The sequence below is a fragment of the Pseudoflavonifractor capillosus genome (genome assembly GCF_016899775.1).
Classification (GTDB): domain Bacteria; phylum Bacillota; class Clostridia; order Oscillospirales; family Oscillospiraceae; genus Lawsonibacter.
Genome location: NZ_JACJJE010000020.1, coordinates 1 through 53,688, shown reverse-complemented (window position 1 = coordinate 53,688; position 53,688 = coordinate 1). Strand labels below are relative to the sequence as shown.

Here is a 53,688-nt window from a genome sequence, read left to right as displayed (position 1 = left end):
CAGGCGGCCCTGATGCTGATGAAGGCTCTGGGCTACTTCCAGTACGGCAGCGACTTCGGCAGCGACTGGCAGCTGGCCACCGTGGCTCAGGGCAACAAGATCGACCTGTTCCAGGATGTGGACTCCGGCGTGCGTGAGGCCATGACCCGGAACGATCTGGCTCAGCTTGTGCTGAACACCCTGGAGGCCGGCACCGTCGAGGCCGAGTCCGACGGCAGCTTCTCTGTCGGCGACGTCACCTTTACCAGCGGTGTAAAGTACAACTACATCACTAGCGGCCGCTCCTATGCCAAGGCCATCAACGACAAGCTGGACACCAACAACGACGCAACCCAGTCCAGCGGTTCCATTGTGGAGCTGGGCGAGAAGCTGTACAATGGCGATCTGACCAAAGAGAACAGCGGCACCGACAATTTTGGCCGTCCCGCCACCATTTGGTCTTACAAGAACGACGAGATCGGCACCTACCCCGAAAAGGCGGAGGGCACCTGGACCACCAAGGTCTCTGAGCGCGATCTCTACTCCGCCGCTGGCTCTACCGCCGTGGACAAGTACTCCTGGACCGTGTACGTAGACGGCAAGGCCGTCGACTTCGATCCCGACGATCTGTCCCGCAGCAGCGACGACCGGGTTCTGACCACCGGCAACGGTGTTCTGACTGAGTGCTTTGTGGACACCGACGCGGAAGAGGTCGTGGTCACTCTTATCAACACCTATGTGGCTGATGTCAACAAGGTTGTTAAGAACAACGACGACTACACCGTCACGGTCAACTACAAGACCAGCCCCAAGGGCGTCACTCTGAATCGCGAGTTCGACACCGAGACCGAATTTGCCAAGGACGACGTGGTCATCCTGACCGTCGCCAATGGCGAGATCCAGTCTATGGCTCTGCCGGAGAAGATGTCCGGTACCGTCAGCTCCGTCAAGAGCAACGACTACCTGAAGATCAGCAGCACCACCTACAACTATAACTACGCCTACACCAGCAAGGACCGGATTCTGGGCGGCCTGTACGACCTGGAGAACAACGACGCTGCCAACCCTGAGGCTGGCGACGACGTGACCATCTATCTGGATGCCAACGGCTGCGTGGTGGCCATCGAGGGGGCCGACACCTCCGCGGATGATTATCTGTACGTAACCGGCACGGATGTCGCTTATGGCGATGTATCCGCCAAGGTCGTCTTCTCCGATGGTACGAAAGCCACCATTGACATTGACGAGGTCAACGGCCACGACGCCAAGGTCAGCAAGGACGTCAAAGACTATACCCAGAATGGCAACGCTGTCATTGAGGACATGGTCTACAAGTTCGCCAAGAGCGGCAGCGACTATGACCTGACCACCGTGTTCGACAAGAACATTGACGGCCGCGACTACAAGGCGACCAATTCCAGCCAGGCCATCAAGATTGAGAAGAACTCCGCTTCCTTCAGCTTCTACAAAGTTGAAAATGACAAGGTAACGGATAGCAAGACCGGCGACCCCTTTACCGCCAACAGCAACACCGTCTATGTGGACGTGGAGAACAACCGCGTCTTTACCGGCTACCGCAACGTGCCCGGCATGACCAGCAAGGCCGGCGGCTTCGTGGTGCTGAACGACGGCGTGGTGGAGATCGTGTTCCTGACCGACGCCGGCTCCTATGACGTGGACGACGACAGCTTCTTCTTCGTGAAGAGCACCAATGACAAGGAGGTCGTGGACACCGAGGACGGCGACCGCTACGACTGGACGGTCTATGTCAACGGCGCCAAGGAGACCATCTCCCTGACCAAGGGCGCCTCCAGCACCATCAGCGCGCCCGGTCTGTACAAGATCGAGTCCACCAACAGCAAGGATTGGATCGACGATGTGACCGAGCTGGTCACCAACTTCAGCGCGGACCAGTCTTGGGCTACCTATGCCGAGAAGGAGCTGCTGAAGCTGAACAACGCCGACAAGGGCGACCTGACCGGCGAGAAGGACAAGAAGAAGAGCACCTTTGCCTTCAACGGCGACACCACCTTCATGGTTGTGGAGCTGGATAAGAACGGCAAGCCCGACGACATCCGCACCGGCAACTACAACGACATCGAGACCGACCGCGACGGCCGGACCGCTGTCTATGTAGCCAACGTGGAGGATAAGACCGACGACACCCCGCTGGCCACCCTGGTTCTGGTCATCGTGCCTTACGAGGGAACCACCTCCGGCGGTCAGGGCCCTGCCACCGATAACACCGTTATCGTGAACGGCACCAGCATTACCTATAAGGTCGGCAAGGGTGAGGATGTTCCCTCTGTGACCGAGATTCGGGACGATGTTCTGAACAAGCTGAAGGAGTCCTGGAATCCCAGCCGCGGCGACCGTATCTCCGGCAGTGTGGAGAGTGGTCTGGAGCTGACCGTAAATGGCACTACTTATACCATCACGGTTGACAAATCTGCAAATACGCCGCGTGAGGTAACTCTGGGCGAAAATGTTGCCAACAGCTATATCCTGGGCGGTACCACAAAGGCCAAGGCCGGCGATAAGATCACTATTACTTTGACCCAAAAGGTAGGTTCTGACCTCGCTCTGGATGCTGTATATAAAGTTACCGGTTCCAATGTACCGGCTGATACCCGTGCTGTTGTGACTAAGGCTGGTGTAACCTCTGCAACCAAGGATGTCTACAACAAAATTGTTTTCACCACTCCTGAAGAGTTCTCTGCCGCTGTGAAGAAGGGCAATATCTACACTTATGCCAACGGAACGTACACTCCGGTCAGCGAAAAGGATGACCTAAAAGACGTCGTATACTTTGAAAAAAGTCCTGAGACAGTCGATGCTGTACAAGGTATTATTACTATCACCTTCACTATGCCTAGCAACGATGTGAAGATTGAAGGCCTTCCTAAGGCATAATTTAACCCTTTAAGGCTCATTCTGGCTCTATTATTTAAAAGATATCCCTGGGTTTTTGGACCCAGGGATATCTTTTTATTGAAATGCAATGTAATAATATGATTCCTCAATTGTGTTTGTACGAACATAATTCTCATCCTCAAATGTACAATAAACCCGAAAACCGTTCTGCACGATTTCCAGAACCGTTTGAGACCCAGCTTTGACCGGCGCCCCGGCCAAGGCCAGGCCGCCCCAGTAGTTATTCAGCGTATCGGTTTGATACACCGAGCCAAAGGACGTCACCAGCAGCACCGCCTGCGGGGTAAAACCCAGGGAAATCATGCGGTGCTCTGTACCGTCCCCGGTGTAACGGCCAAAGGTAATTTTGGTCAAATCCGCAGTGATCTGCTGAATTGAGGTGTCTGCCGCTGAAATCCGGCCGTCCAGCTCCTCCAGTTCGGACCGCTCCGCCTTTTGTGCCAGCGCCGCGTCCAGCTTGGCGTTGTCGGCGTTGAAGTCGGTGCGTAAAACCTGGTCGGCGGGCTCCCACTGGTTCAGCTCATAATGTTCGGTGTAATTCGCCGCCATAAATCAAATTTCCTCCTTGTTTGAGTTTAGCCCGGTAACCCAGCGGGCGGGTGAGGATACCCGCCCCTACGGGATTCCCGCAAAAGAGGCGAAACGCAGTTTCACACAAAGTTCTTTTGCCTACTTTTCTTTCAAGAAAAGTAGGGGTCTGTTCAAATAAGGAGAAATTTGCCCCTTTGTGGGACGTTTGGATACATATATTGGGAATTAGGGCGGAGTGCGCCTGTGGGGGGCGGGCGGCCCGGGTGTGCCGCCCTTACAAGAGAAAGGGGGACCTGTCCCCTCATCCGCCCCCTTCGGGGGCACCTTCCCCCCAGGGGGAAGGCTTACGGGCGGGTGAGGACACCCGCCCCTACGGAAATTGTGGACAAAAAACGGCGGGCGCACAATGTGCGCCCCTACACCGCATTTACAAACGGCTCTATATACAAGAAAAGGGACAGGTCTCGGACCTGTCCCTTAAAACACAGAGGCGAAACGCAGTTTCGCAGAAAATTTCTTTGCTTACTTTCTTTTTCAAAGAAAGTAAGACAGGCCGGTGGAGAGGGGGGAGAGGCGGTCCCCCAGGCGCTCCTTGAGCACGGCGAAGGCGGCCGGGCCGGTGCAGTGGCCGGTATAGACCCGCTCCACCCCCTGCTCCAGAAGGGCGCCGGCCACCGTACGGGCGTACTCCGGGGTGCAGTTCATGCCGCTGGGGGCGGAGGCGCTGAACATGTGCAGGCCGCCCACCACGGCGTACACCGGCTTTTGAAGCTGGTCACGCACCCCCTGGACGATGTTCACGATGCCCCCGTGGGAGCAGGAGTTGAAGACCACCAGCCCCCGCTCCCCCTCCAGCACCAGGGACTGCTCGTGGGAGAAATCGTCGGGGACAAACTGGTCCTGGCCCACCTTCCGCAGCAGGTTGGTCTCCTGGCTGGCGAAGGGCCCGCCGTGGACGGTCTCCGGGACCAGCCAGATCCCCTCCATAGGCTGGGAGAGGGCGTCGGAGAGGACAAAGCGGTCCCGGAAGCCCTCCCAGATGTCCCGGTGGACCCCGATGAACCGGGGCGAGCCCTGGGAGGTGGAGAAATAGGGCCCGCCCGCCCCGGTGCGGGCGTACACCTTGGCCGTTTGATTTGCCGCGAAGAACCGGCGCAGGCCGTCGGAGTGGTCATAGTGCCCGTGGGAGAGCACCGCCAGCTCCACCTGGCTCAGGTCGATCCCCAGGGCGGCGGCGTTGTCCGCAAATTTCCCCGAGGAGCCCGCGTCCAACAGCAGCTTGTGCCCCCGGTGCTCGATGTAAAGGGACAGCCCGGCCTCCGCGCTGAGACAGGACCCCTCCGGGGCCGTATTTTCCATCAAAACTACAAATTTCATGGGGATGCTCCTCTCTTTTGTCATTCCCACCGGATAGGATTGCGGTTTGGGCGAACACATAGGTTCGCCCCTACACGGATGCCGGGGATACGCCGTAGGGGCGGCACACTGGGCCGCCCATTTGCGGGCCGGCCGGTGTCCGGCCCCTACGCAACGGCGGCGGGGATTGGGCGCACACACAGGTGCGCCCCTGCTTAGGACAGGCTGGTAAAGAGCTGCTCCTGGGCGGCTTTCAGACCCTCGGCCAGGGCCTGAACGTCCTCCAGGGTGGTGTCGTAGGAGAAGCTGATGCGTAAAACCCCGTCCAGCTCCTTCTTGGGCAGCTTCAGGGCGGCGTACACGTGGCTGGGCTTCCCCTTGTGGCAGGCGGAGCCGGAGGACAGGCAGATCCCCCGGTCGCTCAAAAACCGGACGATGACCTCGCTCTTATAGCCCGGCAGGGTGACCGCCAGAATGTGGGGGGCGGTCCCCTCCCCCACCCGCTTCAGGCCGGGGACCTGGGCGGTGAGCCGCCGGAGGGTCTCCTCCTTCAGGGCGGCCATGTGGGCCATGTCCCCCTCCAGGGAGGCCGCCCCCGCCTCCACCGCCGCGGCAAAGGCGGCGATCTGGGCGGTGGCCTCGGTGCCCGAGCGCAGGCCGTTCTCCTGGCCGCCCCCCCGGATCATGGGCGGGAACTTCAGGCCGCCGCGGATGTACAGGGCCCCGACCCCCTTGGGGGCGTGAATCTTGTGCCCGCTCACCGTCAGCAGGTCCACCCCCAGTTCTTTGGGGGTAAAGGGCACCTTCAAGAAGCCCTGGACCGCGTCGCAGTGGACGAGGGCCTTCGTCTTCTGATGGACCAGTTTAGCCGCCTGGGCCACGGGCAGGACGGTGCCCAGCTCGTTGTTCACCAGCATCATGGACACCAGCACCGTGTCCGGCCGCAGGGCCCCCTCCAGGTCGTCCAGGGAGATATTCCCCGCCCGGTCGGGCTGGAGATAGGTGACCTCATACCCCTGCCGCTCCAGGGCCTTGCAGGGCTCCAGCACGGCGGCGTGCTCATAGGCGGTGGTGATGATGTGCTTTCCGGTGCGGCGGCCCAGCTCCACCGCCCCCTGGATGGCCCAGTTGTCCCCCTCGCTGCCGCAGGAGGTAAAGAAAAGCTCCTCAGGCCGGCACCCCAGGCCGGCGGCCGCCTGGGCCCGGTGGCGCTTCACCGCCTCCGCCGCCTGGGTCCCCAGGGCATACCGGGAGGAAGGATTCCCCCACCCCTGGGTCATGACCTCTACCGCCGCCTGAACGGCCTCCGGCCGCACGGGGGTGGTGGCCGCGTTGTCAAAATAGTGGATCAAACTCCGTCACCTCGGAATATTGGATTCTGGTGGGGCATATCCCCTAAAATATATTATTTATTGTATGCGCCGCCGGGGGGAAAGTCAAGGCGGCCGGGCAGCCTTGCAAAGGCAGGAAGCGTTGGGTATAATAGCGGAGAGAGACCCGGCTCCGGACCGGGACAGGAGAGGATGGAAGCCCATGGCGCGGAGAAAACAGGTCCTATGCTGGTGCGTGCTGGCCCTATTGCTGGCCGGGTGGCTGTATATCGCCTGGAACGTGCCCTACACCCACGACGACTGGGACTGGGGCCTCCCGGAGGGGCTGGAGCGCTGGCTGTCCGGGACGCTGAACAACCGGTACGCCGGCACCTTTTTTGTGCTGGCCATGACCCGCTCCCAGCTGGTGAAGACGGCGGTGATGGGGGGCTGCATGTTCCTGATTTCCCTGCTCCTGGGCCGCCTGGCGGGCCGGGGACAGCCGGACCGTGCCTTCTCGGTGACGGTGGTCACCGCCGCCCTGCTGTTCACCACCCCCATGGACTCCTGGCAGCAGTCCCTGGGCTGGGTATCCGCCTTCGCCAACTTTGTGGTGGCGGCCGTGTTCCTGCTGCTGGTGCTGCTGCTGTGGCAGCGGGCCTTCTCCGCCCCCCTCTCCAGGGTCCAGGGGACAAAGCTGGGGGCGGCCCTCTTCTTCCTGTGCCTGGCCGCACAGCTCTTTGCCGAGCACCTCACCCTGATCCTCCTGTGCGCCGCCCTGGTGTGCGCGGGCTGGGCCCTGTGGAAGAAGACCGCCCGCCTCCCCATTCTGTGCTCCCTGGCCGGGTGTCTGCTGGGGGCGGTTCTCATGTTCCACAACCCCCTCTATGGGGAGCTGGCCGCCAGCGGCCAGGCGGTGGATGGAATCCGGAACCTGGTGGCGGAGCCGGGACAGGGCCTGTTCACGGCCGCTTTGAAGCGCTTCTTTGGGGAGGTGCTCCCCTGGCTGTTTGAGTGCTTCCCCGGGGCGGCGGCCCTGGCCTCGGCGGGCTGCCTGTGGCGGCTGATTCGCCGGAGGACCCCCTGGTTCCTCACCATCCCCGCCGGGCTGTGGATGGCCTATTACTGCGCTCAGAACTGGCTCTACCTGAATCAGCTCCACCTCTGGGGGGAGTGGACCTACCCCTGGCCCCTTCTGCGGGGGCCGGGAGCAGCCATTCAGCTGGCGCTGATGGCCGCCGTCCTCCTCACCGCCCGGGAGAAGAGCCGCCCCACCTGGCTGCTCCTGCTGGCGGCGGCGGTGGGTCTGCTGGCCCCCTTCGCCCTGCTCCGGGACAGCGGCGCCCGGTGCGCCTTTCTGTCGGCGGTGGTGCTCATGGTGCTGGGCGCCTCCCTCCTCTCCGACCTCCCCTGGTCCCCCCTGCTCCAGGGGGCCGCTCTGGTGGGGCTGGCGGCGGGACTGGTTTTTCACCTCCACGCATACGCCGCCATCGGCCGCAGCGAGGCCATCCGCCAGGGCCAGATGGCCCAGGCAGTCGCCCAGGGGGCGGACCAGGTGGTGCTGCCCACCGAGGGCTGGGCCTACTGCTACTGCTGGCAGCGCAACCCCTCCCCGATGCGGGCGGACTACTTCCGGCAGTTCTACGGCCTCCCGGCGGACATGGAGCTGGTTTTCCTCCCCCGGGGCTCCTCCGAGCTGTGGCCGGAGGTCCCGGAGGCCATGTGGGCCGGGGCAGTGTACCTCCCGCCCACAGAAAGTTAATGGGATTTTTCCCTCCCCACTGGTACAAGGCCTCCTATCTGTGTTATAATGGGTCCCAGAGAGATTTTTGGGCCAGCCCGCCCCATGGGCCGGCCGTTGAAAGGGGTGACCGCTCTTGGAACGGTCGATCTGCTATGTAGTGGGGGCCATGCCCCTGTCCTGGTCCCTGTGTCCCCACCCGGGGGCACAGGACTTTGTCATTGCCGCCGACAAGGGGTATGAGGCTCTGGAGGCCTACGGCGTGCCCCCCGACCTGGTGGTGGGGGACTTCGACTCTCTGGGCCGGCGGCCCAGCCACCCCAACGTGATCCAGCTCCCCTCGGCCAAGGACGACACCGACATGGTATACGCCCTGCGGGAGGGCCTGGACCGGGGCTTCCGCCGCTTCGTCCTGCTGGGGGGCGTGGGGGGCCGTCTGGAGCACACCCTGGCCAACCTCCAGGCCCTCTCCTGGCTCACCACCCAGGGGGCCCGGGGCGTTCTGGCCGGGGAGGGGACGGTGGCCACCGTCCTCCGGGATGAGACCATGACTTTCCCCGCCGGCCTCACCGGCTTCTGGTCCGCCTTCTGCCTGAGCGGAACGGCGGAGGGGGTCACCCTGCGGAATCTGAAATTCGAGCTCACCGACCACACCATCTCCGCCGACTTCCCCCTGGGGGTCAGCAACGAGTTTTTGGAGCAGCCCGCCCAGGTGTCCGTCCGCAGGGGCGCCCTGCTGGCCATGTGGCGGGAGCAGGGGGACTTCTACCGCCTGCTGCCCCAGCTGTGGAACCGGGAGCCAATCCAACACGAAGGAGAATGACCATGGATCATACCGTAAAAGCCCTGGTGCTGGCCGCCGGGAAGGGGACCCGGCTCCAGACGGAGGGGATCGACCTGCCCAAGGTGATGCGGCTGGCCGACGGAAAGCCCCTGCTCCACTATGTGCTCTCCGCCCTGGACTTTCTGCCGCCGGAGGACGTGATTCTGGTGGTGGGCTGGAAGAAGGAGGCGGTGCTGGAGGCCTATCCCCAGTACCCCCACGCCGTCCAGGCCGAGCAGCACGGCACCGGCCACGCCGTCCAGTGCGCCGCCCACCTGCTGGAGGGCTTCCAGGGCCACGTGATCATCTGCTGCGGCGACGCCCCCCTGATGAAGAAAGAGACCTTCCAGGCCCTGGCGGATACCCACCTGCGGGAGGGCAACGCCTGCACCCTGCTCTCCGCCGTCCTGCCCGAGGGGGGCAACTACGGCCGCATCCTCCGGGATGCGGACGGCTCCTTCCGGGCCATTGTGGAGGACAAGGACTGCACCCCGGAGCAGAAGCAGATCCGGGAGGTGAACACGGGCACCTATGTGTTCCACGTGCCCGAGCTGCTCTCCTCTCTGGGCAAGCTGAGGAATGACAACGCCCAGGGGGAGCTCTACCTCACCGACGTACCCGCCTTCATCAAGGAGGCCGGAGGCCGGGTGGGCCTGTGCGACACCTGCTCCCCCGACGAGATGCTGGGGGTGAACACCGTAGAACAGCTCCAGGAGGTGGAGGCCATCCTCCGGAAAGGCGGAGTGAGCCGTGGCTGAGAACGAAAACGATCTCCGATTGGCCGTCCTCATCGACGCGGACAACGCCTCCCGCACCGCCATGAAGGATGTGATGGCCGAGGTGGCCGTGTACGGCACCCCCACCATCAAGCGCATCTACGGGGACTGGACCAGCCCCAATATGGCCTCCTGGAAGTCCATCCTGCTGGAGTGCGCCCTCACCCCCATCCAGCAGTACGGCTACACCACCGGGAAGAACTCCACCGACTCGGCCATGATCATCGACGCCATGGATATCCTGTACTCGGGCAACTGCGACGGCTTTGTGCTGGTGTCCAGCGACTCCGACTTCACCCGCCTGGCCATCCGCCTGCGGGAGGCGGGGATGAAGGTGTACGGCATGGGGGAAAAGAAAACCCCCAAGCCCTTCATCGTGGCCTGCGACAAGTTCGTCTATATCGAGGTCATCCGGGCCGCCGCCAAACAGGCCGCCGCCCAGCAGTCCGAGGACGAGCCGTCCAAAACTGACGCCAAGGCCCAGAAGCACGCCTCCAAAAAGGAGAGCAAAAAGAGCGCCGCCAACAGCTCCGGCATCCCCGACGATATCGCCGAACTCATCGCCGAGTCGGTGGAGGACGTGTGCGGAGAGGACGGCTACGCCCACATGGGCAAGCTGGGCAACCTGCTGCTGAAAAAGCAGCCCGACTTCGACCCCCGGAACTACGGCTTCTCCAAGCTGTCCAAGCTGATCCGCGCCCTGGGCCGCTTCGACTGGAAGACCGAGGGCACCGACAACTCCGAATACTTCGTCCGGGACACCCAGCGGGACCGGGAGTGACCCCCTCCCCCTTGTTTTTTCCCCCGCATTGTGTTATACTGAACACCCCAATGGGGGTACAATACCGCAAAACGGCACAGAGGAAAGGGGGTGTCCGCCGTGGCTGAGAGCAAGGGCATCAAGATCGTGGCCAAGAACAGCAAGGCCCACCACGATTACTTCATTGAGGAGAAATATGAGGCCGGCATCGAGCTGGCGGGCACCGAGGTCAAGTCCATCCGCCAGGGGCACGTGAACCTGAAGGACTCCTTCTGCATCGTCAAGGACGGGCAGATGTCTGTCATCGGCATGCACATCAGCCCCTACGAGAAGGGCAACATCTTCAACAAGGACCCCCTGCGCCAGCGGCGGCTCCTGATGCACAAGCGGGAGATCTTAAAACTCTTCGCCCGCATCAAGCAGGACGGGTACTCCCTCATCCCCCTGTCCATCTACTTCCGCGGCCCCCGGGTCAAGCTGGAGATCGGCCTGGCCAAGGGCAAGAAGCTCTACGACAAGCGGGAGACGGCGGCCCGGAAGGACGCCAAACGGGAGATGGACCGGGCCATGAAATCCCGGAACAGCCGGTATTAACTGAAAATCTGAGTTGGGCGGTGCGGCCGCCCGTAGAAAAGGAGTGTTTCCCATGGCACACAATCCCATCGTCACCATCGAGATGGAGGACGGCGGCGTCATGAAGGCGGAGCTCTACCCCGACGTGGCTCCCAACACGGTCAACAATTTCATCAGCCTGATCCAGAAGGGCTACTACGACGGCCTGATCTTCCACCGGGTTATCCCCGGCTTCATGATCCAGGGCGGCTGCCCCGACGGCACCGGCATGGGCGGCCCCGGTTACTCCATCAAGGGGGAGTTCACCGGGAACGGTTTCCAGAACAACCTGGTCCACGACCGGGGTGTGCTGTCCATGGCCCGCACCATGGCCCCCGACTCCGCCGGCAGCCAGTTCTTCGTCATGGTGGAGAAGGCTCCCCACCTGGACGGCCAGTACGCCGCCTTCGGCAAGGTCATCGAGGGCATGGAGGTGGCCGACGCCATCGTCAATACCAAGCGGGACTGGAACGACAAGCCCCGTCAGCCCCAGCGCATGAAGAAGGTCACCGTGGACACCTTCGGCGTGGACTACCCCGAGCCGGAGAAGGTCTGATTTTCCCCGAGTAAGCGTCTCCCATACCGGCGCGCGTTTGCGCGCCGGTATGGTCCCAACTTTTAATTTTCCCAAACCAGAACGGTTTTCTTCCAAAGGGCGGCGAAGCCGCCACCCAAATCGAAGCCCAGCGTAAGCGGGTTCGATTTGGAGAGGAGGAGCAAGGGAGCGGGCGCAGTTTTCGCCGCCAGGCGGAAACGGAGCTGAGCGGACTTTGCAAACATTCTCCCGTATTCGGCGGCGAAGCCACCACCCAAATCGAAGCCCAGCGCAAGCGGGTTCGATTTGGAGAGGAGGAGCAAGGGAGCGGGCGCAGTTTTCGCCGCCAGGCGGAAACGGAGCTGAGCGGACTTTGCAAAAATTCTCCCGTATTCGGCGGCGAAGCCGCCAGCCAAATCGAAGCCCAGCGCAAGCGGGTTCGATTTGGAGAGGAGGAGCAAGGAAGCGGGCGCAGTTTTCGCCGCCAGGCGGAAACGGAGCTGAGCGGACTTTGCGACGACGAGGGGGCGTACCGGTTTCGACGGGGACACGGAAGTGGGAATAGCGGGCGGTGGCGCCTGGCCACCTTAAAACAGGCACTTCTTTATAAATTAAAGAACAACGAAAATTACGCTTACGCTGCTTAATTAACAGCAGCCGTCCAACCCGGAAGGACCACGAGCCGGGATTGGGCGTCGTTTAGTGGTGCACGTGCGCCGGCAAAGCTTTGCGCCGGCCATGAATCATGAAGCTCACCAGACCCCTGGGCGTGACGGCTTGCCCAGGGTGACGGGAACAGGGAGAGCAAGACTCCCGCAATAACCGTCTGCGCCCGGAGAAGTTCCCATGGAAGGGTTTTCGGACGGGAGTTCGACTCTCCCCGCCTCCACCAAAAAGAAAGACACGCTTATAGCGTGTCTTTCTTTTTGGGCTTCGCGGGCCGACGGCCCGCTCCGCCCTTCGGTGATTCAAATGCTCGGGATGGCAGAGCCATCCCTCCGCCGAGGTTTTGCCTCCGGCAAAACCTCGTACGCCGCAAAAGCGGCGCGGCCCAGAAGGGCCGTTGGGCAGTTCTTCTGCAACGGTCCCGTCCATCCAAAATATCGATTTTTACCGGCCCTTCCCAAATAGACGGCGGCTTCCCTGCCGCAATTCTCTCCCGCAAAGACTTTCTTCATGGAACCTTAAGAAATTCGTAAGAGTTTCCATGGGAAAATTTTTAGAACTGTATGGTACTCTTTCATACAGTTCTAACTGCGACAGCTGGGCGGGCGCCCGGCGAAAGGAGAGAAAGCGTATGGCGAGCTTGCTGCAAGTGACGGGCCTGACGAAAGTATATGGAAAGCGGGGGGCAACCACCCGGGCCCTGGACGGGGTGGACCTATCCCTGGAGGCGGGGGAGTATGTGGGCATCATGGGGGCCTCCGGCTCGGGCAAGACCACCCTCTTGAACTGCGTTTCCACCATTGACAAACCCACCTCGGGCTCCATCCTGGTGGAGGGGCGGGAGCTGACAAAGCTGAAAGGGAAGGAGCTCACCCGGTTCCGCCGGGAGCGGCTGGGCTTTATCTTCCAGGACTGCAACCTGCTGGACACCCTCACCGCCTTTGAAAACATCGCTCTGTCCCTGTCCATCGTGGGCACCCCGGCGGGGGAGATCCGTCCCCGGGTGGAGGAGACCGCCCAGCTGCTGGGCATCGGCGACTGTCTGAACAAGTACCCCTACCAGATGTCCGGCGGACAGCAGCAGCGGTGCGCCGCCGCCCGGGCCATCGTCACCCACCCCGCCCTGGTGCTGGCCGACGAGCCCACCGGGGCCCTGGACTCCAAGTCCGCCCGCATGCTGCTGGAGCGGCTGGAGGTGCTGAACCGGGAGCGGGGGACCACCATTCTCATGGTCACCCACGACGCCTTCACCGCCAGCTGCTGCCGGCGGGTGGTCTTCCTCCGGGACGGGCAGATTTTTCAGGAGCTCTCCCGGGGAGAGCTGGACCGCCGGGCCTTCTTTGCCCAGATCATCCGGGTGATTACCCAGTTGGGAGGAGAGATGGAAGATGTTCTCTAAGCTGGCCTTCCGCAATGTGCGCCGGTCCTTCCGGGACTACGGGGTGTACCTGCTCACCCTCACCTTTGGAGTGTGTCTCTTCTACACCTTCAACTCCCTGGACGGCCAGGGGGCCATGATCTATCTGGCTCAGAGCCAGAACCCCATGGCCCAGGTCATCCAGTCCTGCATCGACATCTTCTCCGTCTTTGTGGCGGTGGTGCTGGCCTGTCTGATCCTGTATGCCAACAGCTTTCTGCTCCGGCGGCGGAAGCGGGAGCTAGGCACCTATCTGCTCCTGGGACTCAGCCAGGGGCAGGTGTCCCGGCTGCTGTTTCTGGAGACCGGGCTCATCGGCCTGGCCTCCCTGGTCCTGGGCCTGGGGCTGGGCCTGCTGGCCTCCCAGGGGCTGTCCGCCCTCACCCTGTCCATGTTCTCCCTGCGGGTGGACGCCTTCGGCCTGGCCTTCTCCCCTCGGGCTGTGGTGCGGACGGCGGTGTACTTCGGCCTTATCTTCCTGCTGGTGATGGTGTTCAGCGGCCTCCAAGTCTCCCGGGCCAAGCTGCTGGACCTGATGCAGAGCGGGCGGAGAAACGAGGAGCTGCACCTGCGCCCCCTGTGGGTGTCGGTGGTCCAGTTCGCCGCGGGGGTGGTCTGCCTGCTCATCGCCTATGCCATCCTGCTGATCTTCGGCATGGCCTACGCGATCATTCTCCCCATGCTGTGCATCCCCATGCTGGGCCTGGGCACCCTGGGGACCCTGCTGGTATTTAAATCCCTGTCCGGCTTTGTCCTCCGCCTGGTCCAGAGCCGCCCCAAGCTCTACTTCAAAAACCTGAATGTGTTCACCCTGCGCCAGTGGATCAGCAAGGTCCACTCCACCTATCTGGCTCAGACGGTGATCTGTATTCTTCTGCTGCTGGCCATGGGCATCACCGCCAGCTCCATCGGGCTGAACAACACCATCGAGTCCATGACCGGCCGTCAGGCCCCCTTTGACATCACCGTGCAGAACCAGGATGCCGACTCCCAGGGGACGATTGATTTTCTCGCCCTGCTGGCCCAGCACGGCGTGGAGGAGTCCGACCTGGCCTGGCAGCAGGACACCATTTTTTACTACAATGACCCGGAGGTCACCGGGATCGAGGATGCCAGCGCCGCCATCCGCCTGTCCGACTGCCAGGCCCTGCTCTCCCGCAGCGGCCAGCCCGCCTACCAGGGGCCGGTGCCCGGTCCTCTCACCGGAGTGGAAGAGCAGCTCACCACCGGAAATCTGGGGCTGAGCTGCGTGGTGGTCCCCGACGAGATGGCCCAGGAGCTGGAGGTCCGCCGCCAGGTCTGGTCCGCCGACTACGCCGGGAACGAGGAGGAGACGGAGAACCGGGTGCAGGACGCCCTCGCCGCCTATCAGATGGAGAACGGCTGGCTGCGGGTGGAGACCCGCCTGAACCTCTACCAGGAGACCATGGGCAGCAAGATCCTGGCCCTGTTCCTGGGGCTCTACCTGGGCCTCACCTTCCTGCTGGCCGCCGCGGCGGTGCTGGCCCTCCAGCAGCTGAGTCAGGCGGCGGACAACGCCGGCCGGTACGCCATCCTCCGCCGCCTGGGGGCGGAGGAGAAGCTGGTCTCCCGCTCCGCCGTGGAGCAGGTGGCCCTGGCCTTCCTCCTGCCCCTGGGGCTGGCCCTGGTCCACACGGTGGTGGGCATGAAGGCGGCCAACGACCTGATCGCCCAGGCGGCCAATGTGGACTCGGTGCAGAGCGCCCTGGTCACCGCCCTGGTGCTGCTGCTGGTGTACGGCGGCTACTTCCTGGCCACCTCCCTGGCATGCCGGAGGCTGGCCCTGGACCGCTGATTTTCTCCTCGGATGAACGCTCCAAAAGTAGAGGACACGGCCGCTGGCCGTGTCCTCTGTTACTCCCCCGGGGTGAACAGCCCGTCCACCGTCACCCCCAGCTCCCGGGCCAGGCGGAATGCCAGGGAGAGGGTGGGGTCGTACTTGTTGTTCTCAATGGCGTTGATGGTCTGCCGGGACACCCCGCACCGGCGGGCCAGGTCCTCCTGGGAGATGCCCCGCTCCTTCCGCAGCGCCCGGATCTGATTTTCCATGGTCCCTCATCCTCCGTACTTGTGCTTGAACCAGCCCAGGAAGATGGCGTACATCAGGGCCGCCACCGTCAGCTGGACAAAGGGGGCGCTGGGCTCATAGCTGGGCGCCTGGACCACCGAGCAGACCAGGTCGATGATCTGCCCGCCCACTGTGGCGATGAGGGTCCAGGTGCTGGCCTTGCCCACGATCAGCTTCCGCCGCTCGTCGTCCACCTCCGAGCGGACCAGGGTAACAAGCATCCAGACGATCAGCGCCGCCGACAGGGCCAGCAGGCCCAGAAACAGATACACGATCACAGAACTTCCTTGCGCGTCCATAGAGAGACCTCCCGTCCATATAATTGTCAAATTCTTTTGACAATTATGTTATACCACAGGGGCCTCGATATGTCAAACGCTTTTTACATTTTCTCCTGGTCCGCCCGGCGGTAGAAGGTGACCCCGTCCCGGGCCTCCATCACCAGGTCCCCCCGGTCCACCAGGTACTCCACAAAGAAGCGGATGTTCCGCTCGTACCGCAGAGAGCGGGTGGGGCGGCGGGAGAGGAGCTGAAAATAGCGGCACACCCGCTGGGTGATCTGGCTGACGGTCATGGGCCCGGTCACCAGGGCCAGCACCTCCCCCGCCCGCTGCTGGGCCAGGGCCTGGTTGTCGTCGATGAGGGCCTCCAGTTCCTCCCGGGTGCACATACCCCGGTGGGCCATCACGAACAGGTCGGCCCGGGTCCCCCGCAGCTTCTCCCGGCTGTCAATGCCCATCTGGTGGGACAGGCAGTATGGCAGCTTGGCCCCCAGCTGTTCCCGGGACAGGAGGGCGTCCCCCACATAGCACACCCCGTCGGGGGTGATGGTGGAGATGTGGCCCGCCGAGTGGCCGGGGGTCTGGAGGATCTGGAACTCCGCCCCGCAGAAGGAGAAGGGCCCGTCCCGGTCCGGGACGATCACGTCCGGGGTGTGCACCAGGTGGGAGGCCTCCCGCTCCACCATCCCCGGGGGCAGCATGAGGAAGTAGCACTTCAGGGTCAGCACACTGGCGCACATCCCCGCCTCCTTCACCGTGAGGGCCACCGGGATCTGGTACTTCTCCTGAAAATACCGGTTGTTCCCCCCGTGGTCCACATGGGCGTGGGAGCACAGGATGCCCGCCGGGGTCAGGCCGTGGTCCAGGAGGGCCTGCTCCAGCTCCTCCCGCTCCCCCAGCAGGCCGGTGTCCAGCAGGATGCAGCGCCTCTCGTCCAGCTTATAGAAGGGAATCCACTCTATCCCCTCCAGCACCCAGGTGTTTCCCTTGATTGGTCTGATATCCATGAAATCTGTGCTCCTTTGCTCGGTTGGTGTTTCTGCCTCCCCCGGTCAGGGGGCCGTATATTCCGCCCATGGGACGAAGGTGAAGGCCACGTCCCAGGGGACCTCCCGGTAGACCAGGTAGGAGATGTCCCCCTTCCCCACCGTCTCGTTGATGGCCCACCGGTCATAGGGGAGCAGGGGGAGGGTGATGCTCTCCGCCCCCGCCGCCGCCTGCTCCCGGGCGTAGGAGAGCCGCTGGTGATAGACCAGGCAGTTGCAGCCGTACACCCACACAAGGCCCGCCAGGGCCAGTGCGGACAGAGGCGCCGCCAGCCGGGTGAGGCCGGGCAGCCCCTGCTCCCTGGCCTCCCGGTAGAGCAGCAGGGCGATGAGGGAGAGCAGCACATAGGGGGGCAGGAAATTCCGGGGGCCGATGGGGGTGACAAAGAGCAGCGGCCCGCACAGCAGTCCCAAGGCCAGCACCGCCCCCCAGACGGGGGCGGTCCCCCGGGTCTGAGCCAGCAGGAGGCACCACACCGCCGCCAGGGCCAGACCGACACACAGAGAGAAATCGTCGTACCGGGGCTCCCCCAGCCAGTTCTCCGCCGCCCGCCACAGCTGAAGCAGGTGGAGAGGGACCAGGACCAGGGCGGGGATCTTCCACCGGCCTCCCCCCTTCCATACCAGCCACACCAGCAGAACGCTGATGATCAGGGCGGCCGCCGCTGGGAACACCACCGCCTCGGTCACGATCTGCCGCAGGTGCTCCAGGGCCAGGGACGCGTCCAGCCGCCGGTCGGCGTTGGTGCCGCTGCGATAGCCGGAGGCAGTGAACATGACCAGGGCGCCCAGCCAGCTCCCCAGCCACACCCCCATGGCCGCCCGCCGCCGGTCTGAGTGCCGGAACAGCAGGGCGCACAGGCACCCGCCCGCCGCCAGGAGGATGGTGGTGGTCTCCATAAAGAGACAGCCGCAGAAGGCCAGCGCCCCCGCCAGCAGGGCGGAGGGCGGCCGCCGCCGGGCAAAGAGCTCCAGCAGCACCAGGAGGATCACCATGGGCAGCAGGTAGTTTACCAGCCCCGCCCCCCAGGAGAAGGCCTCCTGCCAGATCCCCCTCGGGGCCAGAAGCACCAGGGCCAGGGCTATGGAAAATGCCTCTCCCCGACCCACCGGCCCCCGCCGTGCCCTCCGGGCCAGCAGGCACACCAGGGCCCACAGCGCCCCGCCCATCAGCAGCCCCCGGAGAATGGGGCCCACAACTGGGACGAAGTACAGCTTGCCCTGGAGCACCCCCAGCAGGTTCCCCAGGTAGCGGCCATTCTCCGGCACGCCCACGATCTCCGCCCCCGCCGTGGAGGGCCGGGTGAGCAGCCAGTCTCTCAGGGAGTCAAAGCTCCAGTATACAAAATAGCAGTCGTCGCACTCCGGGACGAACAGCAGCCCCAGCAGCGCCAGTCCAATCAGGGCCAGCGCTGCCGGGAGCCGTCCGCCCCGGAGGGTGTGGCTGGATCTCATGGGTCCTTCCCCCTAAAAAAGCGGCTCCCCTCCCGCAGCCGGGAGGGGGCCGTCCCGTATCGTACTGAATATTCAGCGCACAGTGGCAAAGCACTGGGTCCAGTAGTAGCCATAGTGTCCGCCCAGAGCCAGGCCCACGCCCAGCTCCTTACAGCCGCCCAGGATGTTGGCCCGGTGGCCCTCGGAGTTCATCCAGCTTTCCACCACTTCCTCCGGGGTGCGCTGGCCGGCGGCGATGTTCTCCGCAGCCATGGAGAAACTCAGGCCGTTGTCCCGCATCCGGTCAAAGGGAGACTTGCCGTCGGGATTGGTGTGGTCAAAGAAATTCCGGTCGATCATGTCCTGGCTGTGGGCCCGGGCGGTCTCGGCCAGGGTCTCGTTGTACACGAAGGGCTCCAGGCCGTTCTCCTCCCGGATCTGGTTCACCAGGTCGAATACCTCCTGCTCATAGGCGGCCACCGTGTCCGCGGACTCGCTTCCGGTATCCTCCGCCGGGGTCTCCTCCTCAACAGGGGTGGAACCTGCGGTGCCTCCGGCAGTGCCCTCATCCGGGGTCTCGGGCTTCTCCGGGGTTTCGGTCCCGGTCCCGGCGTCCTCCGCAGGGGTCTCGGGCTCCTCGGCAGGAGTTGTGTCCCCGGTGCCGCCGGCAGTCCCCTCATCCGGGGTCTCAGGCGTGGTCTCCACCTCGGTCCCCAGCAGCTTGCTCATCACCACGCAGGACTGGGCCCGGGTCATGGTGCTCTCGCCGCCGAAGTCCCCGTTGGCGTTGACGCCGGACAGGTAGCCCAGGGCGTACATGGCCACCACGGCGCTCTCATAGTCCTCTGGGATGGAGTCAAAATCTCCGATGGCGGCCTGGGCCGCCTCCCGCTGCTCATCGGTGGGCAGGGTCATCTTCTCGGCCACCGCGGTGTTGTTCATGGCCTGGGCCATGTCGTACCGGGTCATGGGGGCGGTCACCACATCGACGTCCCAACTCCCATCGGCATAGCTGAATCCGGCGGTGGTGTCGGTGAGATAGCCGGCCTCCCAGGCGGCATTCAGATAGGGCTCCCACCAGGCGGCCCCCTCCTCCGGGTCGGCCACTTCCTTCGGACAGAAGGCCTGGGTGAGCATCACGGCAAATTCCGCGGTGGACAGATTCCCGTCCGGATTGAAGCGGCCATTCCCCACACCGGTCACCACACCCTTCTGGGTCATGGCCTCCACATAGGGGTTGGCCCAGTGGTCCTGGGGCACATCGGTAAAGGCGGCTCCCGCCGCTCCGGCGGGCAGAATCATTGAGACAGACAGAGCCAGGGACAGTGCGCAGGCAGATAAGCGTTTCATAAATATCCTCCTTACGCCGCGTCAGGCGGCTGTTCTGAGAAAATCATACCACACCCGGCTGGAAAAGTACAGGGAAACCGGCTGGAAATCCGGTTTTTCCAGCCAATATCCGGCTGCTCTGCTTTTGCCCGCAAAAAAGGACCGCTGCGGCAGTGCAGCGGCCCTCTCAGGCTGTCGAAAAAGTCCAAGGGACTTTTCCGACAGCCTGAAAAAATGCCATTACTTTCCCGCCGTTCAACGGTGGAAAAGTCCTCGCTGCGCTCGCTGAACGCCTTGCCAAGCAAGGCATTCAGGGCATTTGATCCCACTCGAGGCGGGCTGCCGCCCCCTCGAGCTCCCCCGCCAATACTCGGGCGGATTCGTCTAAACAGAGGTTCTTCGACAAGCTGAGAGGGCCGCTGCGGCGGTGCAGCGGCCCTCTCATGGGCGGTTTACGGGGCAAAGCCAAACATGGGGTCAAATCCGGTGCCGTCAATAAAGTCCTGGGCGGCCTCCGGGTCGGCCAGGCTCTCGTCCAGGGGCAGGGTGAACAGGGCGTGGGCGCCTGCAAAATCCTCCCGGAAGGCGATGGCGCCGTCCTCCCCTATGGTGAACTGCTCCCGGGAGGGGATAGAGCTCCCCTCATAGAAGGCCAGGTACACCGTGTGGTCGGCAAAGGGGTTCAGGTCCAGGGTGTCCAGCAGATAGTAGTATACGCCGTCCTGGGCAAAGCCCGTCACCCCTCCCTCCAGGGTCCAGCTGTTCACCACCAGGGGGGAGTAGCCGGACACCAGCGGCGTGAGGGTGTGCCGGCTGAGGTCGAAGTTCTCCTGGGTGATGGCCTCGCCGTCGGTGCGCTGGACGCTCACCACCGCGTAGGTGTGGGACTGCTCCACGTCCTGTGTCCACTGGCTCAGCCCCGCCCCGGACACCAGACCGGAGAGGGTGATCTGATACCCCCCGCTCTCCACCGTCTCGTTGAGCAGCACCGCATCCTCACTCTCGAAGGCCTGGGCCAGCAGGGTGTTCCCGGTGTGCTCCGCCACCTGGGCGGGGGAGAGAAAATAGGCTGCGGCGGACACCGACACCACCAGCAGGGCGGCCACCGCCGCGAACACGGCGGGTTTTCTCAGATGCTTGATCTTCATGGATGTTTCCTCCTGTTCCATTGCCTGGGCGCGCTGGTGCAGCAGTGCCTGGGTGCGCGCCTGAAAATCCGGGGAAAAGGTCAGCTTGTCAAAGGCCTCCCGATAGGTTTTCCGGTCCATTACGCTTCCTCCTTCAACATCTGCCGCAGCCGCTCCCGGCCGCGGGCCAGGCGCGTGCCCACCGTGGGGGCGGGCAGGCCCAGCAGTTTTGAAATTTCCTGAATGGAATACCCCTCGTAGTAGTGCAGATGGATGACGCTGCTGTACTTCTGGGGCAGGGCCCGCACGGCGGCCAGCAGCCCGCCTCCCTCCTCCTCCCGGGCGGGGGAGTTCTCCATCGTCTCCAAGGGGACGTTCCGTTTCTCCGCCCGGCGACGAATGTCGCTGGCGCGGTGCAGGGTGGCGCGGATCAGCCAGGCCTTCTCGTGTCCGGCGTCCCGGAACACGGGCTTGGAGGTGAGCAGCAACAAGAAAACCTCCTGTACGGCGTCCTCCGCGTCCTGGGTAGAATCCAGGCGGGTGCAGGCCAGCCGCAGCAGCATGTCGCTGTACTCCTCCACGATCCGGCAGATGGTCTCCTGGGTACCAGCTGGAGCCATGATCCTCACTCCCTTCACTTCTAACACGGTTCACAGGGGCGGAATTTTTCAGGGGAAACAAATTTTTATTCTTTTGGGGAATTTCGCCGCCTGCCCGAAGGGGCGGATGGGGGCGATGATAGAGCGGTTTCGTTTGTCACGGAGAGTTTCGCCCTGCGGGGCGAGTGACTTTCTGGACGGCCAGAAAGTCACCAAAGAACCGCTAGGGGGTCGGCTCAGGATGGACACTTCGTGTCCATATTCGCCGCCCCCCTAGGACCCCCGTTACGGGGGTTACTCCTTAGAGCAGGCGGAATCCTTTCGGCGCGCAAAATCAGGAGTGCTTGGGTGCGGTCCCATCCGGCCCCACCGGGGGCCTGAGTATGTAAAATTTTTAACAACTGCGGTCCCACACCTGCGCCTGTCTTTTCTCATCTATCGCTCCCGGTCCGGTTTCCCCCGTAGGGGCGCACATTGTGCGCCCGCGGGCCGCCGAGGTCACCGGCCCCTACGGCGTTTACCGGACAGCTTTCTGTATTTTCGTAGGGGCGGGTCCCAGACCCGCCCGAAAGCCCCCCTTGTCAAAGGGGGGTGCCGCGAAGCGGCGGGGGGATTCCATTTCCCAAAGAGCTTCCTGCCGTGCCCGCAGCCCGTCCGTCCCCTCTGCCAAGGCCAGTATGCCCCAGGCGCACAAAATTGGCAATAAAATTCTTGACAAGCCGCAGGGAAGCGGATAAGATAGGAGAGTATATCGCAAGAATGCGCAGAAAAGGCCAAGTACCCGCCTCCAAGACGCACAGAGAGCCGCCGTTTGGTGCAAGGCGGACGGGAGGACGCGGGGAAGATCCCCTTGGAGCAGAGGGCTGAAACAGCAGTAGGCCCCTCCGGCCCGCCCCCGTTACCGGGCATACCTGAGTGGCCGGATCGCTGCGCCTTTCCGGCAAGAAGAGTGGTACCGCAGAGGTTTACGCCTTTGTCTCTTTGATGAGACAAAGGCGTTTTTGTTTTCATAAGGAGGGAACTCATCCACATGAACTGCCCCAAATGCGGAAAGCCCATGGAATCCGGCACCATGTACGCGGACAAGTACCCCTATTGGACACAGCAGAAAAATCTCCCCGTCTTTCGTACTCCCAAGGACAAAGTCATGCTGCGGCCGCTGGGCGATACCTCTTCCGGGAATTTTTCCTTCCCGTTTCATGACTATCCCGACACCATGCTCTGCCGCACCTGCGGGATTGTCTGTTTTCCCTATCAGCTGCCGTAGGGGCGGCCTGTGGCCGCCCGCTGGCGCGCACAGCGCACCCCTATGAATGGATACAAACAACAAATTGATTTCATAAATGGAGGAACACGACCCATGGACTACAACAAGACCATCAACCTGCCGAAGACCGACTTCCCCATGCGGGCCGGTCTGCCCAAGCGGGAGCCCGACATGCTCCAGCACTGGAACGACCTGGACCTGTACAACGAGCTGCTCAAGAAGAACGAGGGCAAGCCTCTGTTCTCCCTCCACGACGGCCCTCCCTTCTCCAACGGCGGACTGCACATGGGCCACGCCCTGAACAAGTCCATCAAGGACTTTATCACCCGGTCCTACGCCATGCGGGGCTACTACACCCCCTATATCCCCGGCTGGGACAACCACGGCATGCCCATCGAGAGCGCCATCATCAAGGAGCAGAAGCTCAACCGCAAGAACATGTCCGTGGCCGAGTTCCGCTCCGCCTGCCACGACTACGCTCAGAAGTATATCGACATCCAGATGGACGGCTTCAAGCGCATGGGCGTACTGGGGGACTGGGAGCATCCCTACAAGACCATGGACCCGGGCTTTGAGGCCGAGGAGGTCAAGGTCTTTGGGGCCATGTACAAGAAGGGCTATATCTACAAGGGTTTGAAACCCGTGTACTGGTGCCCCCACGACGAGACCGCCCTGGCCGAGGCCGAGATCGAGTACCAGGACGACCCCTGTACCACCGTGTACGTGAAGTTCCCGGTGAAGGACGACCTGGGCAAGCTCTCCCAGTACGGCGACCTGTCCAAGACCTACTTCCTCATCTGGACCACCACCATCTGGACCCTGCCCGGCAACATGGCCATCGCCGTCCACCCCCGGGAGAGCTACGTGCTGGTGAAGGCGGACAACGGCGAGCAGTATATCCTGGCCGAGGCGCTGACCGAGAAGGTGATGAAGGCCGGCGGCATCGAGCACTATGAGATCGCCGCCCGCTTCGCGGGCTCTGACTTTGAGTATATGAAGGCCCGCCACCCCTTCCTGGACAAGGACTCCCTGCTGTGCTGCGCCGAGTACGTCACCATGGACTCCGGTACCGGCTGCGTCCACACCGCCCCCGGCTTCGGCGCCGACGACTACGAGACCTGCAAGCGCTACAAGGTGGAGCTGGTGGTCCCCGTGGACGACCAGGGCCGCCACACCGACTACGCCGGCAAGTACGCCGGCATGAAGACCGACGAAAGTAACCCCGTCATCCTCAACGACATGAAGGAGAGCGGCATGCTCTTTGCCAGCGAGGACATCGTCCACTCCTACCCCCACTGCTGGCGCTGCAAGAAGCCCATCATTTTCCGGGCCACCCCCCAGTGGTTCTGCTCCGTGGACTCCTTCAAGGACGAGGCCTGCGCCGCCTGCGACGACGTGCGCTGGGTGCCCGGCTGGGGCATCGACCGGATGAAGTCCATGATCCGGGAGCGGGCCGACTGGTGCATCAGCCGCCAGCGCCGCTGGGGCCTGCCCATCCCCGTGTTCTACTGCGCCGATTGCGGCAAGCCCGTCTGCACCGACGAGACCATTGAGGCGGTGAGCAAGCTCTTCGCCGAGAAGGGCTCCAACGCCTGGTATGAGATGGACGCGGCGGACATCCTCCCCAAGGACTTCGCCTGCCCCCACTGCTCCTCCAAGAGCGGCTTCACCAAGGAGGAGGACACCCTGGACGGCTGGTTCGACTCCGGCTCCACCCACTTCGCCTCCATGCAGAAGGACCAGGGCTTCTGGCCCGCCACCGTGTATATGGAGGGCCTGGACCAGTACCGCGGCTGGTTCCAGTCCTCCCTGCTCACCGCCGTGGGCGCCCTGGGCAAGGGCGCGCCCTTCAAGGAGTGCATCACCCACGGCTGGACCGTGGACGGCGAGGGCAAGGCCATGCACAAGTCCCTGGGCAACGGCGTGGACCCCGCCGACATCTTCAAGAAGTACGGCGCCGACATGATCCGCCTGTGGGCCGGCTCCGCCGACTACCACGTGGACGTGCGTTGCTCCGACAACATCTTCAAGCAGCTCTCCCAGAACTACCTGAAGTTCCGCAACACCGCCCGGTACTGCCTGGGCAACCTGGACGGCTTTGACCCCAACCATCTGGTGGCCCCCCAGGACATGCTGGAGCTGGACCGCTGGGCGGTGACCAAGCTCAACGAGCTCACCGAGAAGTGCTTCGCCGCCTATGACAACTACGAGTTCCACGTGGTGAGCCACGCCATCAACGACTTCTGCGTGGTGGAGCTGTCCTCCTTCTACCTGGACATCATCAAGGACCGCCTGTACTGCGAGGGCGCGGACAGCCTGGAGCGCCGCAGCGCCCAGACCGCCCTGTGGCTCATCCTGGACACCATCGCCAAGCTGTTCGCCCCCATCCTGGCCTTCACCTGTGACGAGATCTGGCTGGCCATGCCCCACCAGGAGGGCGAGGACACCCGCAACGTGGTCCTCAACGAGATGAACCAGCCCTTTGCCGCCTACGCCCTGTCCGAAGCGGACATGGCCAAGTGGGACAAGATCGTCTCCGTCCGGGACGCCATCAACGCCGCCCTGGAGGCCGCCCGGAACGAGAAGAAGATCGGCAAGAGCCTGGAGGCCAAGGTGTCCCTCACCGTCCCGGCGGAGGACGCCTTCCTGGCCGAGATGAACCAGGAGAAGCTGGCCGACCTGTTCATCGTCTCCCAGGTCCAGGTGACCGTGGGCGGCGAGCTGTCCGTCTCCGTGGCCGAGGCCGCCGGCGAGAAGTGCGAGCGCTGCTGGAAGCACCACATCAAGGTGGGCTCCGACACCGAGCACCCCACCCTGTGCCCCCGCTGCGCCAAAGTCATCCGCACCATCCAGCTGTAAGCTCTCTGTCCTCCAAAATTTTTCCGGCGTCCTCCCGTTTTGGGAGGACGCCGCAGGCTGTCAAAAAAGTCCAAGGACTTTTCTGACAGCCTGAAAAATGCCAATACTTTCCCACCGCTGCGCGGCGGAAAAGTCCTCGCTGCGCTCGCTGAACGCCTTGCCAAGCAAGGCATTCAGGGCATTCGATCCCACTCGAGGCGGGCTGCCGCCCCCTCGAGCTCCCCCGCCAACACTCGGGCGGATTTGTCTGAACAGAGGTTTTTCGACATACTGAGGCGTCCTCCCGTTTTGGGAGGGCGCCTGTTTTTCTGGCGAAAAAACTCCGAAAAAAACCCTCTGCGCTCGGCTGAGTCCGTCAGGTTGCCACTTGCAAACCTACCGCCTTTCCGGTAAAATGGAGCGGAATGGAGCACTTGACACATTCGGATCGGAGCATCGTCTGCTATGAATCACACCAAAGAATCCCAAGCCCGCACTCTCCAGGAGCTCTCTCCCGGGGAGAGCGGCATGATTGTATCCGTGGGCAACCAGTCGGGCGCGGTGAAGCGGCGGCTGGTGGACATGGGTCTGACCCCGGGAACAGTGGTGAAGGTCACCAAAATCGCCCCCCTGGGGGACCCGCTGGAGGTCTCCCTCCGGGGCTATGAGCTCTCTCTGCGGAAGGAGGACGCGGGCCAGATCCAGATCGGCCCGGTCCAGGCCAAGCCGCAGGCGGCCTCCAAGCCCGGCGCCCCGGACCCGGAGCGTGACCGCCGCCAGCTCCGGGATCACGTCCACGAGCTGGAGCACCACGAGAAGCCCTATGACCACAACGCCCACGACACCCGCACCATGAAGGTGGCCCTGGCGGGCAACCCCAACTGCGGCAAGACCACCCTGTTCAACGCCCTCACCGGCTCCAACCAGTACGTGGGCAACTGGCCCGGCGTCACCGTGGAGAAGAAGGAGGGCACCGCCCACCTGGGGGACCGGTCCATCACGGTGGTGGACCTGCCGGGCATCTACTCCCTGTCCCCCTACTCCATGGAGGAGATCGTGGCCCGGGACTTTATCATCGGGGAGGGCCCCGACGCGGTCATCGACATTGTGGACGCCACCAATCTGGAGCGCAACCTGTACTTAACCGTCCAGCTGCTGGAGCTGGAGCGGCCCCTGGTGCTGGCCCTGAACTTCATGGACGAGGTAAAGGCCCGAGGGGATCAGATCGACGTGGAGCGCCTGTCCAAGGAGCTGGGGGTCCCGGTGGTCCCCATCACCGCCAAGACCGGCGAGGGACTGGACGAACTTCTCCAGGTGGCCCACCGGCAGATGCACCTGGGAGTCACCTATGAGCCCGACGACCTGTACGACGACTTCACCCACGACATCCACCACCGTATGGGCGAGCTCATCCACGACTACGCCTACGCCGCCAACCTGCCCGCCCATTGGGCCTCCATCAAGCTGCTGGAGGGGGACGGCATTGTGGCCAAGGCTCTGAACCTCCCCGCCGACGTGCAGAACAAGCTGGATGCCATCATCGCCGAGTACGAGGCCTCCAGCGCCCTGGGGGACCGGGAGACCCTGGTGGCCGACAGCCGCTACCGCTATATTGAGCGGGTGGTCCACGCCTCGGTGGTGAAGGGCAAGGGCTCGGAGGGCCCCACCCTCACCGAGAAGATCGATCGGATCGTCACCGGCAAGTACACCGCCCTCCCTCTGTTTCTGTGCGCTATGCTGGTGATGTTCGTCATCACCTTCGGCCCCTTTGGCTCCTGGCTCCAGGACGGGGTGAGTGCCCTCATCGACCTGTTCTCCGGCTGGCTGGAGGGCGCCCTCACCGCCGCCGGAGCCCCCGCCGTGGTCATCAGCCTGGTGTGTGACGGCATCATCTCCGGCGTGGGCGGCGTGCTGTCCTTCCTGCCCCAGATCGCCCTGCTGTTCTTCTTCCTGTCCTTCCTGGAGGACTCGGGCTACATGTCCCGGGCGGCCTTCATCATGGACCGGCTTTTAAGGCGCTTCGGCCTCTCCGGCAAAGCCTTTATTCCCATGCTCATGGGCTTCGGCTGCTCGGTGCCCGCCATCATGGGGGCCCGCACCATGGAGAATGAGAAGGACCGGCGCATGACCATCCTCCTCATCCCCTTCATGTCCTGCTCCGCCAAGCTGCCGGTGTACGGCCTGCTGTCCGCCGCCTTCTTCGGCCCCTGGGCTGGGCTGGTGGTGTTCGGGCTGTACGTCATCGGCATGGTGGTGGGCATCCTGTCCGGCATTCTCTTCAAGCACACCCTGTTCGCCGGGGAGCCCGCCCCCTTTGTGCTGGAGCTGCCCCCCTACCGCTTCCCCTCCATGGAGAACATCGCCACCCACGTGTGGCAGAAGGTGAAGGGCTTCCTGGTGAAGGCGGGCACTCTGATTTTGGCCATGTCCATTGTGCTGTGGCTGCTCCAGTCCTTTGACTTCTCCCTGCACATGGTGGACGATGCGGCCAACTCCATGCTGGGCACCCTGGGCGCCCTCATCGCCCCCGTCTTCGCCCCCCTGGGCTTCGGCTTCTGGCAGGCGGCGGTGGCCCTGCTCACCGGCTTTATCGCCAAGGAGATGGTGGTGTCCTCCCTGTCTATGTTCTACGGCTTCTCCCTCACCGCCGCCGGTACGGCGGTGGCGGCGGCCATGACGGGGTTCACCCCCCTTTCCGCCTTCTCCATGCTGGTGTTCATCCTGCTGTATGTCCCCTGCGTGGCGGCCACCTCCACCATGGCCAAGGAGCTGGGCAGCGCCAAGTGGACCGTCTTCTCCGTGTGCTGGCAGATCGGCGTGGCCTACGTGGTCTCCCTGCTGGTGCACACGGTGGGACTGGCCCTTGGATTCGTATAAATTTGTGAAAACCTCATAAACACCCCAAGGAGCGCCGGGACCCTTTCGTCCCAGGCGCTCCTTGTTCTTTTTCCCGCCTTCCGCTATAATGGGGACGGCCTTCTTCTATTTTCCGCAACAAGCCGTCTTTTTACATTTCATTCTGCATTCTGTATTCTGCATTCTGCATTTTCATTCGGGGTGTTTTTATGAACAAAATCGACCTGATCGCTCTGGACCTAGACGGTACCCTGCTGGACCCGTCGGGCCGGGTCACCCAGGCCTCCAAGGACGCCATCGCCCAGGCTCGGGCCGCCGGCGTAGAGGTGTTTCTGGCCACCGGCCGGGCCGCCCCTGAGGCCGCCTATTTCGCCCAGGAGGCTGGCTGCGGCGTGCTGGCCGCCGCCCTGGGGGGCGCGGTCATGTGCGACACCCGCACCGGCGCCCACCTCCGCCGGTGGGACCTCCCCCGGGAGACCGGCCGCCGGGCTCTGGAGCTGTGCCTGAACCGGGAGATCGTCCTGATGATCTTCGCGGGTGAGGCCATCGTGCTGGACCCCTACTCCAAAAAGCTGCTGATGAAGCACTACCCCTTCCCCTGTTTTCACGACAACGCCGTGGTGACAGAGGACCCCATTGCCTATCTGGAGGAGCACGACCTCCCCCTGACCAAGCTCCACGGGGACGGGGACCCGGCCAGCTACCCCCTCAAAGAGCTCGCCGCCCTGGAGGGGGTGTCCCTCACCGCCTCCAGCGACCGGGACTTTGAGCTGGTCCCCGCCAAGGTGGGCAAGGGCCGCACCCTGGCCCTCATGTCCCTCCTGCAGGGGGTGCCCCTGGAGCGGTGCGCCGCCGTGGGAGACAGCCCCAACGACCTGTCCATGCTGGAGGTGGTGGGGACCCCCATCGCCATGGGCAACGCCAATTCCCAGGTGAAGGCGGCCGCCCGGTATGTGGCGGCGGACAACGGGCATGACGGCGTGGCCGAGGCCATCCGGTGGTGTTTAGAGCAAAACACGTAATGTTGAAACATTGATCAAGAAAGAGAGCAGGCGGAGATGCCCAGATATTTCTGGCATCTCCGCCTTTATTCTTCTACCTTTACAATTTTCATGGCCGCATCCAGCAGAAGGTTGATCAACTCATTGCGCGACCTATTTGTCTGTGATGAAAGCTCATCCAAACGCTCGAGCATTTCTTCCTTCATTCGCACCGATACAACTTTATAACCATCGTCGCCTCTGCGGGCGGCTTTCTTCGTAATTTTGATTTCTTTTTCCATGCTGCCACCTCGTTTGTAGTTTTAGTTTACCTTGACAGCATTAGTTTTTATATACTATAATATTATAGTGTAAAATATACTACAAATTTTAGTGTATGTGGAGCGGTGGCAAAATGAAAAAGTTACTGGCATTTGTACTTTCAGCAGCGCTCATGCTGCCCCTGGCGGCTTGCGGTGGCGGAAGCAATCATTCTGACACATCCGCGGCAACAATTAAAACAAATGAAGGCGATACAGTTACAATGACGGCCGAAGAGTTGATTGATGCTTATGATTCCAATGAGGCAAGTTTCAATAAGCTATATCAATATGCGGAAATCCAGTTCACTGGTACAATCAGCAATATCAAAGTAGACACCAGCGTAATCGTTGAACCTGGCAGTGTTTTGTCGAGCCAGCAGAAAATTGTCTTTGAAGAGGGCTGGTGTTTGGTCCTGAGCGAAGATAATTCCACTTATGATTTAGCTGATTTCAATGTTGGTGATGTTGTCAACGTCACCAGCAGCATAGTCGGTGCACCATTTGATACAGAATTTTTGCAGACTGTAAGCGATGGTAACAGAGTAGTTTGGCTTGTAGGGGATGATGTTCAACTTAAAGAGTTCGTTCGCAATGATGTTGTTCTCTATAACTGTGGTATAGAAACTGTTATAGAACCAGTTGAGGAGTGAAAGCAAACAGAGGGCGGTATACCAACAGTACCGTCCTCTGTTCATATTTATTATTATGATTATGCTGTTTTAGGACCACCTTTTATACGGGACACTTTTTCTTGATTTAGAACACGGCCAACTGGCGACGGGACACCCTTGGGACACCATGCGCACAAAAAGAGAGGGAACAGGTCTCCCCATTCCCTCTCGAAAAGTGCTTGTTTCTGCGGTTTCAATTAGCCGAAGTAGCGCTTCAGCAGGCCCTCGAAAGCCTTGCCGTGCCGGGCCTCGTCGCGCGCCATTTCATGCACGGTGTCGTGGATGGCGTCCAGGTTCAGCTCCTTGGCCTTCTTGGCCAGCTCGAACTTGCCGGCGGTGGCGCCGTTCTCGGCGTCGACGCGCATCTCCAGGTTCTTCTTGGTGGAATCGGTCAGCACCTCGCCCAGCAGCTCGGCGAACTTAGCGGCGTGCTCGGCCTCCTCATAGGCGGCCTTCTCCCAGTACAGGCCGATCTCGGGGTAGCCCTCGCGGTGGGCCACACGGGCCATGGCCAGGTACATGCCCACCTCGGAGCACTCGCCCTGGAAGTTCTCACGCAGGCCCTGGAGAATCTCCTCGGGAGCGCCCTGAGCCACGCCTACCACGTGCTCAGCGGCCCAGCTCTTCTCGCCGGCCTGCTCCACGAACTTCTCCTTGGGGGCCTTGCAGATGGGGCAGAAATCGGGCGCGGTCTCGCCCTCGTGTACGTAACCACAGACGGAACAAACAAACTTCTTCATGCTAATACGTCCTCCTCATGTTTTTCTGCTTGCATGCAAGCTTGGCATTTGCCGTAAAAGGTGAGTTCGTGGCGGTCCACCTCGAACCCATATTGCTCCCTGACCGCGCGGTTCAAATTGGCATCCATCGAAATCCCGTGGAGATCGATGACCGCGCCGCAGGTGTTGCAAACAAAGTGACTGTGCGGGGTGGTAACGGCGTCAAACCGCTCCTGTCCATGGACGACGCCTACGCTTTGAATGGTCCCCTGACGCTGAAAGAAAAGCAGGTTCCGGTACACGGTTCCCAGACTCAGGTCCGGGTGGGCCGGCTTCAAGGCTTGGTAAATCCATTCAGCGGAGGGGTGCGCGTCCGAACTGCGGATGACGTCCAAAATGGCTTCCCGCTTCTTGCTGTATCGAGTTGCGCGCTCCACGTTCCGCCCTCCTAACAATAGTAATTCTTGTTTGCAAGAAGATACTATCATACTCCGCCCCGTTTGTAAAGAGGGAATTTCAAAAAATTTTCGCCGGGGCATCAAAACGCGGACCTCCCCAGTCAACGGAGAAGGTCCGCGTGTTTTAGAGCAGCAGTTTTTTTAGGACGGGGATGCGGGATACCGCCTGGGAGAAGGCCAGGGAGATCCCAAAGGTCAGGCCCAGCCGGACGGCCAGATACTCCAGACCAGTCAGGCCGCCCCCCACCTGCCTGGTCACCAGGTCCAGCACCAGGGGGTGGACCCAGTAGATCCCGAAGGCCCGCCGGGACAGCCAGGTGAGGGGGCGGGCGAGGGACCGCAGGACCTCCTCCCGTTTCTCCCAAAGGGTGCGGACCCACACAAACAGAGCGCAGGCCGTCAGGTAGTGGAAGATGGTGTCCCCTCCGCTGAACGGGAGGGGGATCTCCTGGGGGGAGGCGGAGAGCAGATTGACCGCCGTACACACCAGATAGCCCGCCGCCCCCCCAGATAGAGGAAAACCCGCTGCTGCCCGCTCAGGGTCCACCGCCCCAGCCCATACCCCAGCAGGAAATAGGCCGCCTGCCCCGGCATCAGCATGTCCAACGGGACCACGGACCAGGAGACCATCTGGCTCACCAGGGGCAGTACGGAGGCGGGCAGCAGGATAATCCCCGCCAGGGCCGCCAACTGGCGGGGCGTACAGCCGTCCACCATTCGCTTGAGAAAGGGGCACAGGAGGTAGAGGCCCAGCAGGACATATATGTACCACATGTGATAGCCGGTCCCCCGGTTAAATGCCTTCTGGAGCAGCGCCAGGAGCCCCGTGTCCGTGTGGAACTGCCAGGCGTTGGTCCAGTGATAAATCACATTCCAAACCGCCAGCGGCACCAGGAGCCTGGGCAGCTTTTTCCGGTAAAAGGCCGCCGGTTCCGCCGTCTCCGGTTTGCCCAGCAGCAGGCACCCGCTGATCATAAAAAACAGGGGCACCCCCAGGCGGACCGCCCCGTCCAGGAACATGCAGAGATACCAGGAGGGGCGGCCGTAGCAGGCCGTGTTCACAACCACCGGCGCGTCGTTGTGCAGCAGCACCACCAGGAAGATGGCCAGACATCTCAGCGCGTCTAAATATGGGATGCGCTCTCTCATAGCCCCTCCTCTCCCTGTGTGCAGAACTCCGCTTCGTTATCTCAAAAGACCTCGGAGGGCGGAAAACTGCAACCTGCCTCTCCCCTCCTCCCTTAAAAACGTCCCAAACCGCGGATTTGCTGCTCTTTCCAGCGTTCCGCCCCCAAATTGATTGACAAGCCCTCTCCAGTCCGTTACAATGGGGAGGACAAAGCGCCCAAGGGTGCCCGGGGCCTCCCCCTGCGGAGGGGCCGGCCGGGAGAATAGGGAAGCGGGTGAGAAGCCCGCGCGGGACCGCCGCCGTAAGGGGGAGTCCGGCGTTCAGCATGCCACTGCGGGTACACGCGGGAAGGCGGACGCGGGACGGGGAACCCAAGCCGGAAGACCTGCCCTGGGAAGAATCTCTGTCCCTGGAGGGACAGGACCCGCGCCCGGACGGACCAAACGGCAGCGCGGAGATCAGCCCATCATATCAGCCGCCCCGCATTCGGAACGGCTGTGTTGTTCTGCGCCCCTCCAGTGTTTCACTGGAGGGGCGTTTTATCATATATACCCATACTTTTTACAGAAAGAAGTGAATCGATATGAAAAAATTTTTATCTCTCTCCCTGACTCTTCTTCTGACATGGAACCTGGCCGCCTGCGGCACTCCTGCGGCCTCCTCCGCCCCCTCGGACGCCTCTCAGAACACCGCGGCCTCCGCAGACTCCAGCGCGTTTCCTTTCACTCTGACCACCAAAGACGGGGCAGAGGTCACATTCACGCACGTCCCTGAGCGCGTCATCGCCGCCAACGCCAATGCCGGCGACCAGCTCATGGCTCTGGGGCTGGGGGACAAGATCATCGCCACCGCCTATACCAACTCCGACATCAATCCCCAGTGGGACGCGGCGTATAAGGAAATTCCCCAGGCCGCGGAGACCTACATCTCTCTGGAGACCATCCTGGACCTGGAGCCCGACTTCGTCTATGGCCGCTCCAGCTCCTTCACCGAGAAATACAATACAGAGCACGACACCCTCTCCCAGTACGGCATCATGTCCCTGTCCTCCATCGAAGGGTATACCGTGGGGGCCGACGTAGACGTGGTGTATCAGGACTTCTACAACCTGGGCCGCATCTTCCAGGTGGAGGACAAGGCCGAGGAAATCGTCAGCGCCATGAAAGCTCAAATCGCCGCCGTGGAGGAGGCTGTGGCCGGCCAGGAAGCCACCCCGGTTTTCGTCTTTGACATGGCCCAGGAGGAGGGCGCCTACACCTGCGGCAACAACTTCACCTCCAAGCTCATCGAGCACGCAGGGGGCACGAATATCTTCCGGGACCTGGACACCACATGGGCCACGGTAAGCTGGGAGACGGTGGTGGAACGCGCCCCCGAGGTCATCGTAATCAACGACTATGGGGACACCTCCCTGGAGGAGAAAATCGCCCAGCTGAAGGAGAATCCCGCCTTAGCCACGGTGCCCGCCATTCAGAACGACCGCATCATCTCCGTCAAGCTGTGCGAGGTATTTGCAAGCTCGATGACCGGGAGCACAGTGGAGAAGTTTGCCCAGGCCTTCCACCCCGACTGTTTTGCCTGACAGCGTATGAAACAGTTTTGCAGACTGGTAAAGGCCCACACGTTTCTGAGCTGTCTGGTGCTGGCGGCGGTCCTTCTGGTCTCCGTGGTCGCCGGCATCGGCTTTGGTCCGGTCTCCATCCCCTTCTCCCAGGTGTGGCAGGTGATGCTCCACCGGCTTGGCGGCCTGCTCACCGGCTCCGTCCTGCCGCTGGAGGGGGTGCGGGAGAGCACCCAAAACATCGTCTGGTTTCTGCGGGCGCCCCGGGTGCTGCTGGGCGGGCTGGTGGGGGCAGCCCTCACGCTCTCCGGCGTCGGGATGCAGGCCTTTACCAAAAATCCTCTGGCGGAGCCCTATATTTTAGGCATCTCCTCCGGGGCCTCCCTGGGGGCGGTGCTGGCCATGCTGATGGGGGTGTCTCTGCCCGTGCTGGGCCGCCTGTCGGTGACCGCCGGGGCCTTCGCCGGGGCGCTGGTCTCCATCCTTCTGGTCTATCTGCTCGCCCGCACCCGCGGCGCAGTGACCCCAATCCGGCTGATTCTGGTGGGGGTGGCGGTATCCGCCATGTTCCAGGCCTTTACCAATTACATCGTCTATACCGCCCCCAATGATGCCGCCGTCCGAGAGGCCACCTTCTGGATGCTGGGGGGGCTGGGCAGTGCGGAATGGGCGGACGTGCCCCCCCTGCTCCTCCTGGTCCCACCGGCCTTTCTCCTGATGATGGCCCTTGCCAAGCCCCTGAACGCCATGATGATGGGGGACAGCTCCGCCGTCACCCTGGGGGTCAACCTGACGGCGGTGCGCAACATGCTCATCACCGTTACGGCCCTGCTCACCGCCGCTTCGGTGGCGGTGAGCGGCTGCATCGGTTTTGTGGGCCTGGTGATTCCCCACCTGGTCCGCTCCGTCGTTGGCCCGGACCACCGGAAGCTCATTCCCCTGTCCACCCTGTTCGGGGCCATCTTTCTCATCTGGGTCGATGTGGGGGCCCGGATGATCCATCCCCCAGCTGAGATCCCTGTGGGCATTTTGACCGCGTTCCTGGGCGCACCCCTGTTTTTGTGGATGATCAAGGTGCGCCGCTACGAATTTCAATAGGGGGTGCGGCATGATCGAGACAAAACAGGTCCGCTACCGTGTACGCGGCCGGGAAATCCTGCGCGGCATTGACTTTCACGTGGAGAAAGGGGAGTTTGTGGGCCTCATTGGTCCCAACGGAAGCGGCAAGTCCACCTTTCTCAAAAATATTTACAAGGTGCTTCACCCCCAGTCCGGGGATATCTCTCTCATGGGCGAGGACCTTCTGGCGATGAGCAACCGGGAGATGGCCCAGCGTCTGGCGGTCATGGCGCAGGAGCAAGAGGCCGCCTTCGACTTCACCGTGGAGGAGGTGGTGATGATGGGGCGGCAGGCCCGCAAGCGCCTTCTGGAGACCGAAAGCCAGGAGGACCGGGCGCTGGTAACCCAGGTCCTGGAGCGCACACAGCTCACCCCGCTGCGTGAACAGGGGTTTTCCACCCTGTCCGGCGGCGAGAAGCAGCGCGTCCTCATGGCCAGGGCGCTGGCCCAGCAGACCCCGATTCTGATCCTGGACGAGCCCACCAACCACCTGGATATCAAATATCAGCTTCAGCTCATGGAGCTGCTGCGCCAGAGCGGGCGCACCGTAGTGGCGGCCATCCACGACCTGAATCTGGCCGCCGCCTACTGCCACCGGCTGTACGCCCTGAAAAACGGGGTAATCGTGGGGGAAGGAACTCCCCGGGAGCTGCTCACCCCCGCTTTTCTCCGGGAAGTCTATGAAGTGGAGGCGGAGGTCCTCACAGGCCGTGATGGTGCCCTGCGCGTTTTCTTCTGCTCCCAAGGGGAGGGAGCGTGCGGAAGCGGCCAGGCCACGCCCAAAAATTCGGTATGACAGTGGGAATTTTAGATGGACTTCCCCCAAACCTATGGTATACTGGATCGGGAAACAACTGGGGCTCTCACCCCTCCCCCGGTCAAGAGAGGAGTTGGAACAGAGATGGAAGAGAAACGCGCCCTGCTGACCGTCAGCTTCGGCACCGCCGCCGAGGAGGCCCGACGTGAGGAGATCGGCGGCGTGGAGGAGGCCCTCCGCCACCGTGTACCGGAGCTGCCCTTCGCCCGGGCCTACACCAGCCCCACCATCCGGAGGATTCTGGCCCAGCGGGGAACTGCCGTCCCCAGTCTGGAGGAGGCCCTGGAGGAGCAGCTGTCCGCCGGAGCGGAGCAGCTCTATCTCCTGCCCACCCACCTGCTGCCCGGCTATGAGTACGACGCCATCGCGGCCACGGCCGAACAGTTCCGCCCCCGGTTCCGGGACCTGCGGCTGGCCCCGCCCCTGATGGGGGACACGGACATGGTCCGGGCCCTGGCCGGGGTGCTCATGGAGCGCTGGAGAAGGCTCCTGGGGCAGGCGGTGGTGCTGGTGGGCCACGGCACCGCCCACCCGGGGAATCTGGTCTACCCCGCCCTCCAGGGGGCCCTCAGCCTGGCGGGCCGGGGGGACATCCTGGTGGGCACCGTGGAGGGCTGGCCCGGACTGGAGGAGCTGCTGCCGGTGCTGGAGCGCCAGGGGGCGGAGCGGGTAATTCTGGCCCCCCTCCTGCTCACCGCCGGCACCCACGCCCGGGAGGACATCGCCGGCCCCGGCCCGGAGAGCTGGAAGAGCCGCCTGGAGGCGGTGGGCCTGACCGTCCACCCCGTTCTGGAGGGGCTGGGGCGGCTGCCCCAGGTCCAGGGGCTGTATGTACGGCGGCTGGAGCAGCTGCTGGAGGAGTAAACATTCTCACAGGGGGATTTCGCCGCCTGCGGGCGGCGAGTGACTTTGCCCACGGCGGCAAAGTCACCAAAACGCCGCCGGGGTTCGCTCCGAGGAGCACCGTTCCGGTGCTCCAAGTCGCTGCACCCCGGACCCCATTACGGGGGACGCGTACCTGAAAATATTGCAACAGTTCCGGCGCGCAAAATTTGAGTGGCAATCTAAATTCCCGCCGGGCTACTTCGTCGTCGCGGATTTCGTATCCCTCGCTTCGCCCGGACCGGGCAAAGCTCGTTCACTCCATCGCTCCTCCTCTCCAGCGCAAACCCGCTACGCTGGGCTTGGCGTTGGGGGCCGCCTTCGGCGGCCTGTTGGACGGAAAATTTCGAATGGTGCGGTTCCACAACTGCGCCTGGGTTTGCCGAACCAACGCTCCCGGTCCGTTTTCGCCGTAGGGGCGGCACATCTGGGCCGCCCGGGAACGGCCCGATGGGGGCATCGGGCCCTACAAAAGATCAAACGCACCTTCGGATATGTCGTAGGGGCGGGTGCCCTCACCCGCCCGCCGTCCCCGGTGGCGCTTTGCCTACTTTTCTGCCGATGCGGCGAACCTCCCCATTAAGAAAAAAGGAGCCCTCTATGTCTTTCGACCACTACATCCAATCCGGCGGCAAGCGCCTGCGCTGCGGCTACACCACCGGCACCTGCGCCGCTCTGGCCGCCCAGGGGGCGGCCCGCCTGCTCCTCACGGGACAGGTCCCGGAGCGGGTCTCCCTGCGCACCCCAAGGGGCTGGGTGGTGGAGGTCCCGGTGGAGGACCCCCGCCTGGAGGGCGGCACGGCGTTCTGCTCGGTGACCAAGGACGGCGGGGACGACATAGACGCCACCCACGGCCTTCCCATCACCGCCGCGGTCACCCGCCAGCCCGGGGAGGAGATTACCCTCCGGGGGGGCGAGGGGGTGGGCCGGGTGACCAAACCCGGCCTGGACCAGCCGGTGGGCGAGTGGGCCATCAACTCGGTGCCCCGGCGGATGATATATGAGGCGGTGGACTCGGTGCGGAAAGCTCTGGACGAGCCGGGCGGGCTTCTCGTCACCATCTCGGTCCCCGGGGGGCGGGAGGCCGCCCGAAAGACCTTCAACCCCCACCTGGGGGTGGAGGGGGGCATCTCTATTCTGGGCACCTCGGGCATTGTGGAGCCCATGAGCGTCCAGGCCCTGGTGGACACCATGGCCCTGGAGCTGCGCCAGGCCGCCGGCGGCGGGGCGCGCCGCCTGGTCCTCACCCCGGGCAACTATGGGATGGACTTTTTGAAAAGCGGCACGTTAGACTTGCCCGGCCAGGTCCCGGTGGTCCGGTGCTCCAACTTTGTGGGGGAGGCCCTGGACAGCGCCCGCTTGGAGGGATTTCACGAAATCCTTCTGGTGGGCCACATCGGAAAGTTTGTCAAGCTGGCGGGTGGAATCTTCAACACCCACTCCCGCTGGGCGGACGGGCGCACGGAGATTTTCTGCGCCCACGCCGCCCTGTGCGGGGCGGACCGGGAGACCGCCCAGGCCCTCATGGACAGCGCCACTACTGACCGCTGTCTGGAAATTTTAGCGGAAAAACAGCTGCGGGAGCCGGTGCTGGCCTCCCTCCTCTCCGCCATCCAGCGCCATCTGGACCGGCGGGCGGGGGAGGATTTGCAGACCGGCGCAGTGCTGTTCAGCAATCAATACGGCCTGCTGGGAATGACCCGGGGGGCGAAGGAGATTTTGGATACATGGAACACAGCAAAAAACATCTAGGAACCTTTTACGGCGTGGGGGTGGGGCCCGGCGACCCGGAGCTGCTGACCTTGAAGGCGGTGCGGGTGCTGGAGGCCTGCCCCGTGCTGGCCGCCCCCCAGACCGCCTCCGGGGAGATGACCGCCCTGAGCATCGCCCGGCAGGCGGCGGACCTGGAGGGCAAGACGCTTCTCCCTCTCTACTTCGCCATGTCCCGGGACAGGGCCAAACAGCAGGAGGCCCACCGGGCCGCCGCGGATGCGGTCCGCCCCTATCTGGAGGCGGGCCAGGACGTGGCCATGGCCATTCTGGGGGACGTGTCCATCTTCTCCACCTACTGCTATCTGATGGACATTCTAAAAGCGGAGGGCTTCCCCTGTGTCATGGTCCCCGGCGTGCCCAGCTTCTGCGCCGTGGCCGCCCGGCTGGGCCGGAGCCTCACCGAGGCCAACACCCCCCTGCACATCCTTCCCGGCGGGGGCGAGGGCCCGGGGGAGACCCTGGACCTCCCCGGGAGCAAAATTTTGATGAAGTCCGGCAAGAACTACCCCCGGCTTTTGGAGGAGCTTGAGCGGAGAGACTGGCTGGACCGGGCGGGGATGGTAGAGAACTGCGGCCTGCCCGGAGAGCGGGTGTTCTCCTCTTTGAAAGAAAAACCGGAGTCCTCCGGGTATTTTACAACCATTATTTTACCGTAAGGATTGTATTTGAGGGGTGGGTTCCTTTCTGCCCGGGCCGAAAGGAACCCATGGCCCAGCCCCCTCCCTTGCTCCTACGGGGTAATTCACCTTGAGAGCCGCCAAGGGTGGGCACAGGGAAACGCGGGCGGCCCAGTGTGCCGCCCCTACGGGCAAATCAGACCATTGCAAGGCGGGCGGGTGAGGGCACCCGCCCCTACGGCGGAAAACAGAATCGGAGCGTTGGTTCGGAACAGGCAGGCGCAGAATTGGAACCGCACCGATTGAAATTTTTGCACACCCAGGGCCCAGTGGCCCGGATTGAATACTGGAACGCTACTCAGATTTTGCGCGCCGGAAATGCTCTGCCCGGCCCAGGGGATAACCCCCGTAATGGGAGTTCTAGGGGGACGGCGAATATGGACACGAAGTGTCCATCTTGAGCCGACCCCCTGGCGTCTTTTGGTTCCTTTTCCACGCGGAAAAGGAACTCGCCCCGCACTGCGCCCGCAGGCGCGTTTCGGAGCGCAACCGCCCGCAGGGCGGCTCTTAGCGCGGAGATGGCGAAACCCTACAAAACAAGGCGGCGGGGGCGAGCCCCCGCCCTACGGGGTTCTTCTAATGATGTCTGTTCCCTGAGCTGCCCCTCATCCGCCCCAGGGGGAAGTCTAAAAGGAGGAGGGCGGCGAAATTCCCTGCGCATTAAAAGCAAGAAAAAGGAGGTCTTCCCATGGTCCATTTCGTAGGCGCCGGCCCCGGCGGGCCTGACCTGATCACCCTCCGGGGTGCGGAGCTTTTAAAGCAGGCCGACTGCGTGGTATACGCGGGCAGCCTGGTGAACCCCGTCCTGCTGGGCTTCGCCCGGGAGGGCGTGCCGGTGTACAACAGCGCCCAGATGACCCTGGAGCAGGTGCTGGAGGTGCTGGAGCAGACCGAGCGCGCCGGCGGGAACACCGTCCGCCTCCACACCGGGGACCCCTCCCTCTACGGGGCGGTGCGGGAGCAGATGGACCAGCTGGACCGGCGGGGCATCCCCTGGGACGTGACCCCGGGGGTGTCCTCCTTCTGCGGGGCTGCCGCCGCCGCAGGGGTGGAGTACACCCTCCCCGGGGTGAGCCAGAGCGTCATCATCACCCGCATGGCGGGCCGTACTCCGGTGCCCGAAGGGGAGTCCATCGCCTCCCTGGCCCAGCACGGGTGCACCATGGTGGTCTTTCTCTCCGCCGGCATGCTGGAGGGGCTGTCCGCCCAGCTGCTGAAGGGGGCCTATACCCCGGACACCCCGGCGGCCCTGGTGTACAAGGCCACCTGGCCGGAGGAGAAGGTGGTCCGGTGCACCGTGGGCACCCTGGCCCAGGCGGGGCGGGACCACCACATCTCCAAGACCGCTCTGGTGCTGGTGGGGGACTTTCTCTCCCATCAGTACCAGCGCAGCCTCCTGTACCACCCCGGCTTCTCCACGGAGTACCGCACCGGGGACGGCTCGGCGGAGCCGGGAGGGACCCTATGAGGCTGGAACTCACCGCCTTCACCCGGCGGGGGGCCGCCCTGGCCGCCCGGCTGGCGGAGGAACTGACCCGGCGGGGCCACCAGGCCGCCTGTACCCGGGGGCCGGGAGCGTCCGCGGCGGATTGGACCGCCCAGGCCTTCGGCCGGGCCCAGGGCCTCATCTTTGTGGGGGCGGCTGGCATCGCCGTGCGGTCCATCGCCCCCCACCTGCGGCACAAGAGCACCGACCCGGCGGTGGTTGTGGTGGACGAGGGGGGCCAGTTTGCCATCCCCATCCTCTCCGGCCACCTGGGCGGGGCCAACGACCTGGCCCGGGAGATCGCCGCCCTGATGGGCGGCCAGGCGGTTATCACCACCGCCACCGATGTGAACGGGGCCTTCGCTGTGGACCAGTGGGCCCGGGCTCAGGGGCTGGCCGTATGCAACCCGGAGAAAATCGTGGACGTGTCCTCCGCCCTGCTGGAGGGAAAGGCCGTCTCCCTCTGGTCCAGGTGGCCCATCGCCGGGGAGAGGCCAGCCGGACTTTTGGCTGGGGAGCGGGAAACAGCGGACGTGGTGGTGGACTGGTACCGCCCAGAGCGGGATGCCCTGTGGCTGTGTCCCAGAACCCTCCGGGCGGGGGTGGGCTGCCGCCGGGGCACGGGGGCCGGCGCCATCCGTGCCCTGCTGGACACCGTGCTGAGGGGGGAGCGGCTCTCCTCCCTGGGCCTGGAGGCGGTGTGCTCCATTGATTTGAAAGGGGACGAGCCCGGGCTTCTGGCCCTATGCGGGGAGCTGGGCCTCCCGCTGACCACCTACACCGCCCAGGAACTGGAGGCGGTGGCGGGGGAGTTTTCCTCCTCCCCCTTTGTGGCGGAGATCACCGGGGTGGACAACGTGTGTGAGCGCGCCGCCCTGGCGGCGGGGGGAGTCCTGCTGCGGAAAAAGACCGCTCTGAACGGGGTGACCCTGGCCCTGGCGGGGCAGGAGCCGCCCCTCACTTGGAATACAGACGGGAGGATACTTCCTTGAAACAACTCTATGTGATCGGAATAGGCCCCGGCGGGGCGGATCAGCTCACCCCCCAGGCCCGGCTTGCCCTGGAGGCGAGCCAGGTGCTGTGCGGCTACACCACCTACCTGGATCTGGCCCGGGAATTTCAGGAGGGGCGGGAGATCCTGTCCACCCCCATGACCCAGGAGTTGGAGCGGTGCCGTCTGGCCCTGGAGCGGGCGGCGGCGGGAAAGACCACCGCCATGATCTGCAGCGGGGACGCGGGGGTGTACGGCATGGCCGGCCCCATCCTCCAGATGGCGGAGGACTTCCCGGAGGTGGAGGTGGAGGTCATCCCCGGCGTCACCGCCGCCCTGGCCGGGGCCGCCGTGCTGGGTGCCCCCCTGATGCACGACTTTGCGGTGATCTCCCTGTCCGACATGCTCACCCCCTGGCCGGTGATTGAGAAGCGCCTGGACTGCGCCGGGGCGGGGGACTTTGTGCTCTGCCTCTACAACCCCATGAGCAAAAAGCGGCGGGACCATTTACGGCGGGCCTGCGATATTCTCTTAAAACACCGGAGCGGGGACACGGTGTGCGGCTGGGTGAAGAACATCGGCCGAGAGGGCCAGGAACACCGCCTGGTCTCCCTGGCGGAGCTGCGGGAGGAGCAGGTGGACATGTTCACCACCGTGTTCATCGGCTCCCAGTCCACCCGGGAGATTTCCGGGCGGATGGTCACCCCCCGGGGCTACGAGGCCAAGGGATGAGCCGCCTTTTGATCTTCGGCGGCACCACCGAGGGCCGCCTGCTGGCCCAGGCCCTGTCCCGGCGCGGGGTCTCCGCCGCCGTCAGCGTGGCCACGGAACTGGGGGCGGAGGAGCTCTCCGGCCTGCCCGGCATCACCCCTCTGGTGGGGCGGAGGACAGCGGAGGAGATGGCGGCCCTGCTGTCCGGGTACGACAAGTGCGTGGACGCCACCCACCCCTACGCCCGGGAGGTCTCCGCAAACATCCGCTCCGCCTGCCGCTCCGCCGGAGTTCCTCTGCGCCGCCTGTTGCGGCGGGAGAGCCAGCTGCCGCCGGGCAGTATTTTGGCGGGCAGCCCGGAGGAGGCCGCTCAATTTCTCCAGGGGCAGGAGGGAAATATCCTCCTGGCCATCGGGGCTAAGAAGCTGTCCGCCTTTGCCGGCCTGGAGCCGGAGCGGCTCTACCCCCGGGTGCTGCCGGTGGAGGAAAGTCTATCCGCCTGCCGCCGGGCGGGGGTCCCCACCAAAAACATCATCGCCATGCACGGCCCCTTCTCCCAAAAACTCAACGAGGCCATTCTGGAGCAGCACCGCATCCGCTGGATGGTCACTAAGGACGGCGGCTCCGCCGGGGGGTTCGGGGAGAAAGTCTCCGCGGCCCAGAATACCGGGGTCTCCCTGGTGGTTATTGGACGGCCGGAGGATGATGGGGAGGATTTGGATACTGTTTTGGATTGGGTGCTGAATTGATAGAATCTGCGCGGGGAATTTCGCCGCCTGCGGGCGGCGAGTGACTTTCCCAGCGATGGGAAAGTCACCAAAGGATCGCCGGGGGACGCCGCAGAGGCGAACTTCGTTCGCCAATGACGGCTTTCCCCCGGTCCCCCATTACGGAGGTCACCCCTTGGGTTGGGCAGAACATTTCCGGCGCGCAAAATCAGGAGTGCTTGGGTGCGGTTCCTTCCGGGCCACTGGGCCCTGGGTTTGTGGAAAATTAGAGCGAGTGCGGCTCCGTTTCTGCGCCTGAGTTTGCCGAACCAACGCCCCGATTCCGTTTCCGCCGTAGGGGCGGGTGTCCTCATCTGGCCCGCCCCCAAATGTTCCGATTTGCCCGTAGGGGCGGCCCCATGTGGCCGCCCGCGTTTCCCTGAGCCAAACTTGAGCCCCACCACCCCAAAAGGCGCGCTTTCCACCGATAGAAGAAACACCCAAAGGTGACCGGACCCTCAGCGGCAGCGGTAATAGAAGGGAAACCAGTCGACTGAACCACCCGCGCCTTTGCGATAACCGGAATACTCTCCTAATTGGGCCCCCGTAAAATGGGGTCCAGGGGTAAGCGGCATGGAGGCAGGGGCGGCGCAGACGCGCCTGCCGATTGCGCTTACCCCTGGTGCCTCTTTGGCTTCTTTCTGGGCATCCAGAAAGAAGCTCGCCGCCGGGGCGGCGAAATCCCCCGTCCCCCCAATTTTCCAAAATAAAAGAAAGAAGGAACCCCCATGGAAGTGACCTTAATCGGCATGGGCCCCGGCGGGGCCGAGTATCTCCCCGCCGCCGCAGCGGAGGCCCTGGGCCGCGCCGACTGTCTGCTCGGCTCCCGCCGCCTGCTGGAGGAGTGCTCCCTCGCCCCCCAGGCCCCCCGCTTCCCCGCCACCAAGTCGGCGGATATGCTGGAGATCCTGGAGGGCCGGGACTTTTCTTTCCCCTGCGTGCTGTACAGCGGGGACACCGGCTTTCACTCCGGGGCCCGGACGCTTCTCCCTCTGCTGAGGGAGCGGGGCATTTCCGTCCGGGTGCTGCCCGGCGTCTCCAGTCTGCAATATTTTGCCGCCCAGTTGGGCCGCCCCTGGCAGGAGTGGTCTGTCGTCTCCGCCCACGGCCTGACCTGCGACCCGGTGGGAGAGGTGCTCGCCGCCCGGGGCCGTCCGGTGTTCTTTCTCACCGGCGGGGCCGGTGGTGCGGGCGCGCTGTGTCAGAGGCTGTCCCAGGCCGGTCTGGGGCACCTCACCGCCACGGTGGGGGAGGATCTGTCCTACCCCGGTGAGCGCATCCGCTCCGGCCCGGTGTATGAGCTGGCGGGGCAGGAGACCGCCCCCCTGTCCGTCCTGCTGGTGGAGGGGTACGAGCCCCCCGCCAACGCCCCCAGATCCCAGGGGCTGGACGACAGCGTGTTCCTCCGGGGGGATGTGCCCATGACCAAGCAGGAGGTGCGCTCCGCCGTCCTGGCCAAGCTGGAGGTCCGGGACGGGGAGACCTACTGGGACGTGGGGGCGGGCACCGGCTCCGTCTCCGTGGAGCTCTCCCTCCTGGCCCCCCGCAGCCGGGTGTATGCGGTGGAGTGCAAGGGGGAGGCCTGCGCCCTCATCCGGGCCAACCGGGAGCGGTTCGGGGCCTATAACCTGGAGCTGGCAGAGGGGCGGGCCCCCCAGGCGCTGGAGGAGCTCCCCGCCCCGGACGGCGTCTTTATCGGGGGCAGCGACGGGGAATTGTTCCCCATTTTGCAGGCGGCTGTGGAAAAAAATCCCGCCGTGCGGGTGTGTCTCACCGCCATCGCGGTGGAGACCCTGGGTGCGGCCGTGGCCGCCCTCACCCAGCTGGGCATGGAGCCCAAGATCACCCAGATCACCGTGGCCCGCAGCAGACCCGCCGGGGGGCTCAACCTGATGCTGGGGCAGAACCCGGTTTGGATCATCACGGGACACAGGGAGGCGCTGGTATGAAGCTGGAACACGGGACCCCCATGGACATTGAGGGGGAGAGCATGCGCATCATCCGGGAGGAGCTGGAGGCCCAGGGCATAGTTCTGCCCCCGGACCGGGCGGCGGTGGTGCTCCGGGCTATCCACACCACGGCGGACTTCGACTACGCCCAAAACCTCTGGTTCACCCCCGGGGCGGTGGAGGCGGGGGTGGCCGCCCTGAAGGCCGGGACCCCCATCGTCACTGATACCAACATGGCCCGCTCCGGGGTCAACCGCGGGGCCTGTGAGGCCCTGGGGGTGGAGCGCCTGTGCTATATGGCCGACCCGGAGGTGGCCCGTCAGTCCAAAGAACAGGGCACCACTCGGGCCGCGGCGGCGGTGGACCGGTGGGCCACAGAGCACCCCAGGGCCGTCTTTGCCGTGGGCAACGCCCCCACCGCCCTGCTGCGCATGGCGGAGCTCATGGAGGCGGGGGCCCTCCGCCCCGCCCTGGTCATCGGGGTCCCCGTGGGCTTTGTCAACGTGGTGGAGAGCAAGGAGCGCATCTGGGAGGTGTGCCGCCGCATGGGCGTTCCCGCCATCACGGCCATGGGCCGGAAGGGTGGCTCCACTGTGGCGGCCGCCGTCTGCAACGCCTTGCTCTACCAGGCGGCCGGAATGAGGAAATAGCGCGGATTTTCGTGGACTTTTCCACAAGGTTGTGGTACAATGTGCAATACTCGCGGCCGGACGGCGGAGATCGCTGCCCGGCCCTTTCTGCGTCTCACACCAAAGGAGGAATTTCCCTTGCAGCAGATGTCCGGCACACTGACCAATCTGGTGATCTACCTGGCCCTGGTGGTGCTGGGGGCCTTTATCGGCTCCCGCCCTGGGGTGCGCTCCCGACCCATGCCCTGGCTGGGGCGGTTTCAGACGGCGGCCCTGCTGCTGCTGATCTTCACCCTGGGGGCGGAGCTGGGGGCCAACGAGGAGATCGTGTCCTCTCTGGGCTCCATCGGCCTGAACGCCTTTGTCATCACCATCACCTCCATGATCGGCAGCATGCTGGCGGTCCACGCCCTTCGGAAATACATTCTGAAAATGGACGCCTTTGGCCGCACCGCCCAGGAGGCCCAGGCGGAGGAGGCCCAGGCCAGCCACGAGAAGGCCCACGTGGACCACAGCCTCACCGTCTTGATCGTGGCCGCCGTGGTCCTGGGCATGCTGGGCGGATACTTTGTCCTCCCCGACTCGGTCACCGCCCACTGCGGGACGGTCATCAACTTCGGCCTCTACCTGCTTCTGCTTCTGGTGGGGGTGGACATGGGGCGGCAGGGCACCATGCTCCAGGACGTGAAGGCCGCCGGGTTCCGAGTCCTCCTGGTCCCCCTGGCCGTGATGGCGGGCACCTTCGCCATGACCGCTCTGGCCGGCATTTTCCTCCCCCTTGGGCCCAAGGACTGCGTGGCCGCCTCCGCCGGCTTCGGGTGGTACTCCCTGGCCCCCACCCTGCTGGCCCCCTACTCCCTCACCGTGTCGGCCACCGCCTTCCTCTCCAACATCATGCACGAACTCTTCTCCATCGTGGCCGTCCCCGTGGTGGCCAAAAAGCTGGGCTACATCGAGGCGGTGGCTCTCCCCGGCGCCACCGCCATGGACACCGTCCTGCCCGTGGTGGTCAGCGCCACCTGCGACCGCATGGCCATCTACTCCTTCGCCTCTGGAGTCATTCTTTCCCTGTCTGTGCCGGTGCTCATCCCGGCCATCATCGCCCTGCCGTTCTGACCGCTGCGGAATGGCCGCAGTTCAAAACACAGCCTCTCTGAATCCTGTCCCCCGGGCGGTTCCACATTGCCGCTCGGGGGCTTTTTCCCATTTTCCCGCAACGTGAGCCTCCTTTCTCCCTCTACATTGTCAGAGTTCTATCTAAGAGGAGGATTTTTATGTCCCACAGGAACACCTTCTTTTTTACGCTCGCCGCCATCCTCGGCCTGCTGGCCGCCTGCGCCCCTCAGCCTGAGGCCCCCGCTCCTGAGACCGCGCTCACCGCACCGCCGGAGCTGACCGTCACGGCCGGGAACCAGTCCTGCACCGCCCTGCGGGGCGGCTGGGACCGCATGCCCGACTTTGAGGGAAACAGCAGCTACACTGTTTTGATCCGCATGGAATGACCGGCTCCACTGGGATTTCTGTAAAGTTCCTGTGAAAGATCGGAGGATATAATTGACTTCTGCGCCTATACACCTTAAAATATTTTCAGGAAATTTATTGATTTCGCACACAAGTTTTCGAGAGACTGCATAAGGGGGAACTGAGATGAGATATTGGAAGCGGGCCGGAGCCCTTCTGGCTGCCGGGGCGCTGCTGCTGGGACTGACCGCCTGCGGGAGCAGCATCACCGACGACGCAACCGTCTATGTCCAGGGGCTGCTGGACGCCAACTACAAGGGTGAGATCAGCCAGGACTACATCGACGTGGTGGAGGACATGACCCAGGAGCAGGCCCAGGCCGACCACGAGAACAACCTGGAAATTGAGGCCGGCTATCTGCTGTCCATCCTGGCGGTGGAGCTCCCCACCGACGCAGTGACCCAGCGGGCCCAGGAGGTGGTGGATGAGATCTACTCCCACGCCCAGTACACTGTGGCCGACGCGGAGCAGCTGGGCAGCGGCGACATCGCCGTGGAGGTCACCGTCTCCCCCATCGAGATCATCCCCCTCCTCACGGAGGATCAGATGGCGGCGGCCTGGACGTCTGTGAAGCAGGCCTCCGGCGCCAGCGACGAGGCCATCGCCGCCATGTCGGACGAGGAGTACCAGGTTCTGGACGAGCAGTACGCCAATGCCCTGCTGGACCAGCTGGAGGCCCTGATCCCCCAGCTCACCTACGGTCAGGATCAGGTCATCATGCTCCAGATGAAGGAGGAGGACGGCTACTACTCCCTGGTGGACTCGGGCATGCAGAAGCTGGACGAGGTCATGATCGATTATTACGGCGCTTACGCATAACCTGCGATTTTTCATCCCCGCCGCAGCCGCGGCGGGGATCTTTTTCTGCCGCCCTCCCATTTCCTCCCTAACTATCCCTTCCAGAAAATTGAATTTTCTATGAATAACCCCGCCGGAAGGTTGACTTTTCCCCCCTACGTGGCTAGAATGCTGGTGCTGCCCCTGTATTTCTCCGGGGCAGGCAAAGGAGGAACTTCTATGAACCGATGGAAACGAATGTGTGCCGCGCTGGCCGCGGCCGCCCTTCTGGCGGGGCTGACCGCCTGCCAGAGCGGCTCTGTGACCGACAACGCCAACACCTATGTCCAGGGACTGCTGGACGCCAACTATCTGGGAGAGATCAGCACGGACTACCTGAAGGTGACGGAATATGCCGACCGCGAGGCGGCGGAGGCAGACTATGAATCGTATATGGCCCAGGAGGCCGAGGATCTCCTGTCCTACCTGATTGTCAGCAAGCCCACACAGGCGGTGACCCAGCGGGCCCAGGAGGTGATCCGGGCCATTTACTCCCACGCCCAGTACACCGTCGCCCAGGCGGAGGAGCTGGAGAGCGGAGACGTGACCGTGAACGTCACCATCTCCCCCATCGAATTTCCCTCCCTCCTCTCCGATGAGGCGCTTCTGGAGATCCGGGACCAGATCTATGAGTCCGCCGGCGTCCGCAGCAACGACACCTCCGGCCTCACTGACGAGGAGTATCAGGCCCTCAACGAGGAGTATGCCAACGCTCTGCTGGACCGCATCGAGGCCCAGCTCCCCCAGCTCGTCTACGGAAAGAGCCTTACCATCCCCCTCCAGCTGGAGAACAAGGGCGGCTACTACTCCCTGGAGGAGGCCGGGCTTCAGGCGGTGGACCTGGTCATGCTGGACTACTCCGGCCAGTTCGCCTGACAGCTCCCTTTTCCGCCCGCTTTCCCCTCCAGCGCTTGAATTTCTTCTTCTTTCTTGGGCGGAAAACTTGACTTTTCTCCCCCGAATTTATACAATATTGGGTACGAGTTTTCCAATCTCTTTTACTTTACAATAAAGGACTGAAACGACATGGCTCAAAACCCCAACAAGAAGCAGGTGGAGCAGATCACCGACATGGAGGTGGACTTCGCCCAGTGGTACACCGACGTGTGCCGGAAGGCGGAGCTCATTGACTACTCCTCCATCAAGGGCATGTTCATCTACCGCCCCTACGGCTACGCCCTCTGGGAGAACATCCAGGCCGAGCTGGACAAGCGCTTTAAGGAGACCGGCCACGAGAACGTGTACCTGCCCATGCTCATCCCTGAGAGCCTGCTCCAGAAGGAGAAGGACCACGTGGAGGGCTTCGCCCCCGAGTGCGCCTGGGTCACCTACGGCGGCAGCGAGAAGCTGGAGGAGCGCTACTGCATCCGCCCCACCTCCGAGACCCTGTTCTGTGAGCACTATAAGAACATCATCCACTCCCACCGGGACCTGCCCAAGCTGTACAACCAGTGGTGCTCCGTCCTGCGCTGGGAGAAGACCAGCCGCCCCTTCCTGCGCCACCGGGAGTTCCTGTGGCAGGAGGGCCACACCATGCACGCCACCGAGGAGGAGGCCCGCCAGGAGACCATGCAGATGCTGAACATCTACGCGGACTTCATGGAGAACGTGCTGGCCATGCCCGTTGTCCGGGGCCGCAAGACCGACAAGGAGAAGTTCAACGGTGCCGAGGAGACCTACACCGTGGAGTGCATGATGCACGACCGGAAGGCCCTCCAGGCGGGCACCAGCCACTACTTCGGCGACGGCTTCGCCCGTGCCTTTGACATCACCTTCACCGGCAAGGACAACCAGCTTCACCACCCCCACCAGACCTCCTGGGGGGTGTCCACCCGCATGATCGGCGGCATCATCATGACCCACGGCGACAACAACGGCCTGGTGCTGCCCCCCCGCATCGCCCCCATCCAGGCCATGGTGATCCCTGTGGCCCAGCACAAGGAGGGCGTGCTGGAGGCCGCCTCCGCCCTTCTGGACCGCCTGAAGGCCGCCGGCATCCGGGCCGGCATGGACGACTCCGACCAGTCCATGGGCTGGAAGGCCGCCCAGTACGAGATGAAGGGCGTGCCCCTGCGGGTGGAGATCGGCCCCAAGGACATGGAGAAGGGCCAGTGCTGCATCTGCCGCCGGGACTCCGGGGAGAAGGTCTTTGTCCCCCTGGACGAGCTGGAGAGCAAGGTTCAGGAGCTGCTGGACGCGGTCCACGACGGCCTCTACGCCCGGGCCAAGAAGAACCTGGAGGACCACACCAAGGTGTGCCATACCCTGGACGAGGTCAAGACCTTCATGGAGACCGAGGGCGGCTTCGCCAAGACCATGTGGTGCGGCGACCTGGAGTGCGAGCTGAAGATGAAGGAGGAGGCGGGAGTCACCTCCCGGTGCATGCCCCTGAAGCAGGAGAGCGTGGGCGACGTCTGCGTGTGCTGCGGCAAGCCCGCCAAGCACATGATCTACTGGGGCGTAGCCTATTAATCACTCTTTTTCTGGAACAACATAATGCGGGGCGCGGCCGTTGGCCGCGCCCCGCTCAGTTTCTCGAAAAACCTGCGCAGAGTAAAATTCGCCTGAATCAGGGCGGGGGAGCTCGAGGGGGCAGCCGCCCGCCTCGAATGGGATCAAATGCCCCGGAAGCCTTGCTGTGCAAGGCTTCCGGCAAGCGAAGCGAGGACTTTTGCGCCGAACAGCGGCGCAAAAGTAACGGCATTTTGCAGGCTGTCGGAAAAGTCCTTGGACTTTTTCGACAGCCTGTACGGGGCGCGGCCGTTGGCCGCGCCCCGTTTCTACGTGTGCTCCCGCTTTTGTTTTGAGGACTAGAGATAAAAAAACCGGCCGTCTCTGTGGAGACGGCCGGTTTTTCACTTTGAAATGTTACGGCAGATAGGACAGGGGGTTGACCGAGGTGCCGTTCACCCGGATCTCGAAGTGGCAGTGGACGCCGGTGGAGCGGCCCGTGCTGCCCGCCCGGGCGATCTGCTGTCCCTTGTACACCTTGTCGCCCACGGACACGGTCAGGGAGGAGTTATGGCCGTAGTAGGTCTGGGTCCCGTTGTCGTGGGTGATGACCACCAGGTTGCCATAGCTGCCCCGGTAGCCGGCGTAGGTCACCGTGCCGCCGTCGGCGGCGCACACCGCCGCACCATAGGAGGCGGAGATGTCGATGCCGGAGTGGTAGCTGTAGCTGCCGAAGATATACCGGCCGCCGAAGTAGGAGGTGATTCGTCCGTAGATGGGCCACTGATAGCTGCCCGAAGAGGCGGTGCGGGGCTTCTCCTTGGTGCCCACCGCCTTGACGGTGGTGGTGGGCTCCTGGAGGGTGGTGGTGGAGTTCACCGTCCGCTCGGTCTCCTGGCCGTTCACATAGGTGACGGTGGCGTTGACCTCCTCCTGACCCTCCACGCCCTGTGTGATGGTCCGGGTCTCGCCCACATACATGGAGGAGTCCTCCACCTCTTCCACCGGACAGGGGATGGACTGGGTATAGGTGACCTCCTCCACTGTCTGGACCGACAGCACCGGGGTGAGCTCCTTCACGTTGAGCACGTCCCCCACCATCAGCCGGTTGATGTCGATGCCCGGGTTCAGCGCCTCCAGGTCGCTCATGGACATGTCGTTGGCGTAGGCGATTCCATAGAAGGTGTCTCCCGCCACCACAGTGTAGGTGGTGGATCCCCCCTGGTTGGCCTGGAGAGCCGTCCTCATCTCGCTCAGGGTCATCAAATTCTCCGCCTCATACACCGGTTCAATGGTCACCGTGTCCATGAATTCCACCGAGACGGTGTTTTCACTGGTGTACTTGGCCTTCAGCTCCTCCAGCAGACGGTCCAGGCCGTCCTCGTCCTTCACCGCGCCCACTGCCTGGCCGTCCACCACCACCTGGTACTGGCGCAGCTCGCCGCTGACGCTGTCCAGCTTTCCGTAAAAATAGTTCTGAATGTCCTCCTCCGAGGTCAGATCGGAGCGGAGGGTGAGGGCAAACTCATACTCCAGGTTCCCCTCAATCTGATAGTCGTGTCCCAGCAGGGAGGTGCCGGTGGCCTCCACCGTCTCCATGGCCTGCTGGACCACCTCCGCATCCGCCACCACTCCCACGCTCTCCCCGTCCAGGGTGACCGAGTATGCGGGGGTGTACAGCGTGGTCATGGTCAACGCCACCGCCAGAGCGCCGGAACAGGCCAGGAAGGTGACCGGTCCGGCGGCCCGATTCCCCGCCACCACATTGTGGAATTGGTGGGTGATCCGGCGGCCGTGAATCCGGCCCCACTCCCGCAGCGCGCGGCGGTAGAGGGGAGCTCTGCGCTTGAAACGGGCCCAGCGCTCCCCCAAGGTCATCCGCTCAGAGGAGGGCCGGCCGGTAAACTTGTGATCGTTCATGATATTCTCCATGCCGTACCTCGCCATAGTTTCCAAACATCCCGTCTGAAAAGTAACAGACCGGAAAAGAAAAGATTACAATTTGGTTACAAATGCAACTATACACGGAAATACGGGCCACGTCAAGACTTTTTCCCAGAGAAACTATGAATTTTCTGCAAATAGTCCAGGACAACCTTAAATTTTTTCCACTTTTTGCGCCGGAGGCTCCGCCCGTCCGCTCTGGGTGCTGGAAGCCCGGAATGCCTGGTCCGCCCGGTTCATCAGGTTTCGCTCCCCGGCCAGCTCTCCGGAATAGGGATATCGGGCGGCCGCTTGCTCAAACTCGGCGCGCAGATCGCGGGCCTTCTCCACATCCCGCTCCGCCAGCAGGGCCCAGGCGTAGGCCTGGCGCACCCGGCCGGGGCAGTATTTCCTGGTCTGCCTGCAGTAGCGGCGCACCTCCGGCGTAAAGAGGCGCTCCGCCTCCCGCACCCGGCCCAGCACCAGAGCGCAGTAGATCTCCTCGCAGGTGAGCTCCAGGCGGTGCAGGCCCAGCAGGTCATGGCCGCCGCAGAGCAGCTCCCGAATGGCCCGGTCTGCCTCCTCCAGCTCTCCCCGGGCCATCAGGCGGGAGGCCCGCTGGATGGCCGTCCCCATAATCAGCACGTTTTGCAGGTCGGCCTTGGGGGGCAGGTCAAACCACTCCTCCGGCATGTCGGCCAGGGAGTACCCCTCCTGCAGGGCCTCCACGATCCAGAGCTGGACACAGCTGCACTGGAGGGCCAGGGGGTCTTTTCCCAGGTTTCTGGCGTTGTACCCGTCGTTGGCCACGCCGCCCATTTTCATGGGGATCAGGTTGGTTCCGGCGATCCACCCCCCGATCAGAACCAGGGCCCCCGCAAACACCCGCAGCAGCGGGTCCCCGGTGCGGAGAAAAACCGGCAGGGCCAGGGCGGCCAGCAGCAGATTGGCCAGCCCGCCCCCCAGATGGTACAGGTGGTAGGGGGGATTTTCCTGGGCGGGCTGGCC

At 63.5% G+C, this 53,688-nt stretch carries 49 protein-coding genes, 1 other RNA gene, 1 pseudogene, 1 riboswitch and 1 other annotated feature; of the genes and pseudogenes, 32 read left to right on the top strand and 19 right to left on the bottom strand.

Annotated features, from left to right (window positions below; all coding sequences use genetic code 11):
- Positions 1–2,892: hypothetical protein (locus H6B31_RS08285; protein ID WP_204898092.1), on the top strand; the 2,892-nt coding region annotated here is incomplete at its 5' end.
- Positions 2,893–2,967: 75 nt separating this feature from the next.
- On the opposite strand, the gene H6B31_RS08280 is transcribed toward H6B31_RS08285, so the two are convergent.
- From H6B31_RS08280 to H6B31_RS08270, 3 genes are all read right to left on the bottom strand, one after another.
- Entirely contained in the window at positions 2,968–3,462 is a 495-nt protein-coding gene (locus tag H6B31_RS08280; RefSeq protein WP_204898091.1) for a hypothetical protein, read from the bottom strand.
- Between the two features lie 516 nt (positions 3,463–3,978).
- Positions 3,979–4,821: an MBL fold metallo-hydrolase gene (locus H6B31_RS08275; protein WP_204898090.1), complete on the bottom strand. Its 843-nt coding sequence runs from the start codon at positions 4,819–4,821 to the stop codon at positions 3,979–3,981.
- 194 nt (positions 4,822–5,015) lie between these two features.
- On the bottom strand, positions 5,016–6,152 hold the full coding sequence (locus tag H6B31_RS08270; protein WP_207752287.1) for a cysteine desulfurase family protein: 1,137 nt from the start codon (positions 6,150–6,152) through the stop codon (positions 5,016–5,018).
- A gap of 181 nt (positions 6,153–6,333) precedes the next feature.
- On the opposite strand from H6B31_RS08270, the gene H6B31_RS08265 reads away from it, so the two are divergent.
- The 6 genes from H6B31_RS08265 (at position 6,334) to H6B31_RS08240 (ending at position 11,378) form a co-directional block, all read left to right on the top strand.
- Positions 6,334–7,872: a hypothetical protein gene (locus H6B31_RS08265; RefSeq protein ID WP_204898089.1), complete on the top strand. Its 1,539-nt coding sequence runs from the start codon at positions 6,334–6,336 to the stop codon at positions 7,870–7,872.
- Between the two features lie 115 nt (positions 7,873–7,987).
- Positions 7,988–8,674 carry a thiamine diphosphokinase gene (locus H6B31_RS08260; RefSeq protein ID WP_242972739.1) on the top strand — a complete coding sequence of 229 codons (687 nt, stop codon included), beginning with the start codon at positions 7,988–7,990 and terminating at the stop codon, positions 8,672–8,674.
- Positions 8,675–8,676: 2 nt separating this feature from the next.
- Positions 8,677–9,432: a sugar phosphate nucleotidyltransferase gene (locus H6B31_RS08255; protein WP_204898088.1), complete on the top strand. Its 756-nt coding sequence runs from the start codon at positions 8,677–8,679 to the stop codon at positions 9,430–9,432.
- The gene (locus H6B31_RS08250) at positions 9,425–10,231 is read left to right on the top strand and encodes an NYN domain-containing protein (protein ID WP_204898087.1); all 807 of its coding nucleotides are present in this window, start codon (positions 9,425–9,427) and stop codon (positions 10,229–10,231) included. Before H6B31_RS08255 ends, H6B31_RS08250 begins: the two co-directional genes overlap by 8 nt.
- 99 nt (positions 10,232–10,330) lie before the next feature.
- Entirely contained in the window at positions 10,331–10,804 is a 474-nt protein-coding gene (gene smpB / locus H6B31_RS08245; protein WP_087289640.1) for an SsrA-binding protein SmpB, read from the top strand.
- A gap of 52 nt (positions 10,805–10,856) precedes the next feature.
- Positions 10,857–11,378 carry a peptidylprolyl isomerase gene (locus H6B31_RS08240; RefSeq protein ID WP_204898086.1) on the top strand — a complete coding sequence of 174 codons (522 nt, stop codon included), beginning with the start codon at positions 10,857–10,859 and terminating at the stop codon, positions 11,376–11,378.
- Between the two features lie 62 nt (positions 11,379–11,440).
- Here the strand turns inward: H6B31_RS08240 and H6B31_RS08235 are convergent, their stop codons facing one another.
- Positions 11,441–11,908 (bottom strand): hypothetical protein, encoded by a 468-nt coding sequence (locus H6B31_RS08235; RefSeq protein ID WP_204898085.1) that lies wholly within the window; start codon positions 11,906–11,908, stop codon positions 11,441–11,443.
- Here H6B31_RS08235 and ssrA point away from each other — a divergent pair.
- From ssrA to H6B31_RS08220, 3 genes are all read left to right on the top strand, one after another.
- Positions 11,881–12,249, top strand: a transfer-messenger RNA (tmRNA) gene (ssrA, locus tag H6B31_RS08230). The two genes, H6B31_RS08235 and ssrA, sit on opposite strands and share 28 nt — an antisense overlap.
- Positions 12,250–12,654: 405 nt before the next feature.
- Positions 12,655–13,422, top strand: coding sequence for an ABC transporter ATP-binding protein (locus H6B31_RS08225; protein WP_204898084.1), 768 nt, complete (start codon positions 12,655–12,657; stop codon positions 13,420–13,422).
- Entirely contained in the window at positions 13,412–15,256 is a 1,845-nt protein-coding gene (locus tag H6B31_RS08220) for an FtsX-like permease family protein (RefSeq protein ID WP_204898083.1), read from the top strand. Before H6B31_RS08225 ends, H6B31_RS08220 begins: the two co-directional genes overlap by 11 nt.
- A 59-nt stretch (positions 15,257–15,315) precedes the next feature.
- Here H6B31_RS08220 and H6B31_RS08215 read toward each other — a convergent pair whose 3' ends face one another.
- The 8 genes from H6B31_RS08215 to H6B31_RS08180 form a co-directional block, all read right to left on the bottom strand.
- Entirely contained in the window at positions 15,316–15,510 is a 195-nt protein-coding gene (locus H6B31_RS08215; protein ID WP_087290769.1) for a helix-turn-helix transcriptional regulator, read from the bottom strand.
- 6 nt (positions 15,511–15,516) lie between these two features.
- Entirely contained in the window at positions 15,517–15,828 is a 312-nt protein-coding gene (locus H6B31_RS08210; RefSeq protein ID WP_204898082.1) for a DUF2178 domain-containing protein, read from the bottom strand.
- An 83-nt stretch (positions 15,829–15,911) separates the two neighbouring features.
- A complete protein-coding gene (locus H6B31_RS08205; RefSeq protein WP_204898081.1) occupies positions 15,912–16,817 on the bottom strand; it encodes an MBL fold metallo-hydrolase in 906 nt (301 codons plus the stop codon).
- Positions 16,818–16,862: 45 nt separating this feature from the next.
- Positions 16,863–18,311: a DUF6056 family protein gene (locus tag H6B31_RS08200; RefSeq protein WP_204898080.1), complete on the bottom strand. Its 1,449-nt coding sequence runs from the start codon at positions 18,309–18,311 to the stop codon at positions 16,863–16,865.
- 72 nt (positions 18,312–18,383) lie between these two features.
- Positions 18,384–19,640, bottom strand: coding sequence for a CAP domain-containing protein (locus H6B31_RS08195; protein WP_204898079.1), 1,257 nt, complete (start codon positions 19,638–19,640; stop codon positions 18,384–18,386).
- An 11-nt stretch (positions 19,641–19,651) separates the two neighbouring features.
- Entirely contained in the window at positions 19,652–19,948 is a 297-nt protein-coding gene (locus H6B31_RS08190; protein ID WP_204898078.1) for a hypothetical protein, read from the bottom strand.
- A 123-nt stretch (positions 19,949–20,071) separates the two neighbouring features.
- On the bottom strand, positions 20,072–20,887 hold the full coding sequence (locus tag H6B31_RS08185; RefSeq protein WP_204898077.1) for a hypothetical protein: 816 nt from the start codon (positions 20,885–20,887) through the stop codon (positions 20,072–20,074).
- Complete coding sequence (locus H6B31_RS08180; protein WP_204898076.1) at positions 20,887–21,366, bottom strand: RNA polymerase sigma factor; 480 nt, start codon at positions 21,364–21,366, stop codon at positions 20,887–20,889. Before H6B31_RS08180 ends, H6B31_RS08185 begins: the two co-directional genes overlap by 1 nt.
- A gap of 734 nt (positions 21,367–22,100) precedes the next feature.
- Positions 22,101–22,329: a binding site (T-box leader), on the top strand.
- 46 nt (positions 22,330–22,375) lie between these two features.
- Between H6B31_RS08180 and H6B31_RS08175 the strand changes: the two genes are divergently transcribed.
- The 4 genes from H6B31_RS08175 to H6B31_RS08160 all read left to right on the top strand — a co-directional run bounded on the left by H6B31_RS08175 (position 22,376) and on the right by H6B31_RS08160 (position 29,328).
- Positions 22,376–22,612 carry a PF20097 family protein gene (locus H6B31_RS08175; RefSeq protein ID WP_204898075.1) on the top strand — a complete coding sequence of 79 codons (237 nt, stop codon included), beginning with the start codon at positions 22,376–22,378 and terminating at the stop codon, positions 22,610–22,612.
- 93 nt (positions 22,613–22,705) lie between these two features.
- Positions 22,706–25,471 (top strand): isoleucine--tRNA ligase, encoded by a 2,766-nt coding sequence (gene ileS / locus H6B31_RS08170; RefSeq protein WP_204898074.1) that lies wholly within the window; start codon positions 22,706–22,708, stop codon positions 25,469–25,471.
- Positions 25,472–25,915: 444 nt separating this feature from the next.
- Positions 25,916–28,327, top strand: a complete 2,412-nt coding sequence (gene feoB / locus H6B31_RS08165; RefSeq protein WP_204898073.1) for a ferrous iron transport protein B — start codon at positions 25,916–25,918, stop codon at positions 28,325–28,327.
- A gap of 188 nt (positions 28,328–28,515) precedes the next feature.
- The gene (locus tag H6B31_RS08160) at positions 28,516–29,328 is read left to right on the top strand and encodes a Cof-type HAD-IIB family hydrolase (RefSeq protein ID WP_204898072.1); all 813 of its coding nucleotides are present in this window, start codon (positions 28,516–28,518) and stop codon (positions 29,326–29,328) included.
- Between the two features lie 65 nt (positions 29,329–29,393).
- On the opposite strand, the gene H6B31_RS08155 is transcribed toward H6B31_RS08160, so the two are convergent.
- A complete protein-coding gene (locus H6B31_RS08155) occupies positions 29,394–29,588 on the bottom strand; it encodes a ribbon-helix-helix protein, CopG family (RefSeq protein WP_204898071.1) in 195 nt (64 codons plus the stop codon).
- 113 nt (positions 29,589–29,701) lie between these two features.
- On the opposite strand from H6B31_RS08155, the gene H6B31_RS08150 reads away from it, so the two are divergent.
- Positions 29,702–30,259: an OB-fold protein gene (locus H6B31_RS08150; protein WP_204898070.1), complete on the top strand. Its 558-nt coding sequence runs from the start codon at positions 29,702–29,704 to the stop codon at positions 30,257–30,259.
- Between the two features lie 218 nt (positions 30,260–30,477).
- Here the strand turns inward: H6B31_RS08150 and H6B31_RS08145 are convergent, their stop codons facing one another.
- From H6B31_RS08145 to H6B31_RS08130, 4 genes are all read right to left on the bottom strand, one after another.
- Entirely contained in the window at positions 30,478–31,020 is a 543-nt protein-coding gene (locus tag H6B31_RS08145; protein ID WP_204898069.1) for an NADH peroxidase, read from the bottom strand.
- Positions 31,017–31,436, bottom strand: coding sequence for a transcriptional repressor (locus H6B31_RS08140; protein WP_204898068.1), 420 nt, complete (start codon positions 31,434–31,436; stop codon positions 31,017–31,019). Before H6B31_RS08140 ends, H6B31_RS08145 begins: the two co-directional genes overlap by 4 nt.
- Positions 31,437–31,581: 145 nt before the next feature.
- The gene (locus H6B31_RS08135; RefSeq protein WP_204898067.1) at positions 31,582–31,944 is read right to left on the bottom strand and encodes an acyltransferase family protein; all 363 of its coding nucleotides are present in this window, start codon (positions 31,942–31,944) and stop codon (positions 31,582–31,584) included.
- Positions 31,857–32,606: an acyltransferase gene (locus H6B31_RS08130; protein WP_204898066.1), complete on the bottom strand. Its 750-nt coding sequence runs from the start codon at positions 32,604–32,606 to the stop codon at positions 31,857–31,859. Before H6B31_RS08130 ends, H6B31_RS08135 begins: the two co-directional genes overlap by 88 nt.
- A gap of 183 nt (positions 32,607–32,789) precedes the next feature.
- Positions 32,790–32,993: riboswitch (cobalamin riboswitch) on the top strand.
- A 176-nt stretch (positions 32,994–33,169) separates the two neighbouring features.
- Here H6B31_RS08130 and H6B31_RS08125 point away from each other — a divergent pair.
- The 17 genes from H6B31_RS08125 (at position 33,170) to proS (ending at position 50,778) form a co-directional block, all read left to right on the top strand.
- Positions 33,170–34,168, top strand: coding sequence for an ABC transporter substrate-binding protein (locus tag H6B31_RS08125; RefSeq protein WP_204898065.1), 999 nt, complete (start codon positions 33,170–33,172; stop codon positions 34,166–34,168).
- Between the two features lie 6 nt (positions 34,169–34,174).
- Positions 34,175–35,245: a FecCD family ABC transporter permease gene (locus H6B31_RS08120; protein ID WP_191435874.1), complete on the top strand. Its 1,071-nt coding sequence runs from the start codon at positions 34,175–34,177 to the stop codon at positions 35,243–35,245.
- A 10-nt stretch (positions 35,246–35,255) separates the two neighbouring features.
- A complete protein-coding gene (locus H6B31_RS08115) occupies positions 35,256–36,062 on the top strand; it encodes an ABC transporter ATP-binding protein (protein WP_204898064.1) in 807 nt (268 codons plus the stop codon).
- 105 nt (positions 36,063–36,167) lie between these two features.
- Positions 36,168–36,947, top strand: coding sequence for a sirohydrochlorin cobaltochelatase (locus H6B31_RS08110; RefSeq protein WP_204898063.1), 780 nt, complete (start codon positions 36,168–36,170; stop codon positions 36,945–36,947).
- 618 nt (positions 36,948–37,565) lie between these two features.
- Positions 37,566–38,717 carry a cobalt-precorrin-5B (C(1))-methyltransferase CbiD gene (cbiD, locus tag H6B31_RS08105; protein WP_204898062.1) on the top strand — a complete coding sequence of 384 codons (1,152 nt, stop codon included), beginning with the start codon at positions 37,566–37,568 and terminating at the stop codon, positions 38,715–38,717.
- On the top strand, positions 38,693–39,394 hold the full coding sequence (gene cobI / locus H6B31_RS08100; protein WP_204898061.1) for a precorrin-2 C(20)-methyltransferase: 702 nt from the start codon (positions 38,693–38,695) through the stop codon (positions 39,392–39,394). The genes cbiD and cobI overlap by 25 nt, the downstream gene beginning before the upstream one ends.
- Positions 39,395–40,103: 709 nt before the next feature.
- Positions 40,104–40,883 carry a precorrin-4 C(11)-methyltransferase gene (cobM, locus tag H6B31_RS08095; protein WP_204898060.1) on the top strand — a complete coding sequence of 260 codons (780 nt, stop codon included), beginning with the start codon at positions 40,104–40,106 and terminating at the stop codon, positions 40,881–40,883.
- The gene (locus H6B31_RS08090; protein WP_204898059.1) at positions 40,880–41,893 is read left to right on the top strand and encodes a cobalt-precorrin 5A hydrolase; all 1,014 of its coding nucleotides are present in this window, start codon (positions 40,880–40,882) and stop codon (positions 41,891–41,893) included. Before cobM ends, H6B31_RS08090 begins: the two co-directional genes overlap by 4 nt.
- Positions 41,890–42,624, top strand: coding sequence for a precorrin-3B C(17)-methyltransferase (cobJ, locus tag H6B31_RS08085; RefSeq protein WP_204898058.1), 735 nt, complete (start codon positions 41,890–41,892; stop codon positions 42,622–42,624). Before H6B31_RS08090 ends, cobJ begins: the two co-directional genes overlap by 4 nt.
- On the top strand, positions 42,621–43,352 hold the full coding sequence (cobK, locus tag H6B31_RS08080; protein WP_204898057.1) for a precorrin-6A reductase: 732 nt from the start codon (positions 42,621–42,623) through the stop codon (positions 43,350–43,352). The genes cobJ and cobK overlap by 4 nt, the downstream gene beginning before the upstream one ends.
- Before the next feature lie 746 nt (positions 43,353–44,098).
- Positions 44,099–45,319, top strand: a complete 1,221-nt coding sequence (gene cbiE / locus H6B31_RS08075) for a precorrin-6y C5,15-methyltransferase (decarboxylating) subunit CbiE (protein WP_204898056.1) — start codon at positions 44,099–44,101, stop codon at positions 45,317–45,319.
- Positions 45,316–45,969: a precorrin-8X methylmutase gene (locus tag H6B31_RS08070; RefSeq protein ID WP_204898055.1), complete on the top strand. Its 654-nt coding sequence runs from the start codon at positions 45,316–45,318 to the stop codon at positions 45,967–45,969. The genes cbiE and H6B31_RS08070 overlap by 4 nt, the downstream gene beginning before the upstream one ends.
- 126 nt (positions 45,970–46,095) lie before the next feature.
- Positions 46,096–47,064, top strand: a complete 969-nt coding sequence (locus H6B31_RS08065; RefSeq protein WP_204898093.1) for a LysO family transporter — start codon at positions 46,096–46,098, stop codon at positions 47,062–47,064.
- Positions 47,065–47,222: 158 nt separating this feature from the next.
- On the top strand, positions 47,223–47,450 hold the full coding sequence (locus tag H6B31_RS08060) for a hypothetical protein (RefSeq protein ID WP_204898054.1): 228 nt from the start codon (positions 47,223–47,225) through the stop codon (positions 47,448–47,450).
- A 145-nt stretch (positions 47,451–47,595) separates the two neighbouring features.
- Entirely contained in the window at positions 47,596–48,288 is a 693-nt protein-coding gene (locus H6B31_RS08055) for a hypothetical protein (RefSeq protein ID WP_204898053.1), read from the top strand.
- 198 nt (positions 48,289–48,486) lie between these two features.
- Positions 48,487–49,182, top strand: a complete 696-nt coding sequence (locus H6B31_RS08050) for a hypothetical protein (RefSeq protein ID WP_204898052.1) — start codon at positions 48,487–48,489, stop codon at positions 49,180–49,182.
- Positions 49,183–49,332: 150 nt separating this feature from the next.
- On the top strand, positions 49,333–50,778 hold the full coding sequence (gene proS / locus H6B31_RS08045) for a proline--tRNA ligase (protein WP_204898051.1): 1,446 nt from the start codon (positions 49,333–49,335) through the stop codon (positions 50,776–50,778).
- A 396-nt stretch (positions 50,779–51,174) separates the two neighbouring features.
- Here the strand turns inward: proS and H6B31_RS08040 are convergent, their stop codons facing one another.
- Positions 51,175–52,677, bottom strand: coding sequence for a peptidoglycan DD-metalloendopeptidase family protein (locus tag H6B31_RS08040; protein ID WP_204898050.1), 1,503 nt, complete (start codon positions 52,675–52,677; stop codon positions 51,175–51,177).
- Positions 52,678–52,854: 177 nt separating this feature from the next.
- Positions 52,855–53,688, bottom strand: a pseudogene (locus H6B31_RS08035) (hypothetical protein); the annotation flags it as partial.

Coding starts and splice junctions, on each gene's coding strand:
- H6B31_RS08050 (WP_204898052.1), top strand. CDS start 48,487: ATGAACCGATGGAAACGAATGTGTGCCGCGCTGGCCGCGGCCGCCCTT.
- cbiE (WP_204898056.1), top strand. CDS start 44,099: ATGGAAGTGACCTTAATCGGCATGGGCCCCGGCGGGGCCGAGTATCTC.
- cbiD (WP_204898062.1), top strand. CDS start 37,566: ATGTCTTTCGACCACTACATCCAATCCGGCGGCAAGCGCCTGCGCTGC.
- cobI (WP_204898061.1), top strand. CDS start 38,693: ATGGAACACAGCAAAAAACATCTAGGAACCTTTTACGGCGTGGGGGTG.
- H6B31_RS08090 (WP_204898059.1), top strand. CDS start 40,880: ATGAGGCTGGAACTCACCGCCTTCACCCGGCGGGGGGCCGCCCTGGCC.
- H6B31_RS08185 (WP_204898077.1), bottom strand. CDS start 20,887: ATGGACCGGAAAACCTATCGGGAGGCCTTTGACAAGCTGACCTTTTCC.
- H6B31_RS08215 (WP_087290769.1), bottom strand. CDS start 15,510: ATGGAAAATCAGATCCGGGCGCTGCGGAAGGAGCGGGGCATCTCCCAG.
- H6B31_RS08255 (WP_204898088.1), top strand. CDS start 8,677: ATGGATCATACCGTAAAAGCCCTGGTGCTGGCCGCCGGGAAGGGGACC.
- H6B31_RS08130 (WP_204898066.1), bottom strand. CDS start 32,606: ATGAGAGAGCGCATCCCATATTTAGACGCGCTGAGATGTCTGGCCATC.
- H6B31_RS08155 (WP_204898071.1), bottom strand. CDS start 29,588: ATGGAAAAAGAAATCAAAATTACGAAGAAAGCCGCCCGCAGAGGCGAC.
- H6B31_RS08115 (WP_204898064.1), top strand. CDS start 35,256: ATGATCGAGACAAAACAGGTCCGCTACCGTGTACGCGGCCGGGAAATC.
- H6B31_RS08240 (WP_204898086.1), top strand. CDS start 10,857: ATGGCACACAATCCCATCGTCACCATCGAGATGGAGGACGGCGGCGTC.
- H6B31_RS08280 (WP_204898091.1), bottom strand. CDS start 3,462: ATGGCGGCGAATTACACCGAACATTATGAGCTGAACCAGTGGGAGCCC.
- H6B31_RS08160 (WP_204898072.1), top strand. CDS start 28,516: ATGAACAAAATCGACCTGATCGCTCTGGACCTAGACGGTACCCTGCTG.
- H6B31_RS08125 (WP_204898065.1), top strand. CDS start 33,170: ATGAAAAAATTTTTATCTCTCTCCCTGACTCTTCTTCTGACATGGAAC.
- H6B31_RS08220 (WP_204898083.1), top strand. CDS start 13,412: ATGTTCTCTAAGCTGGCCTTCCGCAATGTGCGCCGGTCCTTCCGGGAC.
- ileS (WP_204898074.1), top strand. CDS start 22,706: ATGGACTACAACAAGACCATCAACCTGCCGAAGACCGACTTCCCCATG.
- H6B31_RS08275 (WP_204898090.1), bottom strand. CDS start 4,821: ATGAAATTTGTAGTTTTGATGGAAAATACGGCCCCGGAGGGGTCCTGT.
- H6B31_RS08150 (WP_204898070.1), top strand. CDS start 29,702: ATGAAAAAGTTACTGGCATTTGTACTTTCAGCAGCGCTCATGCTGCCC.
- H6B31_RS08265 (WP_204898089.1), top strand. CDS start 6,334: ATGGCGCGGAGAAAACAGGTCCTATGCTGGTGCGTGCTGGCCCTATTG.
- H6B31_RS08040 (WP_204898050.1), bottom strand. CDS start 52,677: ATGAACGATCACAAGTTTACCGGCCGGCCCTCCTCTGAGCGGATGACC.
- H6B31_RS08120 (WP_191435874.1), top strand. CDS start 34,175: ATGAAACAGTTTTGCAGACTGGTAAAGGCCCACACGTTTCTGAGCTGT.
- H6B31_RS08205 (WP_204898081.1), bottom strand. CDS start 16,817: ATGGATATCAGACCAATCAAGGGAAACACCTGGGTGCTGGAGGGGATA.
- H6B31_RS08175 (WP_204898075.1), top strand. CDS start 22,376: ATGAACTGCCCCAAATGCGGAAAGCCCATGGAATCCGGCACCATGTAC.
- H6B31_RS08055 (WP_204898053.1), top strand. CDS start 47,596: ATGAGATATTGGAAGCGGGCCGGAGCCCTTCTGGCTGCCGGGGCGCTG.
- H6B31_RS08145 (WP_204898069.1), bottom strand. CDS start 31,020: ATGAAGAAGTTTGTTTGTTCCGTCTGTGGTTACGTACACGAGGGCGAG.
- H6B31_RS08060 (WP_204898054.1), top strand. CDS start 47,223: ATGTCCCACAGGAACACCTTCTTTTTTACGCTCGCCGCCATCCTCGGC.
- proS (WP_204898051.1), top strand. CDS start 49,333: ATGGCTCAAAACCCCAACAAGAAGCAGGTGGAGCAGATCACCGACATG.
- H6B31_RS08070 (WP_204898055.1), top strand. CDS start 45,316: ATGAAGCTGGAACACGGGACCCCCATGGACATTGAGGGGGAGAGCATG.
- H6B31_RS08195 (WP_204898079.1), bottom strand. CDS start 19,640: ATGAAACGCTTATCTGCCTGCGCACTGTCCCTGGCTCTGTCTGTCTCA.
- H6B31_RS08210 (WP_204898082.1), bottom strand. CDS start 15,828: ATGGACGCGCAAGGAAGTTCTGTGATCGTGTATCTGTTTCTGGGCCTG.
- H6B31_RS08225 (WP_204898084.1), top strand. CDS start 12,655: ATGGCGAGCTTGCTGCAAGTGACGGGCCTGACGAAAGTATATGGAAAG.
- H6B31_RS08180 (WP_204898076.1), bottom strand. CDS start 21,366: ATGGCTCCAGCTGGTACCCAGGAGACCATCTGCCGGATCGTGGAGGAG.
- H6B31_RS08110 (WP_204898063.1), top strand. CDS start 36,168: ATGGAAGAGAAACGCGCCCTGCTGACCGTCAGCTTCGGCACCGCCGCC.
- H6B31_RS08065 (WP_204898093.1), top strand. CDS start 46,096: ATGTCCGGCACACTGACCAATCTGGTGATCTACCTGGCCCTGGTGGTG.
- cobM (WP_204898060.1), top strand. CDS start 40,104: ATGGTCCATTTCGTAGGCGCCGGCCCCGGCGGGCCTGACCTGATCACC.
- cobK (WP_204898057.1), top strand. CDS start 42,621: ATGAGCCGCCTTTTGATCTTCGGCGGCACCACCGAGGGCCGCCTGCTG.
- H6B31_RS08200 (WP_204898080.1), bottom strand. CDS start 18,311: ATGAGATCCAGCCACACCCTCCGGGGCGGACGGCTCCCGGCAGCGCTG.
- feoB (WP_204898073.1), top strand. CDS start 25,916: ATGAATCACACCAAAGAATCCCAAGCCCGCACTCTCCAGGAGCTCTCT.